General features: G+C 64.1%; 54 protein-coding genes (2 of these 54 only partly in view). 29 read left to right on the forward strand and 25 right to left on the reverse strand.

Annotated features, from left to right (window positions below; genetic code table 11):
* The 13 genes from bluB to OH705_RS14410 all read left to right on the forward strand — a co-directional run.
* Window positions 1–231, forward strand: partial view of a 5,6-dimethylbenzimidazole synthase gene (gene bluB / locus OH705_RS14350; protein WP_094011810.1) — the end only. 420 nt of this gene lie to the left of the window's left edge; the window shows 231 of its 651 coding nt (coding positions 421–651); the start codon falls outside the window, past its left edge; its stop codon occupies window positions 229–231.
* On the forward strand, window positions 228–1136 hold the full coding sequence (cbiB, locus tag OH705_RS14355; RefSeq protein ID WP_094011811.1) for an adenosylcobinamide-phosphate synthase CbiB: 909 nt from the start codon (window positions 228–230) through the stop codon (window positions 1134–1136). The genes bluB and cbiB overlap by 4 nt, the downstream gene beginning before the upstream one ends.
* Complete coding sequence (gene cobD, locus OH705_RS14360) at window positions 1129–2121, forward strand: threonine-phosphate decarboxylase CobD (protein WP_094011812.1); 993 nt, start codon at window positions 1129–1131, stop codon at window positions 2119–2121. Before cbiB ends, cobD begins: the two co-directional genes overlap by 8 nt.
* Window positions 2118–3572, forward strand: a complete 1455-nt coding sequence (locus OH705_RS14365) for a cobyric acid synthase (protein WP_094011813.1) — start codon at window positions 2118–2120, stop codon at window positions 3570–3572. The genes cobD and OH705_RS14365 overlap by 4 nt, the downstream gene beginning before the upstream one ends.
* Before the next feature lies 1 nt (window position 3573).
* The gene (cobU, locus tag OH705_RS14370) at window positions 3574–4095 is read left to right on the forward strand and encodes a bifunctional adenosylcobinamide kinase/adenosylcobinamide-phosphate guanylyltransferase (protein ID WP_267302401.1); all 522 of its coding nucleotides are present in this window, start codon (window positions 3574–3576) and stop codon (window positions 4093–4095) included.
* Window positions 4092–5147, forward strand: coding sequence for a nicotinate-nucleotide--dimethylbenzimidazole phosphoribosyltransferase (cobT, locus tag OH705_RS14375; protein ID WP_094011815.1), 1056 nt, complete (start codon window positions 4092–4094; stop codon window positions 5145–5147). Before cobU ends, cobT begins: the two co-directional genes overlap by 4 nt.
* Window positions 5144–5713, forward strand: a complete 570-nt coding sequence (gene cobC, locus OH705_RS14380; protein WP_267302403.1) for an alpha-ribazole phosphatase family protein — start codon at window positions 5144–5146, stop codon at window positions 5711–5713. Before cobT ends, cobC begins: the two co-directional genes overlap by 4 nt.
* 1 nt (window position 5714) lies before the next feature.
* A complete protein-coding gene (locus OH705_RS14385; RefSeq protein WP_038706612.1) occupies window positions 5715–6446 on the forward strand; it encodes an adenosylcobinamide-GDP ribazoletransferase in 732 nt (243 codons plus the stop codon).
* A gap of 179 nt (window positions 6447–6625) precedes the next feature.
* Window positions 6626–7030, forward strand: a complete 405-nt coding sequence (locus OH705_RS14390; RefSeq protein ID WP_023632908.1) for a MarR family winged helix-turn-helix transcriptional regulator — start codon at window positions 6626–6628, stop codon at window positions 7028–7030.
* A 64-nt stretch (window positions 7031–7094) separates the two neighbouring features.
* On the forward strand, window positions 7095–8297 hold the full coding sequence (locus OH705_RS14395) for an MFS transporter (RefSeq protein ID WP_267302404.1): 1203 nt from the start codon (window positions 7095–7097) through the stop codon (window positions 8295–8297).
* Window positions 8294–8416: a hypothetical protein gene (locus tag OH705_RS14400; RefSeq protein ID WP_256586229.1), complete on the forward strand. Its 123-nt coding sequence runs from the start codon at window positions 8294–8296 to the stop codon at window positions 8414–8416. The genes OH705_RS14395 and OH705_RS14400 overlap by 4 nt, the downstream gene beginning before the upstream one ends.
* Window positions 8417–8462: 46 nt before the next feature.
* Complete coding sequence (locus tag OH705_RS14405; protein WP_267302405.1) at window positions 8463–9023, forward strand: glutathione peroxidase; 561 nt, start codon at window positions 8463–8465, stop codon at window positions 9021–9023.
* A 106-nt stretch (window positions 9024–9129) separates the two neighbouring features.
* Entirely contained in the window at window positions 9130–10008 is an 879-nt protein-coding gene (locus OH705_RS14410) for an RHS repeat-associated core domain-containing protein (protein ID WP_267302406.1), read from the forward strand.
* A gap of 143 nt (window positions 10009–10151) precedes the next feature.
* On the opposite strand, the gene OH705_RS14415 is transcribed toward OH705_RS14410, so the two are convergent.
* Window positions 10152–10412 carry a DUF2798 domain-containing protein gene (locus tag OH705_RS14415; protein WP_267302407.1) on the reverse strand — a complete coding sequence of 87 codons (261 nt, stop codon included), beginning with the start codon at window positions 10410–10412 and terminating at the stop codon, window positions 10152–10154.
* A 116-nt stretch (window positions 10413–10528) separates the two neighbouring features.
* On the opposite strand from OH705_RS14415, the gene OH705_RS14420 reads away from it, so the two are divergent.
* Complete coding sequence (locus tag OH705_RS14420; protein ID WP_267302408.1) at window positions 10529–11458, forward strand: LysR family transcriptional regulator; 930 nt, start codon at window positions 10529–10531, stop codon at window positions 11456–11458.
* A gap of 259 nt (window positions 11459–11717) precedes the next feature.
* Here the strand turns inward: OH705_RS14420 and OH705_RS14425 are convergent, their stop codons facing one another.
* From OH705_RS14425 to OH705_RS14440, 4 genes are all read right to left on the reverse strand, one after another.
* Complete coding sequence (locus tag OH705_RS14425; RefSeq protein WP_267302409.1) at window positions 11718–12743, reverse strand: IS110 family transposase; 1026 nt, start codon at window positions 12741–12743, stop codon at window positions 11718–11720.
* 112 nt (window positions 12744–12855) lie between these two features.
* Entirely contained in the window at window positions 12856–14133 is a 1278-nt protein-coding gene (locus tag OH705_RS14430; RefSeq protein WP_267302410.1) for an OmpP1/FadL family transporter, read from the reverse strand.
* Window positions 14134–14277: 144 nt separating this feature from the next.
* Window positions 14278–14760, reverse strand: a complete 483-nt coding sequence (locus tag OH705_RS14435) for a hypothetical protein (protein ID WP_094011820.1) — start codon at window positions 14758–14760, stop codon at window positions 14278–14280.
* Window positions 14761–15004: 244 nt separating this feature from the next.
* Window positions 15005–15229, reverse strand: a complete 225-nt coding sequence (locus OH705_RS14440; RefSeq protein WP_267302411.1) for a hypothetical protein — start codon at window positions 15227–15229, stop codon at window positions 15005–15007.
* Window positions 15230–16166: 937 nt separating this feature from the next.
* On the opposite strand from OH705_RS14440, the gene OH705_RS14445 reads away from it, so the two are divergent.
* Window positions 16167–16586, forward strand: coding sequence for a tetratricopeptide repeat protein (locus tag OH705_RS14445; RefSeq protein WP_038707589.1), 420 nt, complete (start codon window positions 16167–16169; stop codon window positions 16584–16586).
* Window positions 16587–16796: 210 nt separating this feature from the next.
* The gene (gene rmuC / locus OH705_RS14450) at window positions 16797–18155 is read left to right on the forward strand and encodes a DNA recombination protein RmuC (protein ID WP_177182929.1); all 1359 of its coding nucleotides are present in this window, start codon (window positions 16797–16799) and stop codon (window positions 18153–18155) included.
* Here rmuC and OH705_RS14455 read toward each other — a convergent pair.
* A complete protein-coding gene (locus OH705_RS14455) occupies window positions 18127–21603 on the reverse strand; it encodes a NahK/ErcS family hybrid sensor histidine kinase/response regulator (RefSeq protein ID WP_104445024.1) in 3477 nt (1158 codons plus the stop codon). The two genes, rmuC and OH705_RS14455, sit on opposite strands and share 29 nt — an antisense overlap.
* 131 nt (window positions 21604–21734) lie before the next feature.
* A complete protein-coding gene (locus OH705_RS14460) occupies window positions 21735–22925 on the reverse strand; it encodes an MFS transporter (RefSeq protein WP_267302412.1) in 1191 nt (396 codons plus the stop codon).
* A gap of 159 nt (window positions 22926–23084) precedes the next feature.
* On the opposite strand from OH705_RS14460, the gene OH705_RS14465 reads away from it, so the two are divergent.
* Together OH705_RS14465 and OH705_RS14470 are read left to right on the forward strand one after the other, a co-directional pair.
* Window positions 23085–24224 (forward strand): TDT family transporter, encoded by a 1140-nt coding sequence (locus tag OH705_RS14465; RefSeq protein ID WP_267302413.1) that lies wholly within the window; start codon window positions 23085–23087, stop codon window positions 24222–24224.
* 128 nt (window positions 24225–24352) lie between these two features.
* Window positions 24353–26227: an MFS transporter gene (locus OH705_RS14470; RefSeq protein ID WP_267302414.1), complete on the forward strand. Its 1875-nt coding sequence runs from the start codon at window positions 24353–24355 to the stop codon at window positions 26225–26227.
* A gap of 16 nt (window positions 26228–26243) precedes the next feature.
* Here OH705_RS14470 and sugE read toward each other — a convergent pair whose 3' ends face one another.
* The 8 genes from sugE to OH705_RS14510 form a co-directional block, all read right to left on the reverse strand.
* On the reverse strand, window positions 26244–26561 hold the full coding sequence (gene sugE / locus OH705_RS14475; protein WP_023631604.1) for a quaternary ammonium compound efflux SMR transporter SugE: 318 nt from the start codon (window positions 26559–26561) through the stop codon (window positions 26244–26246).
* Window positions 26562–26798: 237 nt separating this feature from the next.
* Entirely contained in the window at window positions 26799–27764 is a 966-nt protein-coding gene (locus tag OH705_RS14480; RefSeq protein WP_110605327.1) for a bile acid:sodium symporter family protein, read from the reverse strand.
* Window positions 27765–27806: 42 nt separating this feature from the next.
* On the reverse strand, window positions 27807–28460 hold the full coding sequence (locus OH705_RS14485) for an HAD family hydrolase (protein WP_023631603.1): 654 nt from the start codon (window positions 28458–28460) through the stop codon (window positions 27807–27809).
* A gap of 13 nt (window positions 28461–28473) precedes the next feature.
* Window positions 28474–29463 carry an ABC transporter ATP-binding protein gene (locus OH705_RS14490; RefSeq protein ID WP_267302415.1) on the reverse strand — a complete coding sequence of 330 codons (990 nt, stop codon included), beginning with the start codon at window positions 29461–29463 and terminating at the stop codon, window positions 28474–28476.
* 1 nt (window position 29464) lies between these two features.
* Window positions 29465–30259 carry an ABC transporter permease gene (locus tag OH705_RS14495; RefSeq protein WP_023631601.1) on the reverse strand — a complete coding sequence of 265 codons (795 nt, stop codon included), beginning with the start codon at window positions 30257–30259 and terminating at the stop codon, window positions 29465–29467.
* Window positions 30249–31088: an ABC transporter permease gene (locus OH705_RS14500; protein ID WP_267302416.1), complete on the reverse strand. Its 840-nt coding sequence runs from the start codon at window positions 31086–31088 to the stop codon at window positions 30249–30251. The genes OH705_RS14495 and OH705_RS14500 overlap by 11 nt, the downstream gene beginning before the upstream one ends.
* A complete protein-coding gene (locus OH705_RS14505; protein ID WP_023631599.1) occupies window positions 31085–31891 on the reverse strand; it encodes an alkaline phosphatase family protein in 807 nt (268 codons plus the stop codon). The genes OH705_RS14500 and OH705_RS14505 overlap by 4 nt, the downstream gene beginning before the upstream one ends.
* A 70-nt stretch (window positions 31892–31961) precedes the next feature.
* Window positions 31962–33020: an ABC transporter substrate-binding protein gene (locus OH705_RS14510; RefSeq protein ID WP_023631598.1), complete on the reverse strand. Its 1059-nt coding sequence runs from the start codon at window positions 33018–33020 to the stop codon at window positions 31962–31964.
* A 336-nt stretch (window positions 33021–33356) separates the two neighbouring features.
* On the opposite strand from OH705_RS14510, the gene OH705_RS14515 reads away from it, so the two are divergent.
* A complete protein-coding gene (locus OH705_RS14515) occupies window positions 33357–34070 on the forward strand; it encodes a UTRA domain-containing protein (RefSeq protein ID WP_023631597.1) in 714 nt (237 codons plus the stop codon).
* Window positions 34071–34115: 45 nt separating this feature from the next.
* Here OH705_RS14515 and OH705_RS14520 read toward each other — a convergent pair whose 3' ends face one another.
* The 7 genes from OH705_RS14520 to minC all read right to left on the reverse strand — a co-directional run bounded on the left by OH705_RS14520 (window position 34116) and on the right by minC (window position 40738).
* Window positions 34116–36269, reverse strand: coding sequence for a mechanosensitive ion channel domain-containing protein (locus OH705_RS14520; protein WP_267302417.1), 2154 nt, complete (start codon window positions 36267–36269; stop codon window positions 34116–34118).
* A 44-nt stretch (window positions 36270–36313) separates the two neighbouring features.
* Complete coding sequence (locus OH705_RS14525) at window positions 36314–36484, reverse strand: hypothetical protein (RefSeq protein ID WP_167388396.1); 171 nt, start codon at window positions 36482–36484, stop codon at window positions 36314–36316.
* Between the two features lie 136 nt (window positions 36485–36620).
* Window positions 36621–37910 (reverse strand): M18 family aminopeptidase, encoded by a 1290-nt coding sequence (locus tag OH705_RS14530; protein WP_267302418.1) that lies wholly within the window; start codon window positions 37908–37910, stop codon window positions 36621–36623.
* A gap of 109 nt (window positions 37911–38019) precedes the next feature.
* Window positions 38020–38655, reverse strand: coding sequence for an RluA family pseudouridine synthase (locus OH705_RS14535; RefSeq protein ID WP_038706606.1), 636 nt, complete (start codon window positions 38653–38655; stop codon window positions 38020–38022).
* 154 nt (window positions 38656–38809) lie between these two features.
* Window positions 38810–39064: a cell division topological specificity factor MinE gene (gene minE / locus OH705_RS14540; protein WP_023631120.1), complete on the reverse strand. Its 255-nt coding sequence runs from the start codon at window positions 39062–39064 to the stop codon at window positions 38810–38812.
* A gap of 3 nt (window positions 39065–39067) precedes the next feature.
* Window positions 39068–39880 carry a septum site-determining protein MinD gene (minD, locus tag OH705_RS14545; RefSeq protein ID WP_023631119.1) on the reverse strand — a complete coding sequence of 271 codons (813 nt, stop codon included), beginning with the start codon at window positions 39878–39880 and terminating at the stop codon, window positions 39068–39070.
* Between the two features lie 96 nt (window positions 39881–39976).
* On the reverse strand, window positions 39977–40738 hold the full coding sequence (minC, locus tag OH705_RS14550; RefSeq protein ID WP_038706605.1) for a septum site-determining protein MinC: 762 nt from the start codon (window positions 40736–40738) through the stop codon (window positions 39977–39979).
* Between the two features lie 100 nt (window positions 40739–40838).
* On the opposite strand from minC, the gene OH705_RS14555 reads away from it, so the two are divergent.
* Both OH705_RS14555 and OH705_RS14560 read left to right on the forward strand, forming a co-directional pair.
* The gene (locus OH705_RS14555) at window positions 40839–41774 is read left to right on the forward strand and encodes a lipid A biosynthesis lauroyl acyltransferase (RefSeq protein ID WP_104445031.1); all 936 of its coding nucleotides are present in this window, start codon (window positions 40839–40841) and stop codon (window positions 41772–41774) included.
* A 60-nt stretch (window positions 41775–41834) separates the two neighbouring features.
* On the forward strand, window positions 41835–42977 hold the full coding sequence (locus tag OH705_RS14560; protein WP_094011834.1) for a patatin-like phospholipase family protein: 1143 nt from the start codon (window positions 41835–41837) through the stop codon (window positions 42975–42977).
* A gap of 78 nt (window positions 42978–43055) precedes the next feature.
* Here the strand turns inward: OH705_RS14560 and OH705_RS14565 are convergent, their stop codons facing one another.
* Window positions 43056–43871: a VacJ family lipoprotein gene (locus tag OH705_RS14565; protein WP_023630784.1), complete on the reverse strand. Its 816-nt coding sequence runs from the start codon at window positions 43869–43871 to the stop codon at window positions 43056–43058.
* Window positions 43864–45162 carry a serine/threonine protein kinase gene (locus OH705_RS14570; RefSeq protein WP_031315201.1) on the reverse strand — a complete coding sequence of 433 codons (1299 nt, stop codon included), beginning with the start codon at window positions 45160–45162 and terminating at the stop codon, window positions 43864–43866. The genes OH705_RS14565 and OH705_RS14570 overlap by 8 nt, the downstream gene beginning before the upstream one ends.
* A 217-nt stretch (window positions 45163–45379) precedes the next feature.
* On the opposite strand from OH705_RS14570, the gene OH705_RS14575 reads away from it, so the two are divergent.
* Window positions 45380–45733, forward strand: coding sequence for a hypothetical protein (locus OH705_RS14575; protein WP_094011836.1), 354 nt, complete (start codon window positions 45380–45382; stop codon window positions 45731–45733).
* Window positions 45734–45847: 114 nt separating this feature from the next.
* Here OH705_RS14575 and OH705_RS14580 read toward each other — a convergent pair whose 3' ends face one another.
* Window positions 45848–47395, reverse strand: coding sequence for a beta (1-6) glucans synthase (locus tag OH705_RS14580; protein WP_267302419.1), 1548 nt, complete (start codon window positions 47393–47395; stop codon window positions 45848–45850).
* A gap of 222 nt (window positions 47396–47617) precedes the next feature.
* Between OH705_RS14580 and OH705_RS14585 the strand changes: the two genes are divergently transcribed.
* The 7 genes from OH705_RS14585 to OH705_RS14615 form a co-directional block, all read left to right on the forward strand.
* Window positions 47618–48478: a glycine betaine ABC transporter substrate-binding protein gene (locus OH705_RS14585; protein ID WP_267302420.1), complete on the forward strand. Its 861-nt coding sequence runs from the start codon at window positions 47618–47620 to the stop codon at window positions 48476–48478.
* A gap of 192 nt (window positions 48479–48670) precedes the next feature.
* On the forward strand, window positions 48671–48982 hold the full coding sequence (locus OH705_RS14590; protein WP_023629970.1) for a DUF485 domain-containing protein: 312 nt from the start codon (window positions 48671–48673) through the stop codon (window positions 48980–48982).
* A complete protein-coding gene (locus OH705_RS14595; RefSeq protein WP_038706600.1) occupies window positions 48979–50643 on the forward strand; it encodes a cation acetate symporter in 1665 nt (554 codons plus the stop codon). The genes OH705_RS14590 and OH705_RS14595 overlap by 4 nt, the downstream gene beginning before the upstream one ends.
* 199 nt (window positions 50644–50842) lie before the next feature.
* A complete protein-coding gene (locus tag OH705_RS14600; RefSeq protein ID WP_023629971.1) occupies window positions 50843–51322 on the forward strand; it encodes a CS1 type fimbrial major subunit in 480 nt (159 codons plus the stop codon).
* An 86-nt stretch (window positions 51323–51408) separates the two neighbouring features.
* Complete coding sequence (locus OH705_RS14605) at window positions 51409–53919, forward strand: CS1-pili formation C-terminal domain-containing protein (protein WP_110605322.1); 2511 nt, start codon at window positions 51409–51411, stop codon at window positions 53917–53919.
* A 168-nt stretch (window positions 53920–54087) separates the two neighbouring features.
* A complete protein-coding gene (locus OH705_RS14610) occupies window positions 54088–54822 on the forward strand; it encodes a molecular chaperone (RefSeq protein ID WP_267302421.1) in 735 nt (244 codons plus the stop codon).
* Window positions 54823–55034: 212 nt separating this feature from the next.
* A protein-coding gene (locus OH705_RS14615) for a hypothetical protein (protein ID WP_232888248.1) crosses the window boundary here: on the forward strand, window positions 55035–55885 show its 5' portion. Its footprint extends 142 nt past the window's final position; 851 of the gene's 993 nt are visible here — the first part of the coding sequence; it begins with the start codon at window positions 55035–55037; its stop codon lies off the right edge, out of view.

Here is a 55885-nt window from a genome sequence, read left to right on the forward strand (position 1 = left end):
TGGCTGGCGGCGCGGGCCGAAGGGCTGGGCATGGGCTGGGTGTCGCTGTTCGAGCCCCGGGCCCTGGCCGAGCTGCTGGGCATGCCCGCGGGCGCCAAGCCCATGGCGGTGCTGTGCCTGGGGCCGGTGACCGAATTCTACCCGGCGCCGATGCTGGTGCTGGAAGACTGGGCCGAGCAACGGCCGTTGAGTGACATGCTGTACGAGAACCAGTGGGGGGAATGTCCATGAGCGTGGCCTTGCTGACCGTGGCCGGCGTGGCCCTGGACGCACTGCTGGGTGAGCCGCGGCGGCGCCATCCCCTGGTCGGTTTCGGCAACCTTGCCGCGCGCCTGGAGCAGCGTTTCAACGCCGGTGGCCGGGGCTGGCGCAGCCACGGTGTCACGGCCTGGTTCCTGGCGGTGGTGCCGCTGACCTTGCTGGCGCTGATCCTTTCCTGGCTGCCTGTTATCGGCTGGCTGGTGGATGTGCTGGCGCTGTATTGCGCCCTGGGCCTGCGCAGCCTGGGCGAGCATGTGCTGCCGGTGGCCCAGGCGTTGCGCCAGGGCGACCTGGAGGAGGCGCGGCGGCGCGTCGGTTACCTGGTCAGCCGCGAAACCCGCGAGCTGGACGAGCCTGCCGTGGCCCGGGCGGCCACTGAGTCGGTGCTGGAGAACGGCAGCGATGCGGTATTCGCCGCGCTGTTCTGGTTCGTCGTGGCCGGGGCGCCGGGGGTGGTGCTGTATCGCCTGAGCAATACCCTGGATGCCATGTGGGGCTATCGCAACGAACGTTTCGAGCGCTTCGGCTGGTGCGCGGCACGCATCGACGATGGGCTGAACTATATTCCCGCCAGGCTGGTGGCGCTGACCTATGCGCTGCTGGGCAAGACCCGCCTGGCCCTGGCCTGCTGGCGCAAGCAGGCGCCGCTGTGGGACAGCCCCAACGCCGGCCCGGTGATGGCGGCGGGGGCCGGAGCCCTGGGCGTGGAGCTGGGCGGCCCGGCGGTGTACCACGGCGAGTTGCACGAACGCCCGCGCCTGGGCGAGGGGCCGATGGCCGACGCCGACGCCATCGAGCGTGGCTGGAACCTGGTACAGCGCGGCGTCTGGCTGTGGGTGCTATTGATCTGCGTGGGAGCCTACCTGAATGCTTGAGCACGGTGGCCGTCTGCTACGGGCGGTGAAACAGTACGCGATCCCTCGGCACCAGTGGCTCGACCTGTCCAGTGGTATCGCGCCCTGGCCCTACCCGATACCGCCGATTCCCGTGGACGCCTGGGCTCGACTGCCCGAGACCGAGGACGGCCTGGAGGCGGCTGCACGGCGCTACTATGGCGCGCAGCCGCTGCTGGCGGTGGCCGGCTCGCAGGCGGCGATCCAGGCTTTGCCGTACCTGCGTTCGACCGCTCGGGTCGGGGTGCTGACGCCATGCTATGCCGAACATCCGCATGCCTGGGCGCGGGCGGGGCATGCGCTGGTCGAGCTGGATGAGGCCCAGGTCGAGGACGTACTCGACAGCCTGGATGTCCTGGTGCTGGTCAATCCCAACAACCCCACCGGTCGCCGTGTGCCCCGCGAACGCCTGCTGGCCTGGCATGCGCGTCTGGCTGCGCGGGGTGGCTGGTTGCTGGTGGACGAAGCCTTCATGGACAACACGCCGGCACACAGCGTGGTCGATCAGGCCGGACAACCCGGGCTGATCGTACTGCGCTCGTTCGGCAAGTTCTTCGGTCTGGCCGGCGTGCGGCTGGGCTTCGTCGTCGCCGAGGCGGATGTGTTGCGGCAACTGGCCGAGGCGCTCGGGCCCTGGACCGTCAGTGGCCCGACCCGCGTGCTGGGGCAGGCGTGCTTCGCCGACGAGGCGACGCACCTGGCGCAGATTGCCCGTTGCGCCCAGGCCAGCCAGCGTCTGGCCATGACGCTCGAAGGCGCTGGCCTGCCACCCAGTGGCGGTTGCGACCTGTTCCAGTACGTGCGTGACGAACGTGCCGCGCACCTGCATGACTATCTCGCTCGCCGGGGCATCCTGGTGCGGCTGTTCGAGCGGCCATCGGCGCTGCGTTTCGGCCTGCCCGCCACGGCGGCGGACGAACAACGTCTGGCCCAGGCTTTGGCGGACTACCACAAGGAATCGGCATGACCACCCTCATGGTGCAAGGCACCACCTCCGATGCCGGCAAGAGCACGCTGGTCACCGCCCTGTGCCGCTGGCTGCTGCGCCAGGGCATCGCCGTGGTGCCGTTCAAGCCACAGAACATGGCGCTCAACAGCGCCGTGACCGCCGACGGCGGCGAGATCGGTCGCGCCCAGGCGGTGCAGGCCCAGGCCTGCCGGCTGGCGCCGCACACCGATATGAACCCGGTGCTGCTCAAGCCCAACAGCGACACCGGCGCCCAGGTGATCGTCCATGGCCGGGCGGTGACCAGCATGAACGCCGTGGCCTATCACGACTACAAGACCATCGCCATGCGGGCGGTGTTGGCCTCCCACGAGCGCCTGAGCGAAGCCTATCCGGTGGTGATGGTCGAGGGCGCGGGCTCTCCGGCGGAGATCAACCTGCGGGCCGGCGATATCGCCAACATGGGCTTCGCCGAGGCCGTCGACTGCCCGGTGATCCTGGTGGCCGATATCAACCGGGGCGGCGTGTTCGCCCATCTGGTCGGCACCCTGGAGCTGCTGTCGGCGAGCGAGCAGGCGCGGGTCAAGGGCTTCGTCATCAACCGTTTCCGTGGCGACATCGCCTTGCTGCAGTCTGGCCTGGACTGGCTGGAGCAGCGTACCGGCAAGCCGGTGCTGGGCGTGCTGCCCTACGTCACCGACCTGCACCTGGAGGCCGAGGATGGTATCGATACGCGCCAGGGCGAAAAGAGTGAGCGCCTGCTGAAGGTGATCGTCCCGGTGTTGCCGCGCATCAGCAACCACACCGACTTCGATCCGCTGCGCCTGCACCCTCAGGTGGACCTGCAGTTCATCGGCCCGGGCCAGCCGATCCCGCCTGCCGACCTGATCATCCTGCCTGGCTCCAAGAGCGTGCGCGGCGACCTGGCGCAACTGCGCGAGCGCGGCTGGGACGCGGCCATCGCCCGGCACCTGCGTTATGGCGGCAAGCTCATCGGCATCTGCGGCGGCCTGCAGATGCTCGGCGAGCAGGTGCATGATCCCCTGGGCCTGGAAGGACCGGCCGGCTCCAGTGATGGTCTGGGCCTGCTGGCGTACAGCACCGTGCTGGAAGCCGAGAAGCAGTTGCGTAACGTGACGGGCACGCTCGATCTCGAGCAGGCCCCGGTGGCGGGGTATGAGATCCATGCCGGCGTCACCAGCGGGCTTGCGCTGGAGCGCCCCGCAGTGCAGTTGGCCGACGGCCGTGCCGATGGCGCCATCAGCGCCGACGGGCAGATCCTCGCCACCTACCTGCATGGCCTGTTCGAGGGTAGCCAGTCGTGCGCCGCGCTGCTGCGCTGGGCTGGGCTGGCCGACGCGCAGACCATCGACTACGAGGCCCTGCGCGAGCGCGATATCGAGCGCCTGGCCGATCTGGTCGAGCAGCACCTGGACACCGCGCGCCTGCGCGAACTGTGTGGAGTCGCCTGAAATGCACAGCCTGATCCTCGGCGGCGCCCGTTCGGGCAAGAGCCGCCTGGCCGAACAACTGGCCGAAGCCAGCGACCTGCCGGTGACCTATATCGCCACCAGTCAGCCGCTGGACGGCGAGATGAATGAACGCGTGCGCTTGCACCGCGAACGGCGTCCGGCCCATTGGGGGCTGGTGGAGGAGCCCGTGGCGCTGGCCGCCGTGCTGCACGCCGAAGCCGACGAAGGGCGCTGCTTGCTGGTGGACTGCCTGACCTTGTGGCTGACCAACCTGCTGATGCTCGAGGATGAACAGCGCCTGGCGCAGGAGCGCGACGCGCTGCTCGCCAGCCTGGCGCAACTGCCGGGCACGATCATCCTGGTCAGTAACGAAACCGGCCTGGGCGTGGTGCCCATGGGCGAACTGACCCGCCGTTATGTCGACCTGGCAGGCACGTTGCACCAGGCCGTGGCCGAACGCTGCCAGCGCGTGGTGCTGACCGTCGCCGGCCTCCCTCTCATGCTCAAAGGACCCGCCTTATGACCCCGATGTGGTGGCGTGACGCCTGCCAACCCCTTGACAGCGCCGCCATGGACCAGGCCCGCGCCCGTCAGCAACAGTTGACCAAGCCGGCCGGCTCCCTCGGCCAGCTCGAAGGCCTGGCGGTTCGCCTGGCTGGCTTGCAGGGGCGCGAGCGTCCCAGTCTGGAGCGGGTCGCCATCACCATCTTCGCCGGCGACCATGGCGTGGTGGAGGAGGGCATCTCCGCCTATCCGCAAGCAGTGACCGGGCAGATGCTGCGCAACTTCGTCGGCGGTGGCGCGGCGATCAGCGTGCTGGCGCGCGAGCTGGGCGCCGAACTGCAGGTGGTGGACCTCGGCACCATCGACGCGGACCTGCAACTGCCTGGCGTGCATCACTTGCGCCTGGGGGCCGGAACCGCCAATTTCGCCCGCCAGCCCGCGATGACCGAGGGGCAACTGGCGGCGGCATTGCAGGCTGGTCGCGACAGCGCCTTGCGCGCCATCGACAAGGGCGCCCAACTGTTCATCGGCGGCGAAATGGGCATCGGCAATACCACTGCCGCGGCGGCCCTGGCCAGCACCCTGCTGGGCTGCGCGGCACATGAGCTCAGTGGCCCTGGCACTGGCCTGGACAGCGCAGGTGTGCGCCACAAGGCCGAAGTGATCGAGCGCGCCCTGGTATTGCACGGTTTGCGCGCCGACCAACCGCTGCAGGCATTGGCCTGTGTCGGCGGCTTTGAAATCGCCGCGCTGGCAGGTGCGTACCTGGCCTGCGCCCAGCATGGCGTGGCGCTGCTGGTCGACGGCTTCATCTGCAGTGTCGCCGCCCTGGTGGCGGTGCGCCTCAACCCGCAATGCCGTCCGTGGCTGCTGTTTGCCCACCAGGGCGCCGAGCCAGGCCACAAGGCCCTGCTGGCGGCGCTGGAGGCCGAGCCGCTGCTGGCCCTGGGGCTGCGCCTGGGCGAGGGCAGTGGAGCGGCGCTGGCGGTGCCGCTGATGCGCCTGGCCTGCGCCCTGCACGGGCAGATGGCGACCTTTGCCGAGGCCGCGGTGGCGGATCGTCCGGCATGATCCTCGAGCTACTGCGCCATGGTGAGACCGAGCTCGGCGGCGGCCTGCGCGGCAGCCTCGACGATGCCCTTACCGAAAACGGCTGGGCGCAGATGCGTCAGGCCACCGTCGCTGCCGGCCCCTGGGATGTGCTGGTGAGCTCGCCGTTGCAGCGTTGCGCGGCGTTTGCCGGAGAGCTGGGGGCCCGGATCAACCTGCCGGTGCAGCGCGAGGCCGGTGTGCGCGAGCTGCATTTCGGCGACTGGGAAGGGCAGAGCGCCGCCCAGATCATGCAGGCCGACGCCGATGCCCTGGGACTGTTCTGGAGGGATCCTTATGCGTTCACCCCGCCTGCGGGCGAGCCAGTGCTGGTCTTTGCCGAACGGGTGCTGGCCACGCTCAAGCGCCTGCACCGCGAGCATGCCGGCAAACGGGTGCTGGTGGTGACCCATGGTGGGGTGATGCGCTTGCTGCTGGCGCGTGCACGCGGCCTGCCACGTGAGCAACTGTTGCAGGTCGAGGTCGGCCATGGGGCGCTGGTACGCCTGGCCGTAGCACAAGACGGTCAGTTGCACGAGGTGCGCTGAGATGCTGCCGTTCTGGATTGCCCTGCAGTTTCTCAGCAGCCTGCCGGTGCGCCTGTCGGGTATGCCGACGCCACAGGAAATGGGGCGTTCGCTGCTGTTCTATCCCGTGGTGGGGCTGCTGTTCGGCTTGCTGCTGTGGCTGGCCAGCCAGCTGCTGGATGGCGTGGCGGCCCCTCTGCACGCGGCCTTGCTCCTGGCGCTGTGGGTGTTGCTCAGTGGCGCGCTGCACCTGGATGGCCTGGCCGACAGCGCCGATGCCTGGCTGGGTGGCTTCGGCGACCGCGAGCGCACCTTGCAGATCATGAAGGATCCGCGCAGCGGGCCGATCGCCGTGGTCACCCTGGTACTGGTGCTGTTGCTCAAGTTCTGTGCCCTGTGGGTACTGGTCGAGCGGGGGGCTGGCGGCCTGCTGGTGCTGGCACCGGTGGTCGGGCGCGCGGCGATGCTGGGGTTGTTCCTCGGTACGCCCTATGTGCGCCCCGGTGGGCTCGGGTCGGCACTGGCCGAGCATCTGCCGCGGCATGGCGCTATCTGGGTGTTGCTGGCCACTGTGGCACTCTGCGTGGTCATGGGCGGCTGGCCGGTGCTGGGGGTAATGCTGCTGGCACTGCTGGTGTTCGCCTGGCTGCGACGGTTGATGTGCAAGCGGTTGGGTGGGGCCACCGGGGATACCGCCGGGGCACTGCTCGAATTGCTGGAACTGGTGGTGGTGCTTGGCCTGGCGTTGCAATAGGCCGCCGGCCGGGTGATCTGGTCGAGTATGCCGATCTTGTACGGATGAAAAAGTGGCGGGCCCGCGGGCGGTTCGGGTCGCATGACCTGCCTGCACTCAAAGCCCGTCGACACCTGCTGCCTGGCCTCACTTCCTGAAATGTCTTGCAACGTTGTGGATGCGGGTATATACACGTATCCATGCTGACCAGTGAATGCATCTGCACCCATCTACGTCGTGCCGCCCGTGGGGTGAGCCGGCATTACGACGAGGCCCTTGTCGGCTTCGGCATCAATGTCGCCCAGTTTTCCCTGCTGCGTCATGTCCAGCGCCTCGACCGCCCCAGCATCACTTGCCTGGCCGAGGCCATGGGCCTGGAGCGCAGCACCTTGGGTCGCAACCTCAAGGTGCTCCAGGCCGAGGGCTTGGTGCGGCTGGCCGACGGAGAAGACCAGCGCAACCGTGTGGTGCTGTTGAGTGAGGCGGGCAGGGCATGCCTGGATGCCGCCTACCCGGCCTGGCAGCAGGCCCAGGCGCAACTGGTGAAGCGGCTGGGTGAGGGGCAGCGTGATGAGTTGGTGCGCTTGTTGGAGCAACTTGCCTGATATTCGACGATTAAAAGCGGGTATATACCCGCATCAACCTTGCGATGGGCTGGAGACAACGACAATGACTTCCCTTTGGCGGAGCAGCGGTTGGGTACTTCTGGGGGCGGCGCTTATCCTCGCGCTGTCGCTGGGGGTGCGGCATGGTTTCGGTCTGTTCCTGGCGCCGATGAGCGCCGATTTCGGCTGGGGTCGCGAGGTATTCGCCTTCGCCATCGCCCTGCAGAACCTGATCTGGGGCCTGGCCCAGCCGTTCACCGGGGCCTTGGCCGACCGCCTGGGCGCGGCCAAGGTGGTGATCATCGGCGGCATTCTCTACGCAGTCGGCCTGGCGATGATGGCCTTTGCCGATTCGGCCTGGTCGCTGTCGCTCAGCGCCGGCCTGCTGATCGGCATCGGCCTGTCCGGCACTTCGTTCTCAGTGATCCTCGGCGTGGTCGGCCGCGCCGTGCCGGCGGAGAAGCGCAGCATGGCGATGGGCATCGCCAGCGCCGCCGGCTCTTTCGGCCAGTTCGCCATGCTTCCCGGCACCCTGGGCCTGATTCAGTGGCTGGGCTGGTCGACAGCCTTGCTGGTACTGGGCCTGCTGGTGGCCTTGATCGTGCCGTTCGTGGGCATGCTGCGCGACCGCCCGCTGCGCAGCCATGGCGCCGAGCAGACCCTCGGCCAGGCATTGCGTGAAGCGTGCGCGCATTCTGGTTTCTGGTTGCTGGCGCTGGGCTTCTTCGTCTGTGGTTTCCAGGTGGTGTTCATCGGCGTGCACCTGCCGGCCTACCTGGTCGACCAGCACCTGCCGGCGACTACCGGCACCACCGTGCTGGCGCTGGTCGGCCTGTTCAACATCGTCGGCACCTACACCGCGGGCTGGTTGGGTGGGCGCATGTCCAAGCCGCGCCTGCTGACCGGTCTGTACCTGCTGCGCGCCGTGGTCATCGTGCTCTTCCTCTGGGCGCCGGTGACCCAGTTCAGCGCCTACCTGTTCGGTATCGCCATGGGCCTGCTGTGGCTGTCCACGGTACCGCTGACCAATGGCACCGTGGCCACGCTGTTCGGCGTGCGCAACCTGTCGATGCTCGGCGGCATCGTGTTCCTGTTCCACCAGCTGGGCGCCTTCCTCGGCGGCTGGCTGGGTGGCGTGGTGTATGACCAGACCGGCAGCTACGACCTGGTATGGCAGATCTCGATCCTACTCAGCCTGCTGGCCGCGGCGCTGAACTGGCCGGTGCGCGAACGCCCGGTCGCCCGCCTGCAGGCCCAGGCGGCATGAACCGCCTGTTGGGGCACGGCCTGCTGGTGGTTGCCGCAGTGCTGGTATTGGCGCTGGTGTGGTGGGGCTGGCACAAGGGTGGCCTGGCACTGATGCAGTTGGGCATGAGCCTGTGTTAAGCGCTAACCTGCACATTCAAGGAATCATGTGCAGGAGACCGATATCATGCATGCGCGCTGGCTGACCCTACCCCTGCTGGCCCTGGCCGCCGCCACTTCGAGCTGGGCGGCGGACTGCCCGGCGCTGCTTCAGGGCAGCCTGCCCGAGCTGCGCGGCAAGGAGCAGATCGACCTGTGCCAGCGTTTTGCCGGCAAGCCGCTGGTGGTGATCAACACCGCCAGCTATTGCGGCTTCGCTCCGCAGTTCGAGGGGCTCGAGGCGACCTACAAGGATTACCGCGAGCAGGGCCTGGAAATGCTCGGCGTGCCGTCCAACGACTTCAAGCAGGAAGACGCCGACAGCGAGAAGACCGCCAAGGTCTGTTACGCCAACTATGGCGTGACCTTCACCATGACCAAGACCCAGGCTGTTCGTGGCAAGGATGCGATCCCGATGTTTGTCGAGCTGGCCCGGCAGAGCAGTGCGCCGAAGTGGAACTTCTACAAGTATGTGGTGGATCGCAAGGGCAAGGTGATCGGTAACTTCTCCAGCCTGACCAAGCCGGATGATCCGGCGTTCAAGGCGGCGATCGACAAGGCGATTGGTTCGCAGCCGCTGAGTCCATAGGTCCAGCGTGGGGCGAAAGGTGGGCTGACCTGATATTTTTGCCAGTTACCTCCAGCGCTCAAGTGATGCACGCTTGCTGAAACATCACACTTTCGTGGAGAGCATCATGGCGATGCAGAATCTAACACTATGCGACCAGCAACATTCAGTTCTGGCGTCGGCAGGTGCTGCTCGAAGCTACCCGCCTTATGGTGCATTGGCAGCAGCCACTGTTCCACGGCTGGCATATTGTGGTCAGGCGCGTGAAGCATCGACGGGTTTTTATCACCTGGGTAATGGGTATCGAATATACGACCCTTGCTTGATGCGTTTCTTATCTCCCGATGCGTTGAGCCCGTTCGCAAAGGGAGGTATCAATGCGTATGCCTATTGTAGTGGTGATCCGATCAACTATCAGGACCGCAGTGGTAAGGCGAAAATTTCCAATGGCTGGGTGCCAAGTAATGGATCAATTCGAAGTCAGCTTTTTTCTGGCGCTACCAGCTTTGATATGAATAGTTCGACCCAAATCTACGATTCTAGTAGTAGCAGCGACAGGGTGCTCTCAAATAATCAAATCTTTGGTGCTGTTTCATCTGCTGCTCTCGATGGTACGCTTCTAATTAAAAACGGCGGCGCCTTGGTTAATATGTTGCGTGCTAAATTTGGTGGCGGCCAAGATGGCACGAGCCCGCCATCATGGAAGCAAATCGCGGTAACGGCTGCCGCTACGGCCGCCAACGCAGGAAGTCTGCTTTTCACCGCAGCGGGTGTAACAAGCAACACAGAAACCCTAATCATCCATTCGGATTCTCCCCCTGCGAACGATGTGACGCTCGCAACCGTCAGCACCGACGCTATGATGAAAGGCTTATCAAAGGTGCTAAGCGTGGCGGCCCATGTTCAAGGGGGAGACTACCAATTGGGTATGTTTAAGTCGGATAGTAAAGCATCAGGTCCCGACGCAGTGCCTTTAAAGAGAATGGATCTCAGAGAGCAGGTCTGATTATAGAAGTGACCCACCCAGCGCCACCTGCCGTTTTATCAAGTTGTCGAGGCCGGCAATTTGGCCACGGCACCTGTGCCCGGCCGCTCTGGCCTGTGCGTGGTCTGGATTATTTGTCGATAGGGCCCGGCGAGCAGCAATGATCATTGGCAATGCACGGTCAGCGCAACCATGCGCATCACCACTGGCCGCACCATCAGAACGCATACGAACGCCACCGGCATTGCCAAACGGTAGGCTTTAAGTACATTTCCGAGATAGTCGGCATCGACGCCGGCATTGGCAGCTGTGATCACGAAGCACATCAGCAAGGCCATGATTGCGGACATGTAAAAGGCGAAGACATAGGGGGTTGCACGCCGGTGCAATTTACGTCGACTGCGTGAGATAGACAGTTCGGTCATGGAGCCTCCTGTTCGTTTGCTGGGAGGCGCAGATTAGCAACGGGTGTGCGGGATGTTGTAGATCCTGACTGGTGAGTTCTTTATAAAGAGAACCTTACGAATCACACGAGCCAGCCATGGACCTGCTTAACGCCATTCGCAGTTTTATCAAGGTCGTCGAAGCAGGCAGCATCGCTGGCGGCGCCCGCAATCTCGGAGTGAGCCCTGCCGCTGTAAGCCAGAACCTTGCGCGACTGGAATCACACCTGCAGGTACGGCTGTTGACCCGTACTACCCGCAACATGGCCCTGACACCGCCTGGCAGCTTGTACTACGAGCGTGTGCGGCATATCGAGCGCGAGCTTGCCCAGGCCGAGCAGGCAGTTACCACGCCGGACAGCGAGCCCCAGGGGCGATTGTGCATCGCCTCGACCTCAGCCTTCGGTCGGCATGTACTGGCGCCGTTGATCCCGGCATTCAGCGCCCGCTACCCGCTGCTTTCGATAGAGTTGGTGATGGCTGACCGCAAGGTCAATCACGCCCTGGAAGATGTGGATGTCAGCCTGCGCATCACCCCGCAGTTGGAAGACCACCTGCTGGCCCGGCATATCGCCCGTATTCCATTTGTCTGCTGCGCCTCGCCTGGCTACCTGACCAGCGCTGGTCGGCCCACCACCCCGGAAAACCTGCAAGACCACAGTTGCCTGGTGTTCCGCTACCCGGTGGATGGGCGCTTGCTGCCCTGGGGCTTCATGCGTGACGGGCTGCGTTTCGAAGCCCGGTTCGGCAAGGTGTTGATCAGTGACGATATCGATGCGCTGACCCAGATGGCCCTGAATGACGGCGGCATTACCCGCCTGGCGGAGTTCGTCGTGCGCCCGCACCTGGATACCGGCCGGCTGGTGCCGTTGTTCGAAAACAATGGCGGTAGCCACGTTTATGCCCGGACTGAACCGATGGATGTCTATCTGTGCTTGGCCGACCGCTTTGCGCTGACGACCAAGGTGCGTGTGTTCATGGAATACCTGCAACAGTGCCTGGGCGAACAATGGCCCGTACAGGCATGAAAATCTATGGTCACCCCATTTTTTGCAATACTGATTAACGGATGAAATGGATGGCTTGCTTAAATCTATCCGGCGTCAAATTGGGGTAAGCCCCGCGCCACGATGAGAGTCGCGCCTGACGATCCTTAAAAACCGCTCGGCTTCGAGAGCCGATTTTTATGTCAGGATCCTCGCCAGGCCGGTAGACCGTTTATTTCATCTATTGCTCAGCTATCGCAAAACCTGAAAGGTGAATCGTGGTACAGCAACAACCACAGGGTCAGGCGTTCAAGGCGCCTGGCCCTGTTTCGTATTGGGTGTGATGAGCAGAAATCGCCCAAGCTATGCGGGCGAATTTATTGGCCAGCGCACAGGCGACCACGTTTGAGTGTCGGCGCGTCATAAGCGCTCGCACCCAGTCCGCCAGAGCCCCCTTCTGCCGCGCCAGGTTCTGCATGTAGACCCTGGCGCATTGCACCAAAAGGCGTCGCAGATTCTTGTCGCCTCGCTTGCTGATCCCTAGCAAGTTAGCTTTGCCGCCTGTGCTGTACTGCCTGGGCACCAAGCCTAGAGAAGCAGCAAAATCGCGACTGCAGCCGTATTGCTGACCATCACCCATTTCCACAGCCAGCAGGCTGGCGGTGATCGGCCCGACACAGGGCATGCTCAATAAACGACGCCCTAGATCATCGTCGGCCAGCTGGCCAACCAGCTCTTTATCCAGTGCCTTGACCTGCTCGTCCAGATAGGCGAAATGGTCGTGCAGACGTTGCAGCAGCATTATCAGCCGAGCAGACAGCTCGTGCTCCGCGAGAACAGCAGACAAACGCTTCATGACCGCTAGGCCCTGGGGCAAGCTGATGTCGAACTCAAGCAAGAACCCATGCATTTGGTTGACGGCCTTAGTGCGGTCACGGATCAGTGACTCGCGTAGGCGATGTAACACAGAAAGAGTCTGCTGAGCTTCGGTCTTGGGCGAAACGAAACGCATCGAAGGGCGCGAAGCGGCTTCGCAGATAGCTTGCGCATCGACGAAATCGTTTTTGTTGCCTTTGACAAAGGGCTTAACGAACTGAGGAGAAATCAGCCTCGCCTGATGCCCCAGGGCGGTCAGCTCACGAGCGACGAAATGTGCGCCGGCGCATGCTTCCATCACCACGGTGCACGCTGGCAGGTTGGCGAAAAACCGCATCATTTGCTGTCGTGAGAGCTTCTTGCGAAACAGCTCCCGGCCGGGCTTATCCTGGCCGTGCAGATGAAAGGTATGTTTGCCGAGGTCGATACCGACCAGTGCCAAATCGCTCATGATGATGGCCTCCGGAATGAAAAACCCTGCGAAAGCGTAGCCCTCGCAGGGTGTCGGGGTGACCATCTCATTAACCGCCACGAGGGCGGTTTCTTCATGCAGCGGGTGACACTCAGAAGCGGTAGGTCAGCGAAGCACCAATGCCGTGGGCACTGTTTTCGTACTTGGCCTGGTAGCTGCCTTTGAGGCCGGCTTCGGTCGGGCTGTGCGGCTGGTTGTTGACCTTGGTGTCCTCTTCCCACAGGTAGGAGTAGGCCACGTCGATGGTCATGTCGTCGGACGGGCTCCAACCGGCACCGATGCTGAAGATCTTGCGATCGCCAGTGGGGATGCGCGGCGAACGGTTGGTGTTGTTGGTCGGCGACTGGTCAACCGAGAAACCGGTCCGCAGGACCCATTCCTTGTTGACCTTGTACGAGGCACCAATGGCGTGAGCCCAGGTGTCGTGCCAGTTCTGCTCTTCGTTGATGGTCGCGAACTGCCCGGCAGGGCCTGCCGGCACTTCGTTGTTGACCGTGATGTTCTCCAGGCGGCTCCAACGGGTCCAGGTGCTGCCTGCGTACAAGGTCCACTGGTCGTCAAGCTCGTGGGTGACCGAGAAGTCCACCGACTCGGGAGTCTTGATCTTCAGGGTGGCATCGAACTTGTTGCCGTCCAGGCCAAGCAGCGGGTAGCTGACCTTGGTCTTGCCTTCGAGCTTGTAGTCGACCATCGAGTGGTAGGTCAGGCCGACGCGGGTGCGGTCGGTGGCCTGGACCAGGATACCGATGTTGTAGCCAACCGCGGTGTCGTCGCCCTTGATCTTCACTTCGCCATCGGCCGGACGCAACGGCGAGATGCTGGCCAGGTTCGAGCCCAGTTCACCCTCGATGCGGTTGATGGTCGGGCCGAAACCGATCGAGACCTTGTCGTTGAACGCATAGCTCACGGTCGGCTGGAAGGTCACGACCTGAACATGGCTTTTCTTGCCCCAGTAGCGCGCGGCATCGTCGCTGCCGTAGTCGGTGACCAGGCCGAATGGCACGTAGACGCCGAAACCGACGCTCCAGTGATCATCGATGGACTTGACGTAGTAACCCATCGGCACGCCGACCAGAGGCACCATGTCGCCGTCCATTTCCCCCCCTTTGTTGCTGCCGCGTCCGGAAATATCGGATTTGGCGATGACCGCGGCACCACCGACGGTCATTTGATCGCGCTTCAGGCGGGACATGCCCGCCGGGTTGCCATACACGGTGCTGGCATCTTCGGCAGAAGAAGAACGACCCGCAAAACCTGTCCCCATGCCGCTGATGCTCTGTTCGTTCAGGGCAAAGCCGCTGGCGAGCAATTGGCTGGAAGCGAGGGCAATGGCAACGCCGAGAGAGGTTTTGAGCATAACTTTTTTCATTATTAGAAACTCCTTGGGATCTCCGGGGCGAAACGCTACCAACAAATGCCGCGCTGCGCTATAGGCTAGAACGCAGGAGATAGAGCGGTTTTGTAGGACAATCCGACCAAAATTCCGTTTATTCCGGTTGTAGGACGTGGCTGTTCAGGAGGCGTGGGTAAGCATCGGCTCGATGCACTGGTGCCAGGCGTGGGTGAAATCCCGCAGGCGCCCCTGGGGGTGGAAGGTCTGCCGCCAGATCCGCGCCAGGCCCAGTAAATCGTCGGCGGCTGGAAGCGGCGTGGCCTGCTCTTCTATGAGCATCCAGGCGATGGCGGTGGCGTAGCGCAGGTTGACGGTGAGTTCGAGGTGGGGGCCACCGAGAAAGGCGTGCTGACTGGCCAGACCGCGGACCAGGCTGGCCAGTTCGGGGTCGCGGGCCAGGTATTCGTCCCACAAACAACTGTGACGATTCTCACCGATCCGGTAAAGCCCATGGCCGCGTCGGTCATGCAGGGCAGCGCCCAGCCCCGACTGGCTTGCGGCAACGCCCAGTAACAAAGCTTCTGCGCTGTCGCAGTGGCGGCCCAGGTAGATCAGGGTCGGTCGGATCACGTATCGACTCAACTCGTTCGCAGCGATGCCCATGATGGCCTCTTACGAAAAGGGCCGACGGGCGCTGGAGCTTGGCAGCTGGTGAGTGGTCAGGCCCGCCGGAAGCGGCAGGTGCCGCTCGAGTTGAAGTGTAGTGTGATAACTGTGGTGTAAAGGGCTGTTTTTAAATCGATTGCGGCCAGAAGGCGTGGAGCATATGCCCGCTGGCGATTAAGCCAATTACCTTCAGGCTGGCGCGTGCAGGGTGTATTCATGGGCTGAATCACCTGCCATTCATTCATGCGGTCAACGATTGGCGCGCACGCTCGATCACGGCCTGCAGCGGCTCGGCCCGGTTGTATTGGTCCGGATAGAGACGCTCGCTGTGGCAAGCCACACCGTATTCGTCGACCAGGGTGAAGCTGAAGCTGCCCTTGCGTGGGGCAACGATAAGGCACTTGAGTGGAGCGAAGGCCTGGGAAAGGGTGCCAAAGGCAGCCTGGATTTGTTGATGGTTATTCATATTGTTGGATGTTCCTGCATAAGACACGGTATGTGATCCGTGCACAATAGAAACGTTCCAGTGACGTCTTTATTAAGGAGACGCAGAACCTGACTGGAACAGGGCAGCCAGAGGGGCGCATGCAATAAGTGGCGCTGGGCTGACTGGTAGGTACGACAGAAGGCAGGCAGCACACCGACACCAGGGTTCTGGGCGCCGGGGAAGATCCTGATCAATCTGAAAACGTGATTCGTGCTGGGCAGGGTCTGCCGAGTGAATCATCGAATGGGCCGGTCCCGATGGGGCAGCGCCTGCTCGTCTTGAGCGCCGGGCTGTAGGGACTAAGTGGCCAGAATGACTTCAGCTGGGTACTAACAGGGCGCAACCCTACGCGAACATACAAGGGTTGGCAAGCTTTATTTTATTGCGGGGAGCCGACCATTATGTCGCCTATTGCACCTGCTGTGAAGAGGGGTAAATGCCCCGGCAATCGCCTGGATGTGCCGTTTTCGGGCGCAGTCGTGCCGTTTGATGGTGCACTTGTACACACTCGCCCGGAGACTTGTAACGCACTTGCAACATCCTGTGGAAGGCTCGCCAATGACTTGACTGCGGGCTTAAGTCAATGAAAAAAAACACTAATTTTTGCTGGTGAAAAAATCGTCAGTTTGACTGAAAGCCCCATTTCACAGGGGTTTGCGGGCTGCCTTCAGGGGTTGTCCACCGACTTATCCACAGGTTCTGTGGATTGTCCCGGGCGCTTGCTCTAGGACGGGCGTGCCAGCTGTTTCATCGATTGTCCGACAATTGGTGGCGCGGTCTGGCATGGGCATTTTCACCGTGAAAACGTCAAGAAAAAATCATCGAAAAAAATGTCGATCAGCCGAAAGTCGCCCGGGCCAGTTTGCAAAAAATCGAGTAGAGTGGCGCGCCTCTCGAGTCACCCTTGCTGTTGGTCATGAAGCTTCGCGGTAAACACTTCGCCAGTCCTGATGCCTCTCCAGCGCTGCCGTCCCCCAAGCGCTTTTCCCTGAAAGTGGCCCTGTGGCTGCTCGACAGCCCGCGCCTGGGCGATAAGCCCAGCGTCAAGCACCTGGCCGGGCGCATGCTCAAGCAACCGGCGCGCCAGGGCGTGGTGGTGGCGCAAAGCCGCCTGGGGCAGATGCTTTGCCGGGATTGCGGCAATGCCCGCGACCGGCGTATCGGTCATGAGCTGTTGCGTCAGGCGGCCCGTGCCGGTGACCGTCGGGCACAGCTGGAGTTTGGCCGGTTGTGCCAGGCCCAGGAGCCTGAACAGGCCCGTTACTGGTTGGAGCTGGCGGCGGGGCAGGGTTCGCAGGAGGCGCGGCGGCTGTTGCGTCAGTGGTTCCCCGCCTGAACAGGCGAGGGCTTGCCCGCGACAGGGCTGCACAGGCAACCGCGCCAGCAGCCTGATAAGCTGCGCAGCATCAATCAGTGTTCGATCGGGGTAGGCATGACAGTGGATCTGACCAGCATTCTGCTGGGCTTGGTGGCAGGTGCCGTGCCTTGCCTGGGCTGGGTCATGCAGGTACAGCGCGGCCAGGGTGCGCGCAAGGCCGAGCAAGCACTGCTTGCAGAGCGCCTTGCCGCCGCGCAACTGGCCCAGGCTGGCCTGCAGGCGCAGCTGGAGGCCAGCCGTGACGAGATCAGCGACCTCAGCGAGGCCAACACCATCAAGCAGACCCAGCTGGCCGCCCAGGGGCGTGAGCTGGAGTTGCTGCAGATCGACCGCGACAACAGCCGCGATGCCGCCCACGCCTGGCACCTCGAGCGCGCCAACCGTGAGGCCGAGCTGCGCCGCCTGGAGGCGCAGGCCGCACGGCTGGAGGCCGAGTTACGCGAGCAGCAGGAAAGCCACCAGCAACGCCTGGAAGACTTGCAGCAAGCCCGCGACACCTTGCGTGCCCAGTTCGCCGACCTGGCCACCAGAATCTTCGATGAGCGCGAACAACGCTTCGCCCAGACCAGCCAGCAGCACCTGGGCCAATTGCTTGACCCGCTCAAGGAGCGCATTCAGGCGTTCGAGAAGCGTGTCGAGGAAAGCTACCAGCAGGAAGCCCGCGAGCGGTTCTCCCTGGGCAAGGAGCTCGAGCGTCTGCAACAGCTCAACCTGCGCCTGTCCGACGAAGCCACCAACCTTACCCAGGCACTCAAGGGACAGAAGACCCAGGGCAACTGGGGCGAGCTGATCCTGGAGCGGGTGCTGGAGCACGCGGGGCTGGAGAAGGGGCGCGAGTACCAGACCCAGGTCAGCCTCAAGAGCGCCGACGGCGAGCGGTTCCAGCCCGACGTGCTGATCATGCTGCCGGGCGACAAGCAGGTGGTGGTCGATGCCAAGGTCAGCCTCACGGCCTACCAGCAGTTTGTCGGCAACAACGACGAGGCTGCCCTCAAGCAGCACGTGCAGTCGCTGCGCAATCACGTCAAGGGTTTGTCGAGCAAGGACTACAACCGCCTGGAGGGCCTGCACAGCCTCGATTTCGTGCTGTTGTTCGTGCCCATCGAGGCGGCGTTCTCGGCGGCGCTGCAGGCTGAGCCCAACCTGTTCCAGGAGGCCTTCGACCGGCAGATCGTGATTGTCAGCCCGACCACCTTGCTGGCCACACTGAGGGTGATCGACAGCCTGTGGAAACAGGAACGCCAGGGCCAGAACGCCCGCGAGATCGCCGAGCGCGCCGGCTGGCTGTATGACAAGTTCGTGCTGTTCATCCAGGACCTGGACGAGCTCGGCGCCCGCCTGGCCCAGGTCGACAAGGCCTATGCCGCGGCACGCAACAAGTTGTGCGAGGGGCGCGGCAACCTGGTCAGCCGCAGTGAGCAGCTCAAGCTGCTCGGCGCACGGGCCAGCAAGAGCCTGCCGGCCGAGCTGGTCGAGCGCGCCCTGAGCGACGAGGTCCTTACTGAACCAGGCTCAGATGCCGATTGAGCAGGGCGCGCAGCGCTGCCGGCTTGACCGGCTTGGCCAGGTAGTCCAGGCCTGCGGCATGGACCAGGGCGATGGTCTCGTTGCGTCCGTCGGCGCTGATCACGACACCGGGCACTGGCTCGCCCAGGCGCGCCCGTAGCCAACCCATCAGACCGGTACCGGTCTCGCCGTCATCCAGGTGGTAGTCCACCAACGCCAGGTGCGGGCGCAGGCCCTTGCCGAGCAGGGCCTCGCATTCGGCCTGGTTGCGCGCGGTCCACACCTGGCAGCCCCAGCGGCTGAGCAGGCTGTTCATGCCGATGAGGATGCTGTCTTCGTTGTCCACGCACAGCACCTGCAGCCCGGCCAGCGGCTGGCCGGCCTGTTCCACGGGGGCGGGCGTCGCGGGCGCGGGGCTGCGGGCGATGGGCACGCTGACGCGGAACACGCTGCCCTTGCCCGGCCAGGAACGTACCTCCAGCGCGTGCCCGAGCACCCGGCACAAACCATCGGCGATCGCCAGGCCCAGCCCCAGGCCTTTCTCGGCGCGGGTCTGGTGGCTGTCCAGGCGCTTGAACTCCTGGAAGATCACCGCCAGCTTGTCGTCGGCGATGCCGGGCCCGCGGTCCCACACTTCAAGCCAAAGACGTTCGCCCTTGCGTCTGGCGCCGAGCAGGATCGGACCCTTGCCGTAGCGCAGGGCATTGGTGAGGAAGTTCTGCAGCACCCGGCGCAGCAGTTTCATGTCGCTGTCGACCTGCAGGCGGCTGCCACGCAGGCGAAACTCCAGGCCCTTCTCGGCGGCCAGCACCTTGAACTCGGCGCCAAGGGTGTCGAACAGCTCATGGAGGGCGAAAGGCTTGATGTCGGGGGTGACCTTGCCGTTCTCCAGGCGCGAGATGTCGAGCAGGTCGCTGATCAGCTCTTCGGCGGAGCGCAGCGAACTGTCCATGTGCTGCACCAGTTGCCGGGCTTCGTCGTTCATGCCTTCGGCCTGCTGCGACAGGGCGGCGGAGAACAGCCGGGCGGCGTTGAGCGGTTGCATCAGGTCGTGGCTGACCGCGGCAAGGAAGCGGGTCTTGGATTGGCTGACCGCCTCGGCGCGGCTCTTGGCCTCGGTCAAGGCTTGGTTCAGCTGTGACAGCTCATGAGTACGCTCGGCGACCCGCTGTTCCAGCCCTTCGTTGGAGTCGCGCAGGGCCTGCTCGGCTTCGCGGAACGGGGTGATGTCGGTGAAGCTCATGACAAAGCCGCCGCCGGGCATAGGGTTGCCGATCAGCTCGATCACCCGGCCATTGGGGAACAGCCGCTCGGAAGAGTGGGCACGGCCCTGGCGCATCCAGTGCAGGCGCCGCGCCACGTGCACCTGTGCCTCGCCCGGGCCGCACAGGCCGCGTTCGGCGTTGTAGCGGATGATGTCGGCGATCGGTCGGCCGACGCTGATCAGCCCGTCGGGGTAGTTGAACAGTTCGAGGTACCGGCGGTTCCAGGCCACCAGGTGCAGGTTCTGGTCGACCACGCTGATGCCCTGGTTGATGTTCTCGATGGCCCCCTGCAGCAGCGCACGGTTGAACTGCAGCACTTCGCTGGCTTCGTCGGCGATGCGCACCACGTCCTCGAGCTGCATGTCGCGGCCTTCGATGGCGGCCTTGACCACCGCCCGGGTCGAGGAAGTGCCGAGAACGCCGGCCAGCAGTCGTTCGGTGTGCTCGATCCAGTCGCCGTCGGCGTTCTGGTTGGGGTTGAAGCCCTTGCCCTGACGGTAGGCGAAGCGGATGAAGCTTTGCCGCGCGCGCTCTTCGCCGACGAATCGCGCGGCGAGCTTGAGCAGGTCGTCGATCTGCACTGCCAGCAAGGGTTTGCTGGAGGGGCGGGCATTGGTCTGCTGGCCGATGAAGCGTCCGGCTTGCCAGTGCTCGGAGACCCGCGTGCGCGACAGGATCGAAACCCAGACGAACAGGGTGAAGTTGCCCGCCAGTGACAGCACCACGCCCTGGGTGAGCGGGGTTATCGGCAGGTTGAGTGGGTTGCCGTGCAGCCAGGCCAGGCCCGGGAACACTTGCAGTGGCCAGCCCAGGCTGTGGGCGGCGATTGGCAGGACCAGGGTGTAGAACCACAGGAAGATGCCGGCGGCCAGTCCTGCGAATACGCCGCGGCGGTTGGCCTGCTTCCAGTACAGCGCGCCGAGCATGGCCGGAGTGAGCTGGGTGACTGCGGCGAAGGCGATCTGGCCAATGGTCGCCAGGCTCGCGGTGGAGCCGAGCAGGCGGTAGCTGACATAGGCCAGCAGCAGGATCACCACGATGGTCACCCGGCGCACCGAGAGCATCCAGTGGCGGAATACCTCGAATGGCCGTTCGGCGTTGTTGCGCCGTAGCAACCAGGGCAGCAGCATGTCGTTGGAGACCATGGTCGACAACGCCACGGCCTCGACGATGACCATGCCGGTGGCCGCCGAGGCGCCGCCGATAAATGCCAGCAGGGCCAGGCTCGGGTGGGCTTCGGCCAGCGGCAGGCTGATCACGAAGGAGTCGGAGATTACCGCGCCCGGCAGCAGCATTTGCCCGGCCAGGGCGATGGGCACCACGAACAGCGCTGCCAGGGCCAGGTATAGCGGGAACACCCAGCGCGCCAGGCGCATGTCCTGGGGCTCGATGTTCTCCACCACGGTGACGTGGAACTGCCGCGGCAGGCAGATGATCGCCATCATCGCCACGGCAGTCTGCACCACCATCGACGGCCAGTTGATGGTTTCTTCCCAGTAGTCGTTCAGGTGCACGGATTGCCGGGCTTGGGTGAACAGGTCGTCGAAGCCGTCGTACAGGTTGAACACCACGAAGGCGCCCACGGCAAGGAAGGCCAGCAGCTTGACCAGCGATTCGAAGGCGATTGCCAGGACCATGCCGCGGTGGTGCTCGGTGACGTCCAGGCTGCGGGTGCCGAAGACGATGGCGAACAGCGCCAGCACCAGCGATACCACCAGTGCGGTGTCCTGCACCCGGCTGCCGGTGGCGTCGGCGTTGGCGCCGATCAGCAGGTTCACCCCCAGCACGATGCCCTTGAGCTGCAGGGCGATGTACGGCAGCACGCCAACCAGGCAGATCAGCGCCACCACCACCGCGAGGCTCTGCGACTTGCCGTAGCGGGCAGCGATGAAGTCGGCGATCGAGGTGATGTTCTGCTGCTTGCTGATCAGCACCATCTTCTGCAGTACCCAAGGCGCGAAGATCAGCAGCAGCACCGGGCCCAGGTAGATGGGCAGGAACGCCCAGAGCTGCTCGGCGGCCTGGCCGACCGCGCCGAAGAAGGTCCAGCTGGTGCAGTAGACGGCCAGCGACAGACTGTACACCCAGGCGCGCAGACGCGGCGGCAACGGTGTGCTGCGGCGGTCGCCGTAGAAGGCGATGGCGAACATGATGGCCATATAGGCCAGGGCGACCACGGCGATCAGCCCGCTGGACAACGACATGCAAACTCCGGAGCAAAAAAGAAAACGCGGTCCCGATCAATCAGTCTGGCACGCAGGGCGCGGTTCGTCAGCGCCGACGATGGTCGCAGTGGCAGGACGTCGCAGGGCCCGCGATGGGCCAGTATTGCCAACTAAGCCTGGCGGGCCCTGCGTATGCCCATCCAGTAGAACACCGCCGCCAGTAGCACCGACCCGATCAACAGGCAGAACACCGTCACCGGCACCACATGCCCCAGTGCCAGCCCTACCAGGATCGGCCCGAGCCCAGCGCCGAGGTTGGAGAGGTTCTGCGCGCCATAATAAACCCCGCGCAGATGCTCCGGCGCGATCAGGTCGATGAACATGAATTCGGCCGGAATCACGATGATCTCGCCCAGGGTGAATACCAGCATGGCCAGGCACCATGCCGGCGCCGAAGCGGCCACCGAGAACCCTAGCAACCCGGCAACGAACATGGCCATGCCTGCCATCAGCCAGGGCATCAGGTGCTGACGGGTGATGCGTCGGCCGATCAGGTACTGCAGGCCGATTACTGCCAGGGCATTGGTGGTGACCAGGTAGCCGGCCAGACGCGCCACCTCGGCGGGATCGTTCAGGGTCACTACCAGGTATTGCGAAAGGTAGGCGGTGAACTGGCCGAACACCACTGCACTGAGCACGCCGCCCAAAGTGAAGCACACCAGGCGCCGGTCGCGCAGCATGCCCAGGGCGACCTGGGTGAAGCCCGCTGCCGGCCTTTCCTCGCGCAGGCTCAGCAAGTTGCGTTCGCCAAGGCGGTAATAGACCAGGCTCAGGCTGAGGCCGATCAGGGCCGAAACCACGAACGGCAGGTGGTCGTCCGCCTCGATCAGCAGCACCCCCAGCATCGGCCCTGCGGCCCAGGCAATGTTGTTGAAGGTGTACTTGATGGCGAACACTTCGCCGCGTTGGTTCTCCGGCAGCAAGGCACAGAACCCGGCCTTGGCGGCAATGTCCACCACGGTCTGGGCCAGGTAGGCGATCACCAGGAAGCAGAAGAACAGTGCAGCCGAAGTGCTGGCCACGATGCCGAGGAAGGCCACGGCGAACACCAGGGTGCAGGCGACGATCAGGGTATGACTGTGCAGGGTGTCGACCAGGTGTCCGCCATAGAGGCTGAGCATGGAGGCCAGGAGCATCGCGCCGCCGACCAGCAGGCCGGTCTGACCGACCGACAGGCCCAGGTGCGTTGACAGGTACACCACCAGATAGGGCAGGGTGATGGCCCGGGCCATGGTCAAGGTGAAGGTGGTGAACAATAGCAGGCGAACCGCAGCGGGGTAGCCTTTGAGGGCGCGTAGCATCGACTGATCCTTGTCATTGTCAACGGTCAAGCATATGTCAAGTGCGGGCCGGGCTGCTATATCTTTGAAATCGATAACAGATAGAGAAATTACCCGTTATATAGATATTCTTTCCAGGCATAAGATATTCATACCTTACACAAGGGCAGGAGACAGCTTATGCCATGCACCCAGACCCGCGCGCCTTCCTGGCGCCCGTTCAGCCAGTTGGCCCACCCCCGCGAAGTGATCCGCCAGTTCACCCCCAACTGGTTCGCCGCGACCATGGGTACCGGCGTGCTGGCCCTGGCCTTCCATCAGGTCCAGGTGCCGGGGTTGGACAGCGTGGCCGAGGGCCTGTGGTGGCTGACCATCGGCCTGTTTACCCTGTTCTGTATCCTGTACGGCGCCCGCTGGGTAATGTTCTTCGATGAGGCGCGGCGGATTTTCGCGCACTCCACCGTGTCGATGTTCTTCGGCACCATCCCCATGGGCCTGGCCACCATCCTCAACGGTGCCCTGGTATTCGGCTTGGCGCGCTGGGGCGAGGGCGTGGTGCGGTGGGTTGAAATGCTTTGGTGGCTGGACGTGGGCCTGGCGCTGCTATGCGGCGTGGCGATTCCCTACCTGATGTTCACCCGCCAGGAGCACAGCATCGACCAGATGACCGCGGTGTGGCTGCTGCCAGTGGTGGCTGCGGAGGTCGCCGCCGCCAGTGGCGGGCTGTTGGCGCCGCACCTGGTGGATGCGCACCGGCAGTTCCTGGTGGTGATCACCAGCTATGTGATGTGGGCGGTTTCGCTGCCGGTGGCGTTCAGCATCCTCACCATCCTCATGTTGCGCATGGCCCTGCACAAGCTGCCGCCGGCCAACATGGCCGCCTCCAGCTGGCTGGCGCTGGGCCCGATCGGTACCGGCGCGCTGGGCATGCTGGTGCTCGGTGGCGATGCGCCAGCGGTGTTCGCCGCCAATGGCCTGGGCGGTCTCGGTGAGGTGGCGCGTGGGCTGGGGCTGGTGGCCGGGATCGTGCTGTGGGGCGCCGGGTTGTGGTGGTTGCTGACGGCGGTGCTGATCACCCTGCGCTACATGCGCCAGGGCATGCCGTTCAACCTGGGCTGGTGGGGGTTCACCTTTCCGCTTGGCGTGTACTGCCTGGCCACGCTGAAGCTGGCGGCCTGGCTGGGGCTGGGCTTCTTCACCGTGTTCGGCCAGGTGCTGGTGGTGGCGCTGGCGCTGCTCTGGCTGCTAGTGGCCAGCCGGACCCTGCGCGGCGCCTGGCGCGGGGAGCTGTTCGTGTCGCCGTGCATTGCGCAGTCTTGATGGTGGCCCTGTAGGGGCGGCTTGCCGCTCCCACAAGTTCCTTGTGCCTGTGGACATTCCCGTGCAGATTTGTGGCTTATCACGCTGTACGTGCCTCCAATGACAAAGCCCAACCAGGTACAAGGACGATGAGTCACCCCTCGCAATTCACCCTGCTCGGCAAGCGGCGCTTCCTGCCGTTCTTCATCACCCAGTCGCTGGGTGCCTTCAACGACAACCTGTTCAAGCAGTCGCTGATCCTGGCAATCCTCTACAAGCTGAGCCTGGAGGGTGACCGCTCGATCTGGGTCAACCTGTGCGCGTTGCTGTTCATCCTGCCGTTCTTCCTGTTCTCGGCGCTGGCCGGGCAGTTCGGCGAGAAGTTCGCCAAGGACCGCCTGATCCGTGCGATCAAGCTGGCCGAGATCGTCATCATGGCCATCGGCGCGACCGGTTTCGTCACCCATCATCTGGAACTGATGCTGGTGGCGCTGTTCGCCATGGGCACCCACTCGGCGCTGTTCGGCCCGGTGAAATACTCGATCCTGCCCCAGGCCCTGCGTGAGGAGGAACTGGTGGGCGGCAACGGCCTGGTGGAAATGGGCACCTTCCTGGCGATCCTGGCCGGCACCATCGGCGCCGGTATGCTGATGTCCTCCAACCAGTACGCGGTGCTGGCCGCCACCGGGGTGGTGTGCACCGCGGTGCTGGGCTACCTGGCCAGCCGCTGGATCCCCCGCGCCGCTGCTGCCGCGCCGCAGATGAAGCTGGACTGGAACATCTTCAAGCAGTCCTGGCTGACCTTGCGCCTGGGCCTGGGCCAGACCCCGGCAGTATCGCGCTCGATCGTTGGCAACTCGTGGTTCTGGTTCGTCGGCGCGATCTACCTCACGCAGATCCCGGCCTACGCCAAGGACTGGCTGCACGGCGACGAGACCGTGGTCACCCTGGTGCTGACCCTGTTCTCGGTAGGCATCGCCGTCGGGTCGCTGCTGTGCGAGCGCTTGAGCGGGCGCAAGGTGGAGATAGGCCTGGTGCCGTTCGGCTCGTTCGGCCTGACCCTGTTCGGCCTGCTCTGGTGGTGGCACTCGGGGGATGTCCCGGTCGGTGCCGTGCCCCATGACTGGCTGACCTTGCTGGCCATGAGCCAGGCCTGGTGGATCATGCTGTCGATCGTCGGCCTGGGTATTTTCGGTGGCTTCTACATCGTGCCGCTGTACGCGCTGATTCAGGCGCGCACCGCGGAGGGCGAGCGGGCCCGGGTGATCGCCGCCAACAACATCCTCAACGCGCTGTTCATGGTGGTGTCGGCGATCATCACCATCGTTCTACTGAGCCTTGCCAAGCTGAGCATCCCGCAGCTGTTCCTGGTGGTGTCGCTGCTCAACATCGCGGTCAATGCCTACATCTTCCGCATCGTGCCGGAATTCACCATGCGCTTCCTGATCTGGCTGCTCAGCCACTCGATGTACCGGGTCGAGCACCGTGAGTTGCAGCGCATTCCCGACGAAGGCGCGGCGTTGCTGGTGTGCAACCATGTGTCGTTCGTCGATGCGCTGCTGATCGGCGGCGCGATCCGCCGGCCGATCCGGTTTGTCATGTACTACAAGATCTACAACCTGCCGGTGCTCAATTTCGTGTTCCGCACCGCGGGCGCCATCCCCATTGCCGGGCGCGGCGAGGACGAGGCCACCTACGAGCGCGCCTTCGCCCGCATCGCCCGGTACCTGGCCGATGGCGAGCTGGTGTGCATCTTCCCTGAGGGCAAGCTGAGCGCGGATGGCGAGATCGATGTGTTCAAGGGCGGGGTGAACCGCATCCTGCAGGAGACGCCGGTGCCGGTGATCCCGTTGGCGTTGCAGGGGTTGTGGGGCAGCTTCTTCAGCCGCGACCCGAACAAAGGCTTCTTCAAGCGCCTGTGGTCGCGGGTGACCCTGGTGGCCGGCGCCGCCATCCCGGTGGAGGCGGCGCAGCCCGAGGCGCTGCGCGAGCAGGTGAGCCTGCTGCGCGGCGACGTTCGCTAGGGGTAACGGAGGAAGGTCAGCTGGCGCTGACCTTCAGGCCGACCAGGCCGGTGATGATCAGGGCGACACTGGCCAGGCGGATCAGCGCCATGGATTCACCGAACAGGATGATCCCGGCGATCACCGTGCCGACCGCGCCGACGCCGGTCCAGATGGCGTAGGCGGTGCCCAGCGGCAGCTCCTTCATGGCCAGGCCCAGGAGGCCGAGGCTGATGACCATGGCGCCGACCGTCAGGACGGTGGGCAGGGGGCGGGTGAAGCCGTCGGTGTACTTGAGGCCGACAGCCCAGCCAACTTCGAACAGGCCGGCGAAGAACAGGATGATCCAGGACATGGTGAGTCTCCATCGTTATCAAAGATGGGGCCGTCCCCGGTATGTTCACGCACAGCGTCGTGAGGCCGTCCTCACAGTGCGCACTATAGTGCCCATTTGCCGAGGCTGGGGCAAGTTTCAAGGATCGGTGGTTGCCTCATCGCCGGCAAGCCGGCTCCCACAGGGTTAGCGCATGGCTGACTTCATGCGGTCGGTGTGGGAGCCGGCAGGCCTGCGATGAGGCCGGGGCAGGCAACATCAATTTCTGGCAGATACGATGTTCTCTACCTCGGGCTCAGGCTCTTCCATCCGCCTGAACCAGGTCGACAGCAAAGCCCCGGAGATGTTGTGCCATACGCTGAACAGCGCACTGGGCACCGCGGCCAGGGGTGAGAAGTGCGCCGACGCCAGGGCCGCGCCCAATCCGGAGTTCTGCATGCCCACCTCCAGTGCCAGCGCCTTGCGCTGGGCCAGCGGCAGCTTGCACAGCTTGCCGGTCAGGTAGCCCAGCAGGAAGCCGAAGCTGTTGTGCAGCACCACCACCGCCATGATCAGCAGCCCCGATTCGGCGATCTTCGCCTGGCTGACCGCCACCACCGCGCAGACGATCATCACGATGCTTACCACCGACACCAGCGGTAGCACCTGCACCGCCAGTTGCACCCGGGCGCCGAGCAGGCGCTGGGCGAGCACGCCGAGCACGATCGGCAGCATCACCAACTGCAGGATCGACCAGAACATGTCCATGAACGAGACCGGCAGCCACGCCGAGGCGAGGAACCAGATCAGCGCCGGGGTGAGCAGCGGGGCGAGCAGGGTGGTCACCGCGGCGATCGCCACTGCCAGTGCCAGGTCGCCCCTGGACAGCCACACCATGACGTTCGACGCCGTGCCGCTCGGGCAGCAGCCGACCAGGATCACGCCCACGGCGATTTCCGGCGGCAGATGGAACAGCTGGCACAACAGCCAGGCCACCCCGGGCATGATCACGAAATGCGCCACGACCCCCAGCGCCACCCGCCATGGCTGGCGGGCGACGGCGGCGAAGTCGTCGAGCTTGAGGGTCAGGCCCATGCCGAACATCACCAGGCCCAGCAGCGGCACGATGGCGACCTTGAGGGCGACGAACCACTGCGGCTGAAGGAAGGCCAGGCAGGCGAACACCAGCACCCACAGGGCGAAGGTGTTGCCGACGAAGCGGCTGAGGGCGGCGAGGGCACGCATGGGGCAATCCTTGTTGTTCTGTTCAACTGCCCCCGATCATACTCAAGACCAGCTCAGAATGGGCCAGCCGTTGGTTTGCGCGTGCTCGCGCAGCACCGGGTCCGGGTTGACCACATGGGGGTGATCCACCTTCAGCAACAGCGGCAGGTCGTTGCGCGAGTCGGAATAGAAGCTCGCGCCCTCGAGGTTTTCCTGTTCCTGGTCGAGCCACTCCAGCAGGCGGGTGATCTTGCCTTCGCGGTAGGTGAGCACGCCGTGGGTCTTGCCGGTGAACACGCCGTTGACCGCTTCCAGTTCGATGGCCAGGTATTCGTCCACGCCCAGGCGCGCGGCGATCGGGCCGACCAGGTGAGCACCGCTGGCCGAGATGATCAGGACCCTGTCGCCACGCTGGCGGTGCTCGGCGATGCAGCGGCACGCATCACCGTAGATGATCGGCTCGATCACATCCTCGACCCAGGGCTCGACCAGGTGCTCCACCTCTTCCAGGGTGCGCCCGGCGATCGGCTCCAGGCTGAAGGCCATGTAGTCCTCCATCTGCAGGTGGCCTTTGCCGTAGGCTTCCATCAGTTCATGGTCGCGCTTGAGGAAACTCTTGCCATCGACCCAGCCCAGTCGGGCCATCTGCTCGCTCCACAACGACGCGCAGTCGCCGTGGATGAGGGTTTCGTCCAGATCGAAAATTGCCAGTGCCATGCGTTGAATCTCCTTAGGCCACTTCCCGTAGCGCCGTGGGGTCGATCGACAAGGATACCCGTTGTCCGTCCGCGTGCAGATCGCTGGCGCAACGATTGAGTACGTCCACCACCAGTTCCACGCCGCGTACCTGGACGCGGTAGCGGATCACGTTGCCCAGCAGGCTGTGGCTGCGGATCTCGCCATCCAGCTCGCCGTTCAGGCTCAGGGTGATCGACTCTGGCCGGATCGCCAGGCGCGCGGCCACCGGGCGTTGCAGCAGGCGGCTGGCGCTGTCGGCGTCGAGCAGGTTGTAGTTGCCGATGAAGCCGGCGGCAAACAGGTCCACGGGCGCGGTGTAGAGGGTTTCGGCATCGCCGCTCTGGACGATGCGTCCCTGGTTCATCAGGACGATGCGGTCTGACATGGTCAGCGCTTCTACCTGGTCATGGGTGACGAAGATGGTGGTCAGCCCCAGCTCGCGCTGGATGGCGCGGATCTGTTCGCGCAGGTGCTTGCGAATACGCGCATCCAGCGCCGACAGTGGCTCGTCGAGCAACAGCAGGCGCGGGCGGGTGACCAGCGAGCGGGCCAGGGCCACGCGCTGGCACTGGCCGCCGGACAACTGGTGGGGGTAGCGCGTGGCGAAGCTGCCCAGCTCGACCAGGTCGAGTACCTCGCGCACCCGTGCCTGGCTTTCGTCGGTCTTGACCTTCTGCATGCGCAGGCCGAAGGCGACGTTCTGTTCCACGGTCATGTTGGGGAACAGTGCGTAGCTCTGGAACACCATGCCGATGCCGCGCTTCTGCGGGCTCAACGGCACGATATCCTGGCCGTCGAGCAGGATCCGCCCGCTGTCCACCGGGGTCAGCCCGGCGATGCAGCGCAGCAGCGTGGACTTGCCGCAGCCGGAGGGGCCGAGCAGGGTGACGAACTCGCCGCGTTCGATCTGGCAGTCGATGTTCTCGAACACCGGGCTGCCGGCGTAGCTCTTTTGCAGTTTCTGTACGCTGACGAAGCTCATGTCAGGTCTTGTCCTTGTTCAGGCGGTTGGCAACCCAGGTCAGCACCAGCACGAAGGCGAAGTAGGAGATCACCAGGGCGCTGTTGAAGTGGCCGCTGCTGTTGCGCATGTTGTTCAGGTACACCTGCAAGGTCTCGTAGCGGGTGCCCACCAGCAGGTTGGCGAACACGAACTCGCCGAACAGGAACGAGAACGACAGCAGCAGCGCCACCATCAGGCCCTTGCGCAGGTTCGGCAGCACCACCAGGAACGCCGCCTGCCAGGTGCTGGCGCCGAGCAGTTGCGCGGCGTCCATCAGGTCGCGCAGGTTGATCGCCTGCAGGTTGTTGGTAATCGCCCGGTACATGAACGGCAGGGCGATGGTGAAGTAGCAGCCGATCAGGATCCACGGCGTGCCGACCATGGCCATCGGCCCGCTGCCATAGAGTTGCAGCAAGCCCACCGCGGACACCACCGGCGGCACCGCGAACGGAAGCAGGATGAGTACGTTCATCAAGGCGTCGAGCTTGGGGAAGTGGTAGTGCACCACGAACAACAGCGGCAGGATCAGCACCACCGACAGCACCAGCGCGCCCACGCACACCAGCAGCGACTGGCCGAAGGCGGCGAGAAAGCGTGGTTCGCTCCACAGCGCCACATACCACTTGAAGGTCAGCCCGCTGGGCAGCAGGGTCGCCGACCAGCTGGTGGCCAGCGAATAGAGCAGGGTGCCGGCCAGTGGCAGCAGCAGGATGAGGAACAGCAGGTAGACCACCGCGCGGTGGTAGAGCCCGCCGCGTTTGTTTTCAGCGCGCATGGTAGCTCCTCTTGAGCAGCCATTGATGGGCCACCGTGACCACGGTCATCAGGCCCACCAGCACCATCGCCAGGGCGCTGGCCAGGTTCGGGTCGAGGCTGATGTCGCCGGCGACAAGACCGGCGATGCGAATCGGCAGCACGTTGAAGTTGCCGGTGGTCAGGGCGTAGACGGTGGCATAGGCGCCCAGGGCGTTGGCCAGCAGGATGACGAAGGTGCCAAGCAGCGCCGGGGTAAGCACGGGCAGGCCGATGTGCCGCCAGAACTGCCAATGGCTGGCGCCCAGCAGCGCGGCGGATTCACGCCAGTCTTCGCGCAGGGCGTCGAAGGCGGGGTAGAGCAGCAATACGCCCAGGGGGATCTGGAAGTAGGTGTAGACCAGGACCAGGCCGGTCTTGGAGTAGATACTGAAGTCGCCGAGCAGCCCCATCTGCTTGAGCAGCAGGGTGAGCGCGCCATTGAAACCGAGCAGGATGATGAAGGCGAACGCCAAGGGCACGCCGGCGAAGTTGCTGGTCATGTTGGCGAAGGCGCTGACGAAGTCGCGCAGTTTCGAGTCGACCTGGCGCAGCGAATAGGCGCCCAACGTGGCGATGACGATGCCGAACAGGCTCGACCAGAAGCTGATCTCCAGGCTGCGTTGCAACGCCTGCAGGTAGAACTTCGAGGCGAAGATCTTGCTGAAGTTGGCCAGGCCCCAGCCACTCTCGCTTTGCAGGCTGTTTATCGCAACCCAGGCCAGCGGCGCGATCTGGAAAATGATGAAGAACACGGCGAACGGCAGCAGGCAGAGCAGGGCCAGGTAGCGGCCGCGATGGCTTGCATTCACTTGAGCAGCTCCCGGCAGACCGGTTTGTCGTGGGCGGCGCCGAGCAGTTCGCAGATCGTGCCGCACAGCTCGGTCTGCAGCGGCTTGGCCGCAGGGTCGAGGCTGAAGGCTTCACCGAACACGAACAGCGGCACTTCACGCTCCTCGGCGAGCAGGCCGTTGTGCGAGCGGTCGTTGTTCATGCCGTGGTCGGCGGTGACCAGCACCTGGTAGCCCTCCTCGAGCCAGCGCGGCAGGTAGTCGGCCAGCAGGATGTCGGCGCTGCGCGCGGCGTTGCGGTACTGGCTGCTGTCCAGGCCATGGCGATGGCCGGCGTCGTCGATGTTCATCGGGTGCACCAGGAGGAAATTCGGCGCATGGCGACGGCGCAGGTATTCGGCGTCGGCCAGCAGGTGCGAATCGGGGTAGTGGTCGGCGTAGTAGAACAGGCCATGCTGGATCGGCAGCTTCGGCGCGTGGGTGTGGCGGTCGCGCAGCGGGTCGAACGGCGAGCGGTTGTACAGTTCGCTCATCCAGTGGTAGGCCGCAGCCGCGGTGCCCAGGCCGGCCTCGCGGGCGTAGTGGAACACGCTGCGCTGGTTGGACAGGCGGTTGACGTTGTTGTGCACGATGCCGCTGTCGATTGGCGGTACACCGGTGAGAATGCATTCGTAAAGTGGTCGCGACAGCGACGGCAGCTCGCACTCCACGCGGTACAGCGCGGCGCGGTCGGCCTCGACATAGGCGTGCAGGTGGCCCATGGCGTGATGGGCCACCTGGTGGTTGAGGCCGTCGAGCAGGACCAGGATGACGTTGTGTGACATGTTGGCTCCAGGGGAAACGGGGCCTCGTGGGAGTGGCGGTGCGCCGATGCTCCCACGAGGTGGATGGCGCTTACTCCATCTCGATGATCACCTGCTCCTGCCACTTCTGTGGCAGGGCCTTGGAGGTCGCTTCCCAGGCCGCAGCATCTTTGATTGGCTGGGCGGCCTTGTACTGCTCGTTGGGCAGCAGCTTGGCCTGTACATCCGCCGGCAGCTTCAGGTGTTCGGCACGGATCGGCCGGGCGTGGCCGATGGCCAGGTTGGTCTGGCCGGCATCGCTGAAGATGTATTCACGGGTCAGCTTGGCCGCGTTCGGGTGCTTGGCGTATTTGTTGATGATGGTGGTATAGCCGGAGATGACCGACCCATCGGAGGGGATCAGCACCTCGAAGCGTTTCGGGTCGATCTGTTCGCGGTAGCTCAGGCCGTTGAAGTCCCACACCACGCCCACTTCCACCTCGCCTTTCTCCAGGGTCTGGATGGTTGGGTTGGCCAGCGACAGGCGCTTCTGCTGGGCCAGCTTGGTGAACAGCTGCAGGCCCGGCTCGATGTTCTTCTCGTCGCCCTTGTAGGCGATGGCGGCGGCAAGCACGCCGTTGGCGGCCTGGGCGGCGGTGCCTACGTCACCGATGGCGACCTTGTACTTGCCCTTTTCCAGGTCGTGCCAGGTGCTTGGGCGGTCCTCTTCCTTCACCAGGTCCTTGTTGATGATGAAGGCGATGGTGCCGGTGTAGGCCAGCGCCCAGTGGCCGTCCTGGTCCTTGGCCCACGCCGGGACCTGGTCCCAGGTGCTTGGCTTGTAGGGTTGGGTCACGCCCTTGGCGACCGCGATCGGGCCGAAGGCCGCGCCGACGTCGCCGATATCGGCGCTGGCGTTGTCCTTCTCGGCATCGAACTTGGCGACTTCCTGGGCCGAGCTCATGTCGGTGTCGCTGTGCTTGAGGCCGTATTTTTTCGCCAGGTCTTCCCAGGTGCCTTTCCAGTTGGCCCAGGCATCGGGCATGCCCACGCTGTTGACCGTACCTTCCTTGCGGGCGGCGTCTTCAAGGGCCTTGAGGTCCTGGGCCATGGCCGAGGTGCAAAAAGCGATGGCCGAACCGAGCAGTGACGCCATGAACAACTTTTTCATCCGAAGCTCCTTTGGTGGGTGCCTTGCATTCGTTGTTATGAACTGAAGCGGTGCTTGCGACCCCTTGGTCTAGGTCAGCAAACCTTGCGCCAAGGTAGGCCTGTTGCGTGACAGTTTGATGTAAGGGGCGGGGGCGGGTGGCAGGCCCAAGGCCCTGGAACTACAGCGTAGACCAGATCGAAAGCCTTGATTCGCGTGGGCTGGCGCGGATCTGGCAGATCTGGCAATTGCCCTGTGGCGCCTGTGTCACAGGATGTTCATCAGCTGTCCCTAGGCTTGCACTACGCTCCAACTGCCCCGTTTCGGGGCTGGACTAGTCCAGATAGGTAACCTTTGATGCAAGCGACGCCACCGCGCGCGGTAACAGCTATCTGCCATGCGCTGCAGGAGCAGATCGAACACGGCCTGCTGGCACCCGGCGGCAAGCTGCCGGCCGAGCGCAGGCTCAGCGAGGTGTTCGACACCACGCGTATCACCCTGCGCGAGGCGCTGGTGCAGCTCGAGGCCATGGGCCTGATCTACCGCGAGGAGCGCCGTGGCTGGTTCGTCGCGCCCGAGCGGCTGACCTACGACCTGATCGAGCGCAGCCATTTCCATGCGATGGTGCGCGACCAGGGGCGGGTGCCGAGCACTGAGTTACTGTCTGCGCGCCTGCAGCCGGCCTCTGCGTCGATCTGTGCGCGCCTGCGCCTGCCGGCGTTGTCCAGCGTGGTGAGGATCTGCCGTTTGCGCCGGATCGATGGGCGAGCGGTGCTGTATGCCGAGCACTATCTCAACCCGCGTTACTTCCCGGGGATCCTCGAGCTGGACCTGGCGCGGTCGCTGACCGAGATCTACGCGCGGGAATACGCCATTCACTATGGGCAGGTGTGCTTTGAAATCCTGCCGACGGCGTTGCCGGCCGAGGCGGCGGCTGCCTTGAAGGTGTCGGCTGGCAGCCCCGGGTTGCATATCACCCGGGTCAACAGCGACCAGCATGGGCACCTGATCGACTGCGACCTGGAATACTGGCGTCACGATGCGATCCGCATTCGCGCCGAGGCTGGGTAGGGTGAACATCGCGGTGCGCCGATGCGACTTGCCCCGCGATGCGATCTAGCTGGAAACGTTGCTCTGAGCCATTGCCCCTCCGCCAGCCGTCACCACCTGCACCGACAGCCGTGGCGTCGCCAGATCCAACCCCGCTTCATCGAGCTGGCGCTTCAACGCCAGGTTGAACGCCCGCGACACCTCCCACTGCTTGATCGGCGCGGTCTTGAACCGCGCCCGCAGGATCGCCGAGCCCGACTCGAAGCTTTCCACCCCCTGCAACTCCAGCGGCGACCAGATGTTGCGGCGCATCAGCGGGTCGTTGCGCAGTTTCTGCCCGACCTCGCGGATCAGGGTGATGGCCTGGTCGATGTTCATGCTGTGCGGGATGGCCACGCGGAAGATCGCGTAGCCGAACTCGCGCGAGTAGTTCTTGATGCTCTTGATCTCGCTGAACGGGATGGTGTGCACGATGCCGTCGATGTCGCGCAGGCGCACGGTGCGGATGGTCAGGCCCTCGACCGTGCCCAGGTGGCCGCCGACATCCACGTAGTCGTCGATGGCCAGCGAGTCCTCGATGATGATGAACAGGCCGGTGATCAGGTCGGCCACCAGCGACTGGGCGCCGAAACCGATGGCCAGGCCGATGACACCGGCACCGGCCAGCAGCGGGGTGACGTTCATGCCCATGTTGGCCAGGGCGACGATCACCGCGATGATGACGATCACCACGAACATCACGTTGCGGATCAGCGGCATCATGGTCTGCGCGCGGGCGTTGGCCAGCCCGCGCCGCGAATGCACCAGGGCATGGTGCACGGCGGTGTCGGCGAGGATCCACACCAGCCAGGCGACGATCAGCGTACCGGCCAGGCCCAGCAGGCGCAGGCTGACTTCATGGCCGTCACCCTCGGCGAAACTGATCATCGAGTGGCCCCAGACGCGCAGGCCCAGTTCGATGAACAGCAGCCAGATGAACAGGTGCACCAGCACATAGCCGAAGTTGCGCAGGCGTTCGGTATAGACCGCCTGGCGCTTGTTGGCGCGTCTGGGCTTTGCCGCGTGGCGACGGACCAGGCCATTGAGCACCATGCACACCACCACCAGCACCGTGCACATCAGCGACTGGCGCAGGGCGGTGCTGGTGTCGCCGGCGGAGACGAAGGTGGCGAACAGCGAGATCGCTACCAGGATCAGCGCCGGGAGGTACCAGAAGCTGCCGAGCAGTTCGATGGTGTCGCTCAGGGTGCGCCGGGTCAGGCGCCGGGACAGGGGCTGGTTGCGGATCAGGTGGGCGATCGGGCGGCGGAAGCGCAGGATGAACAGCCCGGTGCACAGCGCGGCGATAACATTGGCCAGGGTGGCCAGGGCGTGGGCCAGGTGGCTGCCCAGCGCGGTGGTCAGGCGTGGGTCGCTCATCGCCTCGCCAAACGCGGCGAAGCTGCCGATCAGCCACAGCGGGCGGAACGCCTGGTGCCGCAGGATATGCAGGGCGCGGTGGCGATGCGGGCCGTCGAGCAGCGAGAAGGCAATCACGCAGATCGCCGAGAACAGGGTGCCGACCACCAGCGCGTAGGCCAGCACCATGGCCATCGACTTGCCCAGCGAGGAGGGCAGGGCGAAGCTCAGGTACACGGTGAACACCAGCGCTACCAGCCAGGGCCCCAGCTTGCGCAGGGCAAAGCGCACCAGGTCCCAGGTCCGCGGGTGTTGCGGCAGGTCTTCGGTCAGGCCGAAACGCAGGCGCACGCGGTGGCCGATCCAGTTGAAGGCATAGGCCAGCAGGCCCCAGACCAGGATGACCCCGGCGAAGCCGAACAGGATCGCCGGCCATTGATGCACCGGCACCACCAGTGCGGCCAGTTCGTCCTGGGCCTGGTCGATTTCCAGCGACCAGCGCTTGAACGGGCTGGCATCGCCGCTGAACTGTTTCTCGAAGTCGTGCAGGGCACCGCCGATCAGGCCGAGCACGCCCTGTTCGACGGTGGGTTGCGATTGTTTCGTGGCGTCGCGCAGCTTCTTCAGGTCGGCCAGCAGCTTGGCGCGTTGCTGGTCGTTTTCCAGGTTCTTGATCACCTCGTCCAGGGACTTGCCCAAGGGCTCGCTGGCTTCGGGCTGGGCGGGCGTGCTGGAGCCGAGCAGGCCTGGCAGGCCGGCGGCGTGCGCTGGCGTGACGAACAGCAGGAACAGCAGCGTGATGCAACGCAGGAGGGCTGGCACCGGGAAATCTACCTCAGGTCAAACGTTTGCCCGAGTGTAGAGGTTTACGACGGCAGTTTCTCGAGGATCTTCCAGCAGGTGAGGCCGAAAATGCCGAGGGTGCCGATCCACATCATCAGCACGCCGACATTGCGCTCGCGCAGGCTGAAACCGATGGTCAGCAGCATCAGGAACAGGAACACCGGCACGAACAGGGACAGGAACGGCGATGACATGGACAGCATCCTTCTGTTTTGGGGGCCATGTATCAAGCATAGCGCTTTGCAAGCGAGGCGGATTGACCAGGGGCAGGGGCTGCTCCGATCGCGGGGCAAGCCGCTCCCACAGGTCCGCGTGGGAGCGGGTTGGCCGTCAGGGCAGTTCGCGGCTGCGGTAGAAGGCGCCAAGCACCTTCACCAGGTGGGCCAGGTCATGGCTGCCGCACAGCTCGCGGATTGAGTGCATGGCGAAGGTCGGCAGGCCGATATCCACCGTGCGCACGCCCAGGTGGCTGGCGGTGATCGGGCCGATGGTCGAGCCGCAGCCCATGTCGCTGCGCACCACGAAGCTTTGCACCGGGACTTCCTCGGCCATGCACAGGTGGCGGAAGAAGCCGGCGGTTTCGCTGTTGGTGGCGTAGCGCTGGTTGTTGTTGACCTTGATCACCGGGCCTGCGTTGAGCTTGGGGCCGTGGTTGCCGTCGTGTTTGTCGGCATAGTTGGGGTGCACGCCGTGGGCATTGTCGGCCGAGACCATCAACGAGCGCTGGATGGTGCGCACATAGTCGTCGCCATCGGGCAGCAGGCGCTGCAGGGCCTGTTCGAGCATCGGGCCATCGGCGCCGCAGGCCGAGCAGGAGCCGACTTCCTCGTGGTCGTTGCACACCAGTACGCAGGTCTCGTCGCCTTCGGCGTTCAGCAGCGCCTGCAGGCCGGCGTAGCACGACAGCAAGTTGTCCAGGCGGGCGGCGGCGATGAAGTCGCCGTTCAGGCCGATCAACGCGGCGTCCTGGGTGTCGTAGAAGCTCAGCTCGTAATCCAGCACCACGTCGGCGTTGAGGTCATGCTCGCGGGCCAGTTGCTCGGTGAGCAGGGCACGGAAGTCGACGCGCTCGTCGCCGGCGACCTGCGCCAGGATCGGTGGCAGTTCGGTCTGCGGGTTGATCTGCCAGCCTTCGTTGGCGGTGCGGTTGAGGTGGATCGCCAGGTTGGGGATCACCGCGATCGGCAGCTTGAAATCGATCAGCTGGCTTTCCACCTTGCCGTCACGGCGGAAGGTGACCCGGCCGGCCAGCGACAGGTCGCGGTCGAACCAAGGGGCGAGCAGGGCGCCGCCATAGACTTCGACGCCCAGTTGCAGGAAGCCCTGGCGCTGCAGTTCGGGCTGCGGCTTGACCCGCAGGCATGGGCTGTCGGTGTGGGCGCCGACCATGCGGATACCGCCGATCAGCGGCGAATGCTTGCCGAGCTTGATGGCGATGATCGAGGAATCGTTACGGGTCACGTAGTAGCGGCCGCCAGGCACGGTGGCCCAGCTGTCGCGTTCGTCCAGGCGCTGGTAGCCGGCGGCCTCGAGGCGTTGCGCGAGGCTGGCGGTGGCGTGGAAGGGCGTCGGGGAGGCCTTGAGGAATTCGATCAGGCCGGCGTTCAGGGCATCGCGCATAAGTCACTCCAGACAGCAGTGGCGCGAGTTTAGCGTAAATGCTCGAAAAATTGTGTCAGCCCTATCGCGAGGCGTTGGAGCGGGCTTGCCCCGCGATCGGGCCCGAGTTTCAGAACGGCGCCGGACACTCGAATTTCAGGCGTTCGCCGGACACCGGATGGGTAAAGCTCAGCATCGAGGCATGCAGGCACAGCCGCTCATGGGCCGCCAGCGCCTCGGGGTTGGCGTACAGCCGGTCGCCGAGCAGCGGGTGGCCGATCGACATCATGTGCACGCGCAGCTGGTGCGAGCGCCCGGTGATCGGCGTCAGTTCGACCCGGCAGTGATCGCCGCAGCGCTCGACGATGCGCCAGAAGGTCAGGGCATGCTTGCCCTGCTCATGGTCGACCACGTGGCGCGGCTTGGTCGGCGGGTCGTAACGCAGGGGCAGGTCGATGCTGCCGCTGTCGAGCGCGGGCTGGCCCCAGCACAGCGCGGTATAGGCCTTTTCGGTCTCGCGGTCGTGGAACTGGCGTGACAGTTCACGATGGCTGTCGGCGTCGCGGGCGAGCAGGATGATCCCCGAGGTTTCCCAGTCCAGGCGGTGGACGATCAGGGCTTCCGGGTAGCCGTTTTCCTGCAGGCGGGTGATCAGGCAGTCCTTGTTGTCCTCGGCGCGGCCCGGCACCGACAACAGCAGGGTCGGCTTGTTGATCACCAGGACGGCGGCGTCTTCGTGAAGGATCTGGATGTTCGACAGCGGCATTGCTAGGTCTCGGTGAAATGGCGGAAAGCACTGGGGCCGCCTTGCGGCCCATCGCCGGTAAGCCGGCTCCCACAGGGTCCCGCGTTGTCTGTGGGAGCCGGCTTGCCGGCGATGGGCTGCAAAGCAGCCCCAATGATTACACCCAGCTGCGCGATCAGCGATCAGGCAGGGTGATGTTCAGTTCCAGAATCGAGCAGCTGCCCTGGTTTTCCAGTTCAATCTGTACGTCGTCGTTGCCGATGTTGACGTACTTGCGGATCACCTCCACCAGCTCCTTCTGCAAGGCAGGCAGGTAGTCCGGGGTGCTGCGCTGGCCACGCTCGTGCGCCACGATGATCTGTAGACGCTCTTTCGCTACCGACGCGCTGCTCTGTTTCTGTCTGCCACGAAAGAAGTCAAAAAGGTTCATGGTTTATTTGCCTCCAAACAGGCGCGCGAAGAATCCTTGCTTCGGCACTTCGATGAACCGCAGTGGCTTGGGCTTGCCCAGCAGGCGGTCGACGGTGTCGCTGTACGCCTGCCCTGCATCGCTCTGGTCATCGAGGATGACCGGGATGCCCTGGTTGGAGGCTTTCAGCACGGCTTGGGATTCGGGGATTACACCCAGCAGTTCGACCGAGAGGATTTCCTTGACGTCCTCGACGCCAAGCATTTCGCCTTTTTCGACGCGCTCGGGGTGGTAGCGGGTGATCAGCAGGTGTTCCTTGATCGGGTCTTCACCCTGTTCGGCGCGGCGCGACTTGCTCGACAGCAGGCCGATCATGCGATCGGAGTCACGTACCGACGAAACCTCGGGGTTGGTCACGACGATGGCTTCGTCGGCGAAGTACATCGCCAGGTGCGCACCTTTCTCGATACCGGCCGGCGAGTCGCAGACCACGAAGTCGAACTGGTCCTTGAGCTCCATCAGTACCTTTTCGACGCCTTCCTTGGTCAGGGCGTCCTTGTCGCGGGTCTGGCTGGCGGCCAGCACGAACAGGTTTTCCAGGCGCTTGTCCTTGATCAGGGCCTGCTGCAGGTTGGCTTCGCCGTTGACCACGTTGACGAAGTCGTACACCACGCGGCGTTCGCAGCCCATGATCAGGTCGAGGTTACGCAGGCCGACGTCGAAGTCGACGATGACCGTCTTATGCCCGCGCAGTGCGAGGCCGGTACCGATGGCGGCGCTGGTGGTGGTCTTGCCCACACCCCCCTTGCCGGAAGTGACGACGAGAATCTTGGCCAAGGTGTTTCACCCCTAAATAAACGGGACGTGGGTCCCTGCAAATACGAAAAACGGCAACGTGAAAAAAGTTGCGCTAAAAATGCCGGCAAGTATCCGTTAAAGACGGGTGATGTTCAACACGTCGCCGGACAGGCTGACCTGCACCCCCGAACCCCATAACGGATCGCGGCGCAGGTCTTCGCACACTTTGTACTGGCCGGCGATGGAGACCATTTCCGCAGTCATCTGCAAGCAGAAGATGCGTGCCTTGGTATTGCCCTTGATACCGGCCAGGGCGCGACCGCGCATGGCGCCGTACACATGGATGTTGCCATCGGCGAGAAGTTCCGCGCCGGGGCTGACCGAGCCGGTCACCACCAGGTCGCCGCCCTGGGCGTAGATCTGCTGGCCGCCGCGCACCGTCGAGGTGATGATCCGCGTCGGGCGCACTTCGGGTTCGGCCGGCGCAGGTGGAGGCGCTGGGACTGGCTCGGGCTTCTTCACCTCGGGTTCCGGCTCGAGCGGACGTTCGCGGGCCCCGGACGGCGGCAGCACCGGCAGGTCGATGGCGATGGCAGCGGCGATGTCCTCGATGCGGCTGGCGCGGATCGCCAGGGTGCGCAGGCCATGGTGACGGCACACGCGCATCAGCCCGGGCAGGTCGATGGCGCCTTCGTCATGGGGCAGCTTGTCCAGGGCCAGGACCAGCGGCGTGTTGCTGAAGAAGTTCGGCGCCTGCGCGACCTTCGCCGCCAGTTGGCGGTCGAGGGACTCGAGGTCGTTGCGCGCCAGTTCCAGTACGGTGATGGCAAGCATGCTGCCCTTGAGCTGGAACACGGGGGCGTTGTCGGGTGTCTGGTTGGTGCTCATGGTCTGCATAGACGGCTTGTTGCGAAAAAAGTGCCCTGACTTATAGCGATAAGACCGTTTGCCCGCAACCGATGTAGAATGCCGGGCTCATGTCTTGCCGGAAGCTTCAATGGAACGCCCGCGTTTTCGATCCTCTTTCCTTCACCCGCGATTCTGGGGGCTGTGGCTGGGCCTGGGCCTGCTTTGGCTGGTCGCCCAGCTGCCGTACCGGGCCTTGTTGGCGCTGGGGCGCGCCCTGGGCGCGGTGATGTACCGGCTGGCGGGTGAGCGCCGACGCATCGCCGCGCGCAACCTGGAACTGTGCTTCCCGGCGCTGTCCGGCGACGAACGGCAGCGCCTGCTCAAGGAAAATTTCGCTTCCACTGGCATCGCTTTCTTCGAGATGGCCATGAGCTGGTGGTGGCCGAAGGCCCGGCTGGCGCGCCTGGCTCACATCGAAGGTATCGAGCACCTGCAGGCCGCCCAGCGTGAAGGTGAAGGGGCCATCCTTATGGCCGTACACTTCACCACCCTGGAAATCGGCGCCGCTTTGTTGGGCCAGGTCCATACCATCGACGGCATGTACCGTGAACATGGCAACCCGCTGTTCGACTTCATCCAGCGCCGCGGCCGCGAGCGTCACAACGCCGACTCGCTGGCGGTGGAGCGCGACGATGTGCGCGGCATGCTCAAGCTGCTGCGCAAGGGCCGTGCGATCTGGTACGCGCCGGACCAGGACTACGGCATCAAGCAGAGTATCTTCGTGCCGTTGTTCGGTATCCCTGCGGCCACCGTTACCGCCACCACCAAGTTCGCCCGGCTGGGCAAGGCGCGGGTGATTCCATTCACCCAGAAACGCCTGGAAGATGGCAGCGGCTATCGTCTGGTGGTGCATCCGCCGCTCGAGGACTTCCCCGGTCAAACCGAGGAGGACGATTGCCTGCGCATCAACCAGTGGGTCGAGGGTGTGCTGCGCGAGTGCCCGGAGCAGTACCTTTGGGCGCATCGGCGCTTCAAATCGCGGCCTGAAGGCGAACCACGGCTGTACGACAAGAAAAAGCGTTAGGGAGCGGGCTTGCCCCGCGATAAGGCCGGTACTGGCAACCACTGACTCCAGGAAGGATGCATGACCTCAACCACCGGCCTGATCCTCTCAGGCGGCGGTGCCCGCGCCGCCTACCAGGTCGGCGTGCTGGCCGGCATCGCCGAGTTGCTGCCGCCGGGCGCCGCCAATCCTTTCCCGGTGATCGTCGGCACCTCCGCCGGTGCTATCAACGCGGTCAAGCTGGCCAGTGGCGCCACCCGCTTCGCCGAGTCGGTACAGCATCTGACGGCCTTCTGGCAGAACTTTCGCAGCCACCTGGTGTTGCGTAGCGACTGGCCAGGGGTGATCCGCCAGGCCAGTCGCTTCGTCGGCCACAGCCTGCTGGGCCTTGGCGGCCAGGTACCGGTGGCGCTGCTCGACAGCCGCCCACTGCGCGGTCTGCTGCACGAGCATCTGGACCTGGACGGCATCGCCCACTCCCTGGCGGCCAATCAGTTGCGCGCCATTGCCGTGACCGCGTTCGGTTACGAGTCCGGCCAGGCGGTGACGTTCTACCAGGGCCGCCACACCATCGAACCCTGGCTACGACATCGCCGCATCGGCATACCCACGCCGTTGACCATCGACCATCTGCTGGCCAGTTCGGCCATCCCGCTGCTGTTCGCGCCAGTACGCCTGGGTGAGGAATATTTCGGTGATGGCGCCGTGCGCCAGTCAGCGCCGATCAGCCCAGCGCTGCATCTGGGGGCCAGTCGCGTACTGGTGGTCGGCGTCAGCGGCAACCCCCAGCGACCGTCGCCCCCCTTGCCGACCCAGCGCGTGTTCAGTGGCCAGCAACCGAGCCTGGCGCAAATCGGCGGGCATATGCTCAACAGTACCTTCATCGACAGCCTCGAGGACGATATCGAGTTGCTGCAGCGGCTCAACCATCTCAGCCATCTGCTGCCGGCGCACCTGGACGCCCGGCGCCTGGGGTTGGCGTCGATCGAGGTGCTGGTGGTGGCGCCCAGCCAACCGCTGGATGAGATTGCCGCCCGTCACCGCCGCGAGCTACCGGCGGCGCTGAGGCTGTTCCTGCGCGGGCCGGGGGCGACCAAGACCAGCGGGGCAGGGGTGTTGAGCTACCTGCTGTTCGAGGCGAGCTATTGCAGCGAACTGATCGAGTTGGGGCGCAAGGATGCCTTGGCCAAGAAGCGGGAGCTGTGCCAGTTCCTGGGGATATGAGGGCCGCTGTAATAGCCTTTCCCTGGCTCGTCGTGGCGACGACCCGCCGCGAAAGGGCCGCGTAGCGGCCCATGCTTACTATTCGGCGATCTGCAACTTGCGCGACTGGGTATACACGTATCGCAGCTTCTCGTACTCGAACGGCGAGTTGGTCTGCCCGTAGCGGAAGTTGGTGGTGTAGCGCTTGTCCACCGCCCGCAGCACGGTCAGCTCCGGGTGGTCGCTGGCGGTCTCGGGTACGTTCAGGTAGTTGATCTCCTTTTCCCCCACGTAATCCACCACCAGTCCGGTGGTGTCGCGCAGGTTCGACGGCCCGAAGATCGGCAGCATCAGGTACGGTCCGTCCGGCACCCCGTAGAAGCCCAGGGTCTGGCCGAAGTCCTCGCTCTGCCGAGGCAGGCCCATCTTGGTCGCCGGGTCCCACAAGCCGCCGACCCCGATGATGGTGTTGAACATCAATCGGGCGGTGATCTGTGCCGAACGCTGAGGCTTGAGCTGTAGCACACTGTTGAAAAGGTTGGGCACATCACCCAGGTTGTTGAAGAAGTTGCTCACCCCGGTGCGCACGAAGCTGGGGGTGATGTAGCGGTAGCCGTCGACCACCGGCAGGAACACCCATTGGTCGAAGCGGTAGTTGAAGTGGTAGATGCGCCGGTTCAGCGACTCCAGCGGGTCATAGATGTTCAGCGCGGCCAGGGTCGAGCGTTCGAATTCGCGCTGGTCCAGGCCGGGATTGAATTTCAGTTCGCGCAGCGGGTCGACGAAACCGTCCGATTCCACGGTGAGGGTTTCGGTCTTGTCGGCCTCGACCACGCTGGCACGTGGCGCGACTTCCTCGGCCAGGGCGCAGCCGCTGGCGAGCAGGGCGGTGACGAGCAGCAGTCTGTTAACCACGGAAGAACTCCAGCATGGCGTCGCTGTTGACGCGGTAGTTGAGGTTGCCGCAATGGCCGCCATGGGGGTAGAGCGTCAGGCGTTCGCCGAATACCCGGCGCAGGAAGCCGATATCGCCTGGGCCGAGAATCACATCGTCGGCGTTATGCATCACGGCGATCTTCGGGTTGTCACGCAGATAGTCCTCCAAGGCGTACAGGCTCACCTGGTCGATCAGTTGCAGCAAGCTGTTGCCGTCGGTGCGCGCGCGCCACATCGGGATCACCTGCTCGGTCAGGTAGCAGTCGAAGTCGCACTGCAGGGCCCGTTTGAAGAAGGGTTCCAGGCTGCTGCCCTCGGTGATCGGGAATTTAGGCGGAATGATCAGCCCGCGACGGTTGATCAGGTCGGAGGTAAAGGCGATGTCGGCGGCCGAGAAGCGGAACGAGGTGCCGATGAGCATGGCCATCTGCTCGTTGGACAGGTGCTCCCGCGACTTCTGGAAGTCGTAGAGCAACGCATCATTGAGGTCGATATAGCCCTTGTCCTGGAAGTAGCGGGTGAGCTTTTCCAGCATCAGTTCATAGAAAGTGGTGCTGCGGTCGATGCCCTTGACCCGGGTCTGCACCAGCTTGTCCAGGTTGGTGATCGAGGTGTAAAGGTTGACCGGCGGGTTGAGCAGCAGCACACGCTTGAACTTGAAGCTTTGGCGGGTTTCGTCGAGCTTGCTGACGAACGCCGCGTCCAATGCACCCAGGCTGTAGCCGGTCAGGTAATACTCGCTGACCGGCAGGCGTGCCTGCTGGGCGCGCACCGCCTGCATGACCCGGTACAAGTCCTTGGCATCTTCGCTCGACACCCCAGGGGTAGCGAAGCGCGAGGCGGCGCTCATGAAGTCCCAACTGGTGGGCGAGGACAGCTGCACCACATGGTAGCCGGCCTGGTAGAACAGCTTCTTCAGGTATTCGTTGATGCTGCTGGAGTAGGGCGCGCCGGTGCCGGCGATCAGGAAGATCAGCGGCGCTTCGTGATCTTGCCTGGCCAGGCGGTAGCGCAGCTTCTTCACTGACCAGAAGTTGTCGGGCAGGGTGAACTCGCGTTCCGGGCGCAGGGTGAGGCTGTAGTCGGCCTGGTCGATGTCATCGTCGCTGGGCAGCGTCGGGCGCTTTTCCGGCGGCGTGGTGGCGATGGTCGCCTCGAACGGGTTGGTCAACGGGTAACCGTAGCTCGCGGCATCGACATCCCGCGCCGAGGCGGCCGCAGCCATGAGCAGGCCGCCGAGCAGGGCGGCGAGGCGCAAAGATCGAAGCATGTAGTCCCCCAAGGAAAACGCAAGGTCGTGCATTACGCAGGCTAGGACCACTGCAGACTGTACAAAGTTGCCCGTCGCCCTGTCGTTCGTCGCACCAGATGTTGCCGCGCCAGCCAACGTTTGTCTTGTGCAACATAGCTGCTAGGCCATGATTTTGCCTTTCAGCACTGCGCTGGGGGATCATGCAGCGTTTCCATTACCGCTGTTGGAGAACCGGATGTCTCGTACGTGGCCACTCTATGTCCTGCTGGCGTGCCTGGGCCTGTGGCTGGCGGCCAGCTATGGCGTGCGTTATGGGTTGATGGAGGATGCCCGGTGGGTCGGGTTGTGCAGTGCGTCAGGGGATACCTGGCAATGCCAGGCGCGATCATTGCTCGGGTTGGCAATCCACTTTCAGGTAATGGCCTGGGCGGCACTGGGCCTGGCGTTGGTCTGCCAGTTGTGGCCGGGGCGGGGCGGCTGGTGGCTGGCGGTGCTGGCGTTGGTGTTTGGGGGGCCGGCACTGGTGCTGTATACCGCGAGCATCGCGGTGTTTGCGTTGGTGCTGGCGGGGTTGCGGCTGGTGCGGTAAATGCGCGGCCGCTGGGCGGCCCTCGCCGGTAAGCCGGCTCCCACAAGGTCTGACACGCTTATCTTTGGGAGCCGGCTTGCCGGCGAATCGAGGACGAAGTCCTCGCGCTGGGTTTCACGCCGGGCGCAACCTCAGGCTGCGCCACAACGCCCCGACCATCAATACGCTGACCACCGCCCACCCCCACGCCTGCGGGTTCTGCAGCCCTTCGCGGAACAACTGTGGCGCCACCCCGGCACCCACGATGAAGGCGAGCAGGGCCACCTCGGCTCGCCGCGCCGGGACTGGTCGCAACAGATAGACCAGCGACGGCAGCAGCAACGCAGCGCTGGGAAAGCTGCGATAGCGGGGGTCGAATACCATCGCCAGCATGCTCACCGCCCCCGCGAACCCTGCCGCCAGCAACCATAAGCCTGCGTGCGCCTCGAGCCAGGCGAACAGCCGCTGGCGCCAGCCATCACGCCGGGCCAGCGCCAGTGCGCCGTGGGCCAGCACCAGCAGGTTCAGCCCGGCCAGGGCGAATGCCCATAACCACTCGCCGGCAAAGCGGGCATTGGTGCGAACCAGCTCCCCCCACAACCCCAGGCAGCCGGCGCCCAGGGCCACGAGCAACGGTAGCAGCAAGGTGGCGCGCTGGTCGGCTGGACGCCCGGCCAGGGCAAGGACCGCCAGCATCACGGCCACGCTGGCCAGCAACCAGTGTGGCCACAGTGCCAGGTTGCTCACCGGCCCTTCGAGCACGCCCTTGTCCTGGCGGTCGGCGTCGTACAGCCCCCAGTAGCCGCCCACGGCGCCTTCGCTGGCGCGCTTCCACGGCTGGTCGAAGGCTTCGATCAGGTTGTAGCGCCAGCCGTTGGCTTCGGCCAGGGCGACGAAGCCGCGGATGAAGCGGGCCTCGTTGACCCGGCTCGGCTCGGCGGTTTCGCGCTGGCGGCCCTCGCTGGGCCAGCCGGTTTCACCGATCAGGATGTCCTTGGGCGCAAAGCGGTTGCCGAATACCTGGCGCACCTCGGCGACATGGGCCAGCGCCGCATCGATGCCGCGGGGCTCGTCCTCCCAGTAGGGCAGCAGGTGGATGGTCAGGAAATCCACCGCCGGTGCGATCTGGGGATGCTGCAGCCAGAACTCCCAGACATCGGCATAGGTCACTGGCACGCTGACCTGGCTTTTGACCTTGGCGATCAGGCCGGCCAGGCGCTCGCCGGTGATTTCCTTGCGTAGCAGCGCCTCGTTGCCGACGATCACCGCGCTGACCACGTCGGGGTTGGCGTTGGCCGCGGCGATCAGCAACTCTACTTCCTTGTCGGTGTCCAGCGGGTTGGCGTTGACCCAGGCGCCGAGCATCACTTTCAGCCCGTGCTTGCGCGCCAGCGCCGGGATCGCCTCGAGGCCGGTCATCGAGTAGGTACGGATGCACTGGAAACGCTCGCTGAGCAACGCCAGGTCGGCATCCATGCGCGCCGGGCGCAGGCGGAACGGCTGGTCGAAGGGCGACTGGTCCTTGTCGAAGGGGGTGTACGAGGCGCACTGCAGCTTGTGCGTCGGGCTGGCGGCATCGGGCAGGTGCACCGGCCTGCCGAGCCCATACCAGAGGGCGGCGAGACAGAGGAAGGCGAGCAGGCTGGCGAGCAGGTAGAGCGTGCGCAACATCGGGCGGTCCATCGTCGTATTCGGGAACTGGGGCCGCTGCGCAGCCCCGAGGACCCGTGATAGTAGCCCGGCGCCAAGCGTTTGGCATGCAAGGATCGCGCAGGCTGCCCTGACTGGGTGACGCTAATGGCACAGTGCTGTCGCTGATCGCTCGCTGAACGTCGCTGCCAGAGCAGGTCGCAGGCGCAGGCAGGTCGATGATGCAATCTCCAAGACCTGACGAGGGATGCTTTGATGGCGACTATTACAAGAATGCGACGTTTCCTGGGCGTGGGTACCGCCCTGGTTTTGGCCATGAGTACTGCGCAGGCAATGGCCAAGGAAGTCAGCATCGGTTACGTGGATGGCTGGTCCGACAGCGTCGCCACCACCAACGTGGCCGCCGAAGTGATCAGGCAGAAACTCGGCTATGACGTGAAGCTGCAGGCCGTTGCCACCGGCATCATGTGGCAGGGCGTGGCCACCGGCAAGCTCGATGCCATGCTCTCGGCCTGGCTGCCGGTGACCCACGGCGAGTACTGGACCAAGAACAAGGACAACGTGGTCGATTACGGCCCCAACTTCAAGGACGCCAAGATCGGCCTGATCGTCCCTGAGTGCGTCAAGGCCAACAGTATCGAAGATCTCAAGACCGATCAGAGCTTCAAGCAGAAGATCGTCGGGATCGATGCCGGCTCCGGAGTCATGCTCAAGACCGATCAGGCCATCAAGGACTACGGCTTGACCGGGTACAAGCTGACCGCCAGCTCCGGCGCGGCGATGACCGCGGAGCTGGGCCGCTCCTACGCTAAACAACAATCCATCGCCGTGACCGGCTGGGTACCGCATTGGATGTTCGCCAAATGGAAGCTGAAGTTCCTCGAGGATCCAAAAGGCGTGTATGGCGCCGCTGAGACGGTCAACAGCATCGGCAGCAAGGAATTGGCGAGCAAGGCTCCGGAAGTTGCCGAGTTCCTCAAGAAGTTCCAGTGGCAGTCCAAGGATGAGATCGGTGAGGTGATGCTGGCGATCCAGGAAGGCGCCAAGCCCGAGGCGGCAGCCAAGGACTGGGTGGCCAAGCATCCGGAGCGGGTCAAGGAGTGGACCGGCAAGTAAGCGCTGGAAGAATCGCGGGCAAGCCCGATCCCACAGACATCGTGGGGGCGGGCTTGCCCGCGATGCGTTTGCGGTTGTTGCAAATTTTGCAAAACACCGTTGCATCTAAGACTAAGGTCGTCTGGTTGGCGTCCATCGGCAGAATAAAGTGGAGTCGGGTTCTCCCTAATCTGTGCTGCTAGGACAAAAACAATGAACGACAGCATTTACCAATCGATACAGAACAGTCCGCGCTTCAAGGAACTGGTCACCAAGCGCGAGCGTTTCGCCTGGATCCTCTCGGCGATCATGCTCGGTCTCTATTGCGCCTTCATCCTCCTCATCGCTTATGGCCCGCATGTGCTGGGCGCCAAGCTCAGCGCCGGCTCGTCGATCACCTGGGGCATCCCCCTCGGTGTCGGGCTGATCCTCTCGGCATTCGTGCTCACCGCGCTCTATGTGCGCCGCGCCAACGGTGAATTCGACGAGTTGAACAAGGCGATCCTCGAGGAGGCCAAGCAATGATCCGACACGCCAAAACCCTGGCCGTCCTGGCCTGCGGTGCCTTCGCACCCGCCGTGTGGGCCGCCGATGCCTTGACCGGTGAGGTGCAGAAACAACCGCTGAACGTCGCTGCCATCGCCATGTTCGTGGCCTTCGTCGCTTTCACCCTGGGTATTACCTACTGGGCCTCCAAGCGCAACAAGTCCGCGGCGGACTATTATGCCGCCGGCGGCAAGATCACCGGTTTCCAGAACGGCTTGGCAATCGCCGGTGACTACATGTCGGCAGCCTCGTTCCTGGGTATTTCCGCCCTGGTGTTCACCTCGGGCTACGATGGCCTGATCTACTCCATTGGCTTCCTGGTCGGCTGGCCGATCATCCTCTTCCTGATTGCCGAACGCCTGCGCAACCTGGGCAAGTACACCTTCGCCGATGTTGCCTCGTATCGTCTCGGTCAAAAGGAAATCCGCACCCTGTCGGCTTCCGGTTCGCTGGTGGTGGTGGCGTTCTACCTGATCGCGCAGATGGTCGGTGCCGGCAAGCTGATCGAGTTGCTGTTTGGCCTGGACTACCATGTTGCAGTGATCCTGGTCGGTATCCTGATGTGCCTGTATGTGCTGTTCGGCGGCATGCTGGCCACCACCTGGGTGCAGATCATCAAGGCGGTGCTGTTGTTGTCCGGCGCCAGCTTCATGGCATTGATGGTGATGAAGCACGTCGGCTTCGACTTCAACACCCTGTTCTCCGAAGCGATCAAGGTACACGCCAAGGGCGAGGCGATCATGAGCCCGGGTGGTCTGGTCAAGGACCCGATCTCGGCCTTCTCGCTGGGCCTGGCGCTGATGTTCGGCACCGCCGGCCTGCCGCACATCCTGATGCGCTTCTTCACCGTCAGTGACGCCAAGGAAGCCCGCAAGAGCGTGCTCTACGCCACTGGTTTCATCGGTTACTTCTACATCCTGACCTTCATCATCGGCTTCGGCGCGATCCTGCTGGTCAGCACCAACCCCGACTTCAAGGATGCCGCCGGCGCCCTGATCGGCGGCAACAACATGGCAGCGGTACACCTGGCCGACGCGGTAGGTGGCAGCGTGTTCCTCGGCTTCATCTCGGCAGTGGCCTTCGCCACCATCCTCGCGGTGGTCGCGGGCCTGACCCTGGCTGGTGCCTCGGCGGTGTCCCATGACCTGTACGCCAGCGTCTGGCGCAAGGGCAAGGCCAACGACAAGGACGAGATCCGCGTGTCGAAGATCACCACCGTCGCCCTGGGCGTGCTGGCGATCGGCTTAGGCATCCTCTTCGAGAAGCAGAACATCGCCTTCATGGTCGGCCTGGCCTTCTCCATCGCCGCCAGCTGCAACTTCCCGGTGCTGTTGCTTTCGATGTACTGGAAGAAACTGACCACCCGCGGCGCCATGATCGGCGGCTGGATGGGCCTGGTCAGCGCGGTGGGCCTGATGATCCTCGGCCCGACCATCTGGGTGCAGATCCTCGGTCATGAGAAAGCCATCTATCCCTACGAGTACCCGGCGCTGTTCTCCATGATCATCGCCTTCGCCGGTATCTGGTTCTTCTCGGTCACCGACAAGTCCAAGGCAGCCGAGAACGAACGTGCACTGTTCTTCCCGCAGTTCGTCCGTTCGCAGACCGGCCTGGGGGCCAGTGGCGCAGTCTCCCACTGATACCTCGCGCGGAACACACAATGCCCCGGCCAATGCCGGGGCATTGTGCTTCCAGGCTTGTGACATGACTTGCCGCTAGGAAATTTCTTAGGCTCGCTCGGAACGGTCTTAGTCATCGTCGTGACGTATTCACCAATACTTCTCCTCACCCGCTGGCCATGCGCCGGCAGGCATTGACCACTTCAAGGAGATCAGATTCGTGAAACGTACGTTACTCGCCCTTCCCCTGGCCATGTTCTTCGCGGGCTCCGCTTTTGCGGTGGACCCGATCGAGAAGCAGGTCCAGGTGACTGCCCAGGTGCCGACCGACGCTTTCTTCGTCGAACCGGTGGGCGGCAACTGGATGAACGACCCGCAGGAAATGGCCTGGAACTCGTATCAGGCCAAGCTCGATCCGATCCGCAAGGAATTGCAGGTCAAGAGCACTGTGGGCCCGATCACCGCCTATCTGGTTTCGCCGGCGGTCATCGCCAGTGGCACCGAAAACATCGGCCTCGACGTCAAGGTCGGCGACACCGTGTTGCAGACCACCCCTGCCGAAGTCGTCAGCGCCACCCAGGCGGCACCGGGCGCGATCATTGGCTTCGAGGTGGCGGCCCAGCCTGCGCCAGCTAGTGGTTATGTGCCGGGCAACTACCAGGGCCTGGTGAGCATGATCTTCGAAACCGCCGCACCCTGAGTCCTCTCTCTTTGTTCATCCGTTGTTCCCCCTGACCCTCGGCTCCCGCCGAGGGGCGGGTGGGTATTGCCTGCAAGCGACGCCTCATGACCAATCATTCCACCCTGGCGGCCATGGGCCGCTGGTTGCTGTTGCCGGCCTGGCTGGCCGTCCATTCGCCCGCCAGCCAGGCCGCCGGCAATGCACTTGGTGCCCTCGATGGCCTGCCGCGCGAGTTCGAAGCACATTTTTTTGATGTGCCGCTGGCAGTCCGGGTCGACCTCGATGGGCGCTACCTCGGTGATGCCATGGTGGTGCTCAGTCGCGATCAGCGCGTGCAACTGCTGGAGTTCACCGATACCCTCGACAGCCGTGAACCGGAAAGCCTGCGCCGCCGCTGGCGCGAGCGCCTGATTGACGGCCGTCCGTTGGGGGACTGTCGCGCCGATTGCCCCGACGGCCTGCGCGCGGTGCACTACAGCCTGGTGAACTCGCAGCTGTCGCTATTGACCGACCAGGCCGAGATCTCCGATGTCAGTGAACGTTTTCATCGTCAGCCGGAGCAGGGCAGCTATGGGCTGCTGCTGCGCAACCAGCTCAACCTGGTCAATGACGGCCATGCCACCAGTGGTCGTTATGCCTTACAGGGCCAGGGCAGCGTGGGCAACTGGACCACCTTGGCCGACGGCCAGCTCGACCGGGGCAGCGACAGCCGCCAGGGCACGCGCCATCGGGTCGACCAGTTGTATGCCGAGCGCCTGGTGGAAAACCAGTTCTATCGGCTGGGGTACTTCACTCCCAGCGCCCAGGGTTTGACCCGCCAGCCGCGGTTGATGGGCTCCAGGGCTGACACCACCCTTGGCCTGATGCTTGGCAGCAGCGACAGCCTGGCTATCGACACTGGCGCACCCAGTGCCACGCCGATCTACGTGACCCCCAATCGTCCAGCCGTCGCCGAGGTCTATCGCAATGGCGTGCTGATCAACAGTCAACCGGTGCAGCCTGGTTTGCAGGCCCTCGACACCAAAGTGCTACCCGGAGGCATCTACGAAGTCGAGGTGCGCCTGGTCGAAGACGGCCAGGAAACCTCGCGCAGTCAGGAATTCATCTACAAACCCAGCAACTGGCGCAGCACCGACGCGCCCTGGCGCTACAACCTGTACCTGGGGCGCCAGAGCACGTTGTTGAGCAACTGGGAGCGGGGCAACGACGACAGCCTCGCCGCTGGCGTGCTGGCCAACTACATGCTGCATCCGCGGGCGATCCTGGGCTTGTCGGCGCAGCGCGTCGATGACGCCCTGCAGTATGGCACCTCGCTGGACTGGGACATGCGGGAGCGGTTCAAGCTTTACGCCAACCTGTTCCAGACGCAAGGCCAGGGCAACGGCTACGACTTCCAGCTGATCCATGCCTATGACAGTGGCTCGTTTGTTGCCAGCCACAGTCGAACCTGGCTGGCGCGCCCTGAATGGCGTCGCCTCGATGATGGAGCGTCGCGGCCATTCCAGGCACGCCAGACGCAGTCGTCCCTGTCGCTGAGCCATCGCCTCGATCCGCGCAATACCGTGAGCATGCGGCTGTCGCAGGCTGAAGGCGCCAATGCCGGCACCGGTCTCGACCTGGGGTGGTCGTACTATGGCCGGCTGCTGGGCTCCGATGCCAACTGGCGGTTGTCGCTGTTCGATCGTCCAGGAACGGCAGCCACCGGCGAGTCTCGCAGCCGCGGCGTCAACTTGAGCCTGAGCATGAGTCTGGGTGGCGGCAGTGGTCGGCGTGTGTCCGCCAGTGTCGGCAGCCGCACCTCGCGCGACGGTGGTCGCGACCTCAACGCCTCGCTGGCCTACCAGCAAGATGTCGATATCGGCCCACTGCGCAGCGTCGGCGCTACGCTCACTGCGGACCGCTACGGCGCAGGGCTTGGCGGCGACACCCAGTTCGAGAACCAGGTCGTGCACGGCGACGCCTATGTCCAGCGTTCGTCCTACAGCGGCGACTTCAACGGTGGCCTCAATCTGCAGAGCATGTTGGCCGTGGGAGCTGGCAAGGCGGCCATGAGTGGTCAGTACCTGCCGCACCAGGCCGGGCTGATCGTAGATGTCGAGACCGATATCGACGGGTTGAAGCTGCGCGCCGACGACCGCCATGGCGGTTCCGCCAACCTGCGGCCTGGGCGCAACGTGATCCCGGTTGCAGCCTACAAGGCCGGGCATGTGCAGTTCGACTTCGAGGGCAGCGCGGGCACCGCAGCCGTCATCCAACCCGCGAGCCTGGACTATCACCTCAACCGTGGCGGCATCGAATACCGTCAACTGCGGGTGTTGCGTACCGTTACCGTGTTGGGGCGCCTGTTTGACGAGCATGGCAAGCCGATGCGCGGCGCCCAGGTGATCAATCACGCCAGCCGCAGTGTTACCGAAACCGATGGCTTCTTTGCGGTCGAGATGAGCGAGTCGACCCCTAGCCTGGAGGTTCGCCAACAAGGGCGAGCGGTGTGTCTGCTCAGCCTGGACATCAACACCCTCGAGCGCGAGGACGATGTGCTGCTGGCTGGCGATCAACGTTGCGTGCCTGGGGTGGCGCAGGTCGAAGCAGCGGTTGCACGCAATGGGCAGGGTTAAGCCGTTCAGTAAGACGCATCTCAGGTGATAGCCCTGCACAGAGCAAAGGCCTACTGCCGTTTGGGACGTTTCAGGTTGCCATGCGGGAAGGATCCCGCTGGTTCGGCCATGGCCACGGAGCCACTCCCCATCAATACTTTCCCGTCAATGACGCACGGAGTTCGCATCATGAATATTTTCCTCCTGCTGGCCTCGACACTGCTGACGCTGCCCCTGGTCGCCAGTGCCGCCCCCGAGCTCAATGTCGGCGCGCTTTACGACTACATTGACGGTGACAAGAGCACCTTGCTCAAGCGGGTACGCAACAGCGGCGACACCACTGCGTTCGTCAAGGTCAGCGTCGCCGAACTGGTGTATGACGCAACTGGCGTTGCCCGTGAAATTGTCACTGATGGGCTGCCACTGGAGCAGCGCGGCTTGGTCGCCAGCCCGGCGCGGCTGATCGTACCCGCCCAAGGCATGCAAGCGGTACGCCTGCTTTACCGTGGCTCACGGGAGCAGGAGCGCTATTTCCGTCTGCGCTTCGTGCCGGTGCTACCGGAGCAGGGCGATGGTTTCATGGTGGATGAGCAGGAGGCTGAAAAGTACCGTGACAGCCTCAAGGCTGGGGTCAATCTGCTGGCCGGATATGGCTCGCTGTTGTTCGTCCGGCCTGCCGAGACACGTTATCAGACCCACGTAGGGCGCGCAGGCGGGCAACTGACGGTCGTGAACCAGGGTAATGCCACGGTCGTGCTCGATCATTTTCGCCTGTGCCAAGCCGCAGGGCAGAAATGTGGGCCCGCCACCAAACACCACATCCTGCCGGGTCGCACCCGACAGTTCGATGGGCAGGTCGGCAAGGTGCATCAGCTCGAGTTAATCGAGGGCGGTAATGCCAAGGCAATGGTGGTGGAGGGATGATCGTGCGTTTTTCTTCCACCAGACAGCGAGGGTGGGCGCGCTGGGGCTGGGCGATTGTACTGTGCGGGGTCATGCCAGTGGCCAGCGCATTGGAAGTGACTATCAGCGCACAGTATCGGGGTGGCGGATCAGGTCGCTTCGAAAACACAACCCCACCGGGTGGGGTGTGCAGGTACTGGCCTGCCACGTGCGGAGGGGTCACGACGGTCGACTTGCCGATTACCTTCACGAAAAAAGCGGTACAGGAGGCGGCGGATCCGCGCGACGAGTTCTTCCTGCAGCTTCCCGGGCGGCGTGAGGTGGATGTCTACCACGATGAAACCGGTGAGCCGCGACGAATGAGCTTCGAGTGGACGTTGTTCAGCGTGGTTGCCAAGAGCGCAAGACTCGATCGCAATCCAACCTATAGCCGGATACTCGGAGGATGTGTTTCCGGTGGTGGAGCGTCCGGCGGTTGGGGGGATGGCAGGGCTCGGGTGCTTTGGCGTCTCAGTGATTCGCTGACGCCTGGAGCTTGCTGGTCGCGTAGCACCTATGCCCCCGCAGGCACTGTGATGCAGGCTGACGTGGAAGAACTCAGTGTGGGTTTCAACCTGAACATACCGCCACCGTACCGGCTCAAGGCCGGCAAGTACCGGGGCTTCACCACCTTTCGCATCGGACCGGGCGGTGATTTCGACTTTGGTAACGATGTCAGCAACCTGAGTGGTGACAGCCTCACCGTCAATTTCGAACTCGATGTGCAGCACGCCTTCATGTTCGAGTTTCCACCCGGCTCTGATCGCGCTGTGCTGGAGCCCAGGAACGGCTGGCAGGCCTGGTTGGCAGGTGGCAAGGCGCCGCAGCGCATCTATCGCGACCTGCCGTTCAGGGTGTGGTCCACCGGCCCGTTCAAGGTCTACAAGCTTTGCCAGCACGACATGGGCGCGCATTGCGCGATCAGCAGTGACGAAGGGGAACAGGTGGCCGTGGAGGTCGCCATGAGTCTGCCTGCGGGTATCCAGCACCGGGGCCAGGCGGTGGAACGCCTGCAGTTGCCTACTGGCCGCTTCGCGGCGCTTCA

This window comes from Pseudomonas sp. BJa3, assembly GCF_026343815.1.
In the GTDB taxonomy this organism is placed as follows: Bacteria; Pseudomonadota; Gammaproteobacteria; order Pseudomonadales; family Pseudomonadaceae; genus Aquipseudomonas; species Aquipseudomonas soli.

Coding starts and splice junctions, on each gene's coding strand:
- OH705_RS14395 (WP_267302404.1), top strand. CDS start 7,095: ATGACTTCCCTTTGGCGGAGCAGCGGTTGGGTACTTCTGGGGGCGGCG.
- OH705_RS14555 (WP_104445031.1), top strand. CDS start 40,839: ATGGAACGCCCGCGTTTTCGATCCTCTTTCCTTCACCCGCGATTCTGG.
- OH705_RS14510 (WP_023631598.1), bottom strand. CDS start 33,020: ATGAAAAAGTTGTTCATGGCGTCACTGCTCGGTTCGGCCATCGCTTTT.
- OH705_RS14465 (WP_267302413.1), top strand. CDS start 23,085: ATGCCATGCACCCAGACCCGCGCGCCTTCCTGGCGCCCGTTCAGCCAG.
- sugE (WP_023631604.1), bottom strand. CDS start 26,561: ATGTCCTGGATCATCCTGTTCTTCGCCGGCCTGTTCGAAGTTGGCTGG.
- OH705_RS14390 (WP_023632908.1), top strand. CDS start 6,626: ATGCTGACCAGTGAATGCATCTGCACCCATCTACGTCGTGCCGCCCGT.
- OH705_RS14460 (WP_267302412.1), bottom strand. CDS start 22,925: ATGCTACGCGCCCTCAAAGGCTACCCCGCTGCGGTTCGCCTGCTATTG.
- OH705_RS14530 (WP_267302418.1), bottom strand. CDS start 37,910: ATGCGCGATGCCCTGAACGCCGGCCTGATCGAATTCCTCAAGGCCTCC.
- OH705_RS14410 (WP_267302406.1), top strand. CDS start 9,130: ATGGCGATGCAGAATCTAACACTATGCGACCAGCAACATTCAGTTCTG.
- OH705_RS14425 (WP_267302409.1), bottom strand. CDS start 12,743: ATGAGCGATTTGGCACTGGTCGGTATCGACCTCGGCAAACATACCTTT.
- OH705_RS14535 (WP_038706606.1), bottom strand. CDS start 38,655: ATGCCGCTGTCGAACATCCAGATCCTTCACGAAGACGCCGCCGTCCTG.
- OH705_RS14420 (WP_267302408.1), top strand. CDS start 10,529: ATGGACCTGCTTAACGCCATTCGCAGTTTTATCAAGGTCGTCGAAGCA.
- OH705_RS14480 (WP_110605327.1), bottom strand. CDS start 27,764: ATGCGTGCCCTCGCCGCCCTCAGCCGCTTCGTCGGCAACACCTTCGCC.
- OH705_RS14440 (WP_267302411.1), bottom strand. CDS start 15,229: ATGAATAACCATCAACAAATCCAGGCTGCCTTTGGCACCCTTTCCCAG.
- cobC (WP_267302403.1), top strand. CDS start 5,144: ATGATCCTCGAGCTACTGCGCCATGGTGAGACCGAGCTCGGCGGCGGC.
- OH705_RS14575 (WP_094011836.1), top strand. CDS start 45,380: ATGTCTCGTACGTGGCCACTCTATGTCCTGCTGGCGTGCCTGGGCCTG.
- OH705_RS14365 (WP_094011813.1), top strand. CDS start 2,118: ATGACCACCCTCATGGTGCAAGGCACCACCTCCGATGCCGGCAAGAGC.
- cobU (WP_267302401.1), top strand. CDS start 3,574: ATGCACAGCCTGATCCTCGGCGGCGCCCGTTCGGGCAAGAGCCGCCTG.
- OH705_RS14435 (WP_094011820.1), bottom strand. CDS start 14,760: ATGGGCATCGCTGCGAACGAGTTGAGTCGATACGTGATCCGACCGACC.
- OH705_RS14400 (WP_256586229.1), top strand. CDS start 8,294: ATGAACCGCCTGTTGGGGCACGGCCTGCTGGTGGTTGCCGCAGTGCTG.
- OH705_RS14515 (WP_023631597.1), top strand. CDS start 33,357: ATGCAAGCGACGCCACCGCGCGCGGTAACAGCTATCTGCCATGCGCTG.
- OH705_RS14455 (WP_104445024.1), bottom strand. CDS start 21,603: ATGTCGTTGTCCAGCGGGCTGATCGCCGTGGTCGCCCTGGCCTATATG.
- OH705_RS14580 (WP_267302419.1), bottom strand. CDS start 47,395: ATGGACCGCCCGATGTTGCGCACGCTCTACCTGCTCGCCAGCCTGCTC.
- OH705_RS14505 (WP_023631599.1), bottom strand. CDS start 31,891: ATGTCACACAACGTCATCCTGGTCCTGCTCGACGGCCTCAACCACCAG.
- cobD (WP_094011812.1), top strand. CDS start 1,129: ATGCTTGAGCACGGTGGCCGTCTGCTACGGGCGGTGAAACAGTACGCG.
- minC (WP_038706605.1), bottom strand. CDS start 40,738: ATGCAGACCATGAGCACCAACCAGACACCCGACAACGCCCCCGTGTTC.
- OH705_RS14525 (WP_167388396.1), bottom strand. CDS start 36,484: ATGTCATCGCCGTTCCTGTCCCTGTTCGTGCCGGTGTTCCTGTTCCTG.
- minE (WP_023631120.1), bottom strand. CDS start 39,064: ATGAACCTTTTTGACTTCTTTCGTGGCAGACAGAAACAGAGCAGCGCG.
- OH705_RS14605 (WP_110605322.1), top strand. CDS start 51,409: ATGACCAATCATTCCACCCTGGCGGCCATGGGCCGCTGGTTGCTGTTG.
- OH705_RS14495 (WP_023631601.1), bottom strand. CDS start 30,259: ATGCGCGCTGAAAACAAACGCGGCGGGCTCTACCACCGCGCGGTGGTC.
- OH705_RS14485 (WP_023631603.1), bottom strand. CDS start 28,460: ATGGCACTGGCAATTTTCGATCTGGACGAAACCCTCATCCACGGCGAC.
- OH705_RS14590 (WP_023629970.1), top strand. CDS start 48,671: ATGAACGACAGCATTTACCAATCGATACAGAACAGTCCGCGCTTCAAG.
- OH705_RS14445 (WP_038707589.1), top strand. CDS start 16,167: ATGAAGCTTCGCGGTAAACACTTCGCCAGTCCTGATGCCTCTCCAGCG.
- OH705_RS14430 (WP_267302410.1), bottom strand. CDS start 14,133: ATGAAAAAAGTTATGCTCAAAACCTCTCTCGGCGTTGCCATTGCCCTC.
- OH705_RS14570 (WP_031315201.1), bottom strand. CDS start 45,162: ATGCTTCGATCTTTGCGCCTCGCCGCCCTGCTCGGCGGCCTGCTCATG.
- OH705_RS14490 (WP_267302415.1), bottom strand. CDS start 29,463: ATGAGCTTCGTCAGCGTACAGAAACTGCAAAAGAGCTACGCCGGCAGC.
- OH705_RS14560 (WP_094011834.1), top strand. CDS start 41,835: ATGACCTCAACCACCGGCCTGATCCTCTCAGGCGGCGGTGCCCGCGCC.
- OH705_RS14470 (WP_267302414.1), top strand. CDS start 24,353: ATGAGTCACCCCTCGCAATTCACCCTGCTCGGCAAGCGGCGCTTCCTG.
- OH705_RS14595 (WP_038706600.1), top strand. CDS start 48,979: ATGATCCGACACGCCAAAACCCTGGCCGTCCTGGCCTGCGGTGCCTTC.
- OH705_RS14385 (WP_038706612.1), top strand. CDS start 5,715: ATGCTGCCGTTCTGGATTGCCCTGCAGTTTCTCAGCAGCCTGCCGGTG.
- OH705_RS14585 (WP_267302420.1), top strand. CDS start 47,618: ATGGCGACTATTACAAGAATGCGACGTTTCCTGGGCGTGGGTACCGCC.
- OH705_RS14610 (WP_267302421.1), top strand. CDS start 54,088: ATGAATATTTTCCTCCTGCTGGCCTCGACACTGCTGACGCTGCCCCTG.
- cbiB (WP_094011811.1), top strand. CDS start 228: ATGAGCGTGGCCTTGCTGACCGTGGCCGGCGTGGCCCTGGACGCACTG.
- cobT (WP_094011815.1), top strand. CDS start 4,092: ATGACCCCGATGTGGTGGCGTGACGCCTGCCAACCCCTTGACAGCGCC.
- OH705_RS14405 (WP_267302405.1), top strand. CDS start 8,463: ATGCATGCGCGCTGGCTGACCCTACCCCTGCTGGCCCTGGCCGCCGCC.
- OH705_RS14415 (WP_267302407.1), bottom strand. CDS start 10,412: ATGACCGAACTGTCTATCTCACGCAGTCGACGTAAATTGCACCGGCGT.